Consider the following 57254-nt stretch of genomic DNA (forward strand, 5'->3'; position numbering starts at 1 on the left):
AAAAACGTCCTGGACCGTCAGCGGTGGCTCAGCAGACAGGACCTCCGGCTGGCCATCACAACCTGGATCGAGAGGACCTACCACCGCCGGCGACGGCAAAGACGGCTGGGAAAACTCACGCCCATCGAATATGAAACAATCAACCGGACCGCGCTCACAGCGGCCTAAGACCCCGAGTCAACAAAAGCCGGGGCAGTCCCCAGGGCCTCGGTGCGGGCCTGGTTTGAGGTGAATGGTTGGCGGTAGGCCCAGCCTTCCTGGAGGGTTCGGTTGAAGCGTTCTGCTTTGCCGTTCTGCCAGGGGTGGCGGGGTTTGATCAGGATGTGTTTGGCGCCCAGGGCAGCGAGTGCGTCCTGGAAGTCGCTGGAGAGCCGATAGGCGAATGCGTTGTCGGTCATGACCCGCTTCACGGGTGCGCCGTTGGCTGCCATGGCGGCGGCGGCCCGGGTGAGGAACCCGGCGCAGGTCGGGCCTTTCTCGTCGGGCAGAACCTCGGCGTAGGCGAAGCGGGTGTAGTCGTCCACGGCGACGTGGACGTAGTCGAAGCCCATCCTCTGATGCGACTTGCGGTGGTTTGCCGCGCTCTGGGAAGGGTCGGCCCGCCAGCCTCCGCCGTCAGGGATCCGCCCGAGTTTCTTGACATCGATATGGATCATGTCCCCTGGGGCGTCGCGTTCGTAGCGGCGGTCGGTTGCCCGGGAAGCCCGGATCCGTTCCCCGGTCACCGGGTCAAGGTCCCACAACCTGGGCATGCCCGCGCGGGCCAGGATCCGGGAGACCGTCCGGGCGCTCGTGCCGCAACGCAAAGCCAGGTCCGTTGGCCCTTCACGGTGCGCGACGCGCTGCGTCAGAACATCGGCAACGACCTCCGCCGAGGTGGCGTGGGGGCAGGATCTTGGTCGGGAGCTGCGGTCCTCGAGGCCGTCCCAGCCATCCGCGCGGTACCGGCTGAGCCAACGATGCGCGCAAGTCCGCGAGACGCCCATTTCCTTCGCCACGTGAGCGACGGGACGGCCGGCAAGGACGCGCTCGACGAGGATCCGCCTACCATTGCGGGTCAGGCGGGCATTACGGTGAGACATGAGGACCTCTTAGTCGTTGGCTGTGTGTGGTAACCACCAACCTAAGAGGTCCTCACCTATTCACGATGTAACCAACGTCCTGACTCAGTACATCTAGGGCCGTGGCTGCCCAGTCGTGGGCTCCTTCTCCGGCGCCTTCGGCTGCTGATTCTGCAATGCGAATGACCAATGGGGCGAGCAAGCCCTTCATGTAAGTAACCGCCCGCTTGATACGCCCCTGTTCGGGTTCCTGTTTGGTGACTTCATCCAGGATTTCCTTGCCAGCCTCTTCGACGGCGGCGATATCTTCCGGGTCCAGTCCTGATGCATGGACCTCTTTGAGAATACGGACCACAGCTTCGCTGAGGGGTTCAAATCCTGCGGCGATATCTGAAGGAGGATTAACGGTGTTGGACTGCTGAACATCTCGGTTGTCCCAAGCTAACTGCGTGTTGTCGCCCTGGACGTTTATGACGGGACCGTTGTACACGTCTCCGGACCGGAAGGCCGGGCTGTCCGCGTTGACGGGTAATTGGATGGGATTCTTATCGAATTCCCGTTGGATGTCTTGTGTCATTTTTTTGATCGCGGACGGATTGATCTTGTAGCTGCCAGCCATAACGTGGTCCTCTTTCGCTGTGAAGTTGCTTCCATTCTCTCTTCTGTTAGGTGACGGACAGGACACAAAGGGGGTGTGTCCGCACAGCTGCCATCTGGGGGAACAACCGAAACTTGTAGGTGCCAAACGTCCCACCGCGGACAACGTGAAAAGCAGAAGCACTGGGATGGCAGGAGAGATATTCGGGTTATGACTCCTCATAAATGTCAGACCGAACTAGTAGCTTGTAAGAAACGTATCGAAGGAGTCAGAGATGCCATTCCCACGCGGGTCAGAATCGTTCCTCCAAGGGTTCGGATCTAGCTTTCCCCAGCACGACGTCGTGATCATTCATGACGCCGGGAAACCATCAGAGAAGCGCACGAAGTCCCGAGCAATTCTCCAGTCGTCCTCAGGCACCTTTGATGTGGATGCGCCGATCTATGAAGGTGACACTGTTGAAGCACCTGATCCACGCGGCGGTACGCATGAGTACTACGTTGAAAGAGTCGATATCACCGATACAAACGGCGCAACGGCATTCCAGGGAATGAGTCACATCACCGCTGCCTGGGGTACTAAGCCTCAGGCTCCCGCCCCGTACGGTATCTCCTCATCGCATGTCTACAATGCGCCAGTCATAAACATCCAAGGCAACAGGGCTCAGATTGCGTGGGGAAACGACACGGTCTCACAAAATAGCGGTGCGACTTCTACCGTCGCTCAGGGTTACGAGGAGATCGCCAAGACTGTAGCTGCTGCGCTTCAGAATTTGCCGGCCGCCGATTTAGACGAGGACGACAAAGAGGTTGCCACTGAGGCTGCCGAAAGAATCCGTAAGGAAATCACCGCCAACAAACCGGACTCAAAGGTCTTGCGCCGCGGCCTTGCCACGCTCAAAGGCACCCTAAGAGGGCTTCCCTCAGATTCCATCACAGGGGCTAACGCGCCTGCTCATGACTGGGCACAGTCGACGCTTTCGGCCCTCACCGGCCTCTCAATTCCGACTTAATGGCCGAGGGTGCAAGTAGACGAACGTTTGAGCGTCGCTGTGCGGGCGCACGAACAACAGTTGTTTCGCCGGAGCGCGGCCGTCAATCAACTTCCTGCTGATTACCGAGCATCTAAGGAGGGTGACGCTCGCCGGGAGCGAAACCCCGAATCGGACGGGCGGAACCGGGCTGGTGGGAACACGCTGAATGTTCCCGCCGATCGCTTGCGCGAAAATGCTCATTTCAATCCTCACGCGCGACGCTGTCGTCGAAAGTGGCCATCGCGATGTTGGCGCGTGGCTGGCACCCGAGCGGAGTCTGCTAAAACTCGTCAATCCAGAGCTCGTTGGCGAACGGGTTCACCCGGTTTTGGTATTTGAGCGATTCATTCAAAGCCTCGTCGACCACGCGGAGCATTTCGGGCGCAAATTCTGCTTCGGCTCCTAGCAGGTTGGAACGGACGAGGGGATGATCCACGCCGGCGCCGGTGACTTCGCGGGTCATTCTGCCTATGACTGGTGACTGATATTGGTGTTGTTCGTTCCGGACCATTTTCACGTGGGGGAGGATGGTCGGAATGAGCTGGATCCGGAGTCCACGGTTTCGTTCGTATGTAGTTTTCAGTTCCTGTACCGGACTGTAACCTTCGAATGCTTCCTTTCCGCTCCGCTGCGCTGCATTCAACCAGTCGTTGTACTCTTTCTCGGCAGTTTGATAGGAGTCTCTGCTCGATGTGAGGTCGGCCAATGACGGGTAGTTGGTCATATTCGATTCGTTTGCTGAAGATGCGGCGATCATCCTGAGGATCTCGAACTGTTGCCACCGCTCCTCGTAGGTCTTGGCACCGATTGATAAGTGGTCAACGAAGAGCGGCCTCATCAGATCATGAAGGCGCTTGCTGCCGGAGGGGATCGAGGCGTAGACGCGCGCCGGAATCAGAACCTGGCTGGCCATGTCCCGTCCTTGGTATGTGCGGTGGCCCTCGAGCGAAAACAGCCGTTTGATCGTCTGGGTCCTGCCTCGGGCCAGGGCGGCGAGGCCTGCAGCATAAAAGAGCTGGATCATTACGAGGTTGTGCAGGTTCAGGACTGCAGTTAAGCCAGATCCGTCGGGGTGCGCGGCGAATGTCTGGATTTCCTCCATCCACCAGCCGTCGGTTGATTCATCCCCCCAGTAGGCGGCCGTCGCGATGGCTGCGGCAAGAACGGATGAGGACTCTTCGAGCCGGGCAACCATGCCTGTGAAGGCCCCGTTTTCAGAAACATTGCCGGAGTGGCTGAGTACCAGGTCGGAATGTTCGTGGAGTTCGTCGGTTTGGCGTTTGATCAAGTCATGAAGGTCAGTGGCCGTGGTATTTCCTGCGAGCTGGCGGCGTGAGGTGGAAACGACCGCAGGGACCGTGAGGGGGTGTCTGCGCGTCTCTCGATCGCGAAGGAATGCGTAATAGTCCCGGAGCCTGTTGAGCACATCGTCAGCCCCGTCCTTGAGAATCTCGGCGTCAAGGTGCGCCATCAATTCCTTGGCTTCGCTGGTTGGTTCGTACGGTTCAATCCAGTACGGTACATAGATCCTGCGGAAGCTCCGCCGGATGGCGTCGCCAAGCTTGGGATCATGTTTTGCCGACCATCCTGCGATGATCAACCCGTACTCGGACATAAGCCGGTCAAGGAACTTCTCTGCTTCGTCGGAGTACGACGTGAGCTCAGGGCCGGTGTTCCGCATTTCTTCCGGCGACAAATAGTGACCATGCAGGTGGACGATCAATGGTTTTGTGGTGTGGAGCGGGCCAAGACCTTTGAGGTCTTCCTGGCCGCGTATCACCACCGGCTCGATGGAAATTTCACGCAGTGCCGCTTCCATAAGGTCATCGAAGTTGGTAGTCACGACGATCTTCAGGGCACCGTCTGCCATCAGCTCGGCGAGGCACCGATGCGCATCAGTCGGTTTCGTTGTCCTACGCTCGCCGTTTTCAACTGAGGCTTCGAAGTACCCTTTCAGGATTGCTTGCCGGTCGTACTGGGTGGGAGCAAGACGCTCAAGAATGCTCTGATACGTCGGTACCTCGTTGAATTCGCTCTCATACCAGGGCAGAAGGTCTTCATCCTCCAGCGGGGGAGTGCCGCGGAGCTCGGCCAGCCTGGACAGCAGATCTGTCAGCACGTCCCAGGCTGACGGCACACCGCTATTGACTGAAACGCCCGCGCCAAGCAAAACAGCATAAGCCCCTGGCGTGGTTCGCAGGGAAAAAGCCAGGGAAATCATCCGGTCATCACCCGGTTCAACGAGCGTAGTCCGCACCTCGTTCATCAGAGCCCTCCAACCCAATCAACACACAGGGAAACGAGCCAGAATCCCGCCCAGCGTAGACACTACAGGGCGCCAACACCCGGTTGGGCGACATCAGATATTGAAGCTGGTTTCGGGGGACGAATGCGTTCCGCGTCCATGTTCCTGGCGGGACTTTCTTTACAAACATTTCCCAGAACACATGGCCGAGAAAAGTGAGTGAGAACGGGTTCTGAGACGAATAATCCTCATTCTGTCGGACGAAACGAAGGTCTCACGGGGTCTCTCCCACATGGAGGGGGCGCCCGGCTAGGTCTGGAGCTCCCAATTCCTGCTAGACCCAACATGAACGCATCAATGACTCCATCAGCAAAGGGCGAGAAGCAAGCAAGGACTTGGGTGGCCAGCCCGCCGGATCACAGAGACCCAGATCCGCTACCGCTCTCCGGTTGGTTGAGGACGGCGGACCTACTGCCCAGCTTGCCCCCGGCATGTCGAGGGCATCTTTCTATCGACGTTCGCGGGCGCTCCGGACTCCCATGGCAGGAAAAACGTAGCGTCGGGACCTCGACCGGTGAGAGTTCCCCGTTCGAGCAGATGAATAGCCGTCGCGGCTGTTTGAAGGGCACGGACCTGAACGTCGGGCGGATAGCTTTCGTGGGGCTGCCAACTCAGTGGTCCCACACGCGCCGAATATCCGGCGTCCTTCCAAATCCCTGTGATCATGCGCGCCGCGGTCGTGCACTCAGTTATGGTGGCCTCCAGCTCGTCGATGATTGTCCGGAGGAGGCGGAACCACGTTTCAGCGTGGATCCGACGCCGCGTTAGGTCGGTGAACCCGGTAGCCATGGCTTGCCAGGTCCTGGTGTCCATCGTGAGGACCGCCGGCGACGCGGGTTTCGGGACCGGCGGCTTGTGCTCCCAGTCCGCGAAGTGGTTGAGAGGGTTGTCGCGCGCTTCGAGGAGACATTTATGAAACGGGCAGCTGAGTGTTAGCGAAAGCAGCCACAGCAATTGGTAGGGATACGGCGGTTGTGACGCGGCGATGCACTGAGGGCATGCCCGCAACGCCGGGCGCGTTGAACGCCAGGGCAGCGAGGCAGGGATCTCTCTGACTCGCCGTCTTCCGACCCCCAGCACAGAGAACTGCTGGTTATAGAGCGTGAACGTGTCAGGACCTGGTCGATGTGGGTCAATCAGCCAGGGTGACCAGCCATTGAGGCTCATCCTCCGTATCTGCTTCACCTCCACCCCGGTTCGCTCGGATAGCGCGCGAGCAAACCCGTCGGGCGGGCAGGCGTCCAGGTCGCCAGCGGCGCCCTGCCAGAACCCCAGGTCAGTTACTAGGTCGTCGAGGTCGGCGTCGTAACGTGATGCGATGCGCCGGAGCCATGACGTCAGAGCCTCATTTGGTTCCGGCGGGGGATGGACTGGCCAGCGTCGGGCAGCGGTCACAGCAGTTGTTTTTCGAAGATTCGGCGCCGTTCGCTGGGACCGAGGTAATCGGCCAGGGTCAAGGTCCGGTGGTTGATCCTCTCTTCGCCTGTCTCGACAGCGACGACAGCGGCGGCCGTCAGCAAGCGTGCGAGTTCCCCGATCGTGCCCTCGCTGCGTGCCAGCAGATATTGCGTCATGTCCTGGGTATCGATTTGAGAAGGACGGCGCAGGGGGAACGAAGCAGCGAAGCTGGCCAGCAGCGACCGGGCTTCGTCGCCCACTTCCCAGAGCGGCAGGATGAACGGTTCAAACCTGTTCTCCAGCTGGTCATCGGATCCGACCGCGAGGTAGGCCTCGCGGGTCCCGACGCCGACCAGGGGAACGCGGAGCTCGTTACCAAGAAACCGCAACAGATTGAGGAACTCCCGTCGTTTTTCACCTGGTCCTGCAAGGACGTTGTGGATCTCGTCAATGACCAGTACTCGGACTTCGACCTCACGCAGGAGTGAAAGGGCCAGCCGTTCAGCTTCGGGGAGGCGCCGTTGCGGGGGTAACGGCGCGCCTATCGCCGACAGAAGGGCCGTATAGAACCGGAGGGCTGATGGTTCTGCTGGCATCTGCATACATAAAACGGGTATGTTCTCGCCGGCGGCTCCTGTCACGGTGGGATGCGTCCGCCGGAACCGTTCGATGATCATGGATTTGCCGTTGTTAGTTGGTCCGATTAGCAGGAGGTTGGGCATCCGCTGTTTTCTCGGCCAGCCAAAGAGCACCTCCATGCGTTCCACAGCGGCACGGGCCTTCGGATAGCCGATCCATCGGTCCGCGCGAATGCGCTGCAAGCGCTCTTCGGTTGGTAGCTGTGAAAGTTCCCGTGCTGCAGGATGAAGATGAACTGGAGCCTGTGTCTGGTTTGTATCCACGGTTACCATTCCTCAATCTGCTCGAAGGGTTGGACGCCGCCCTTTCCGGCGTCGACGTCTGCCGGCACCTCCAGCGCAGGGGGGATTTGGGTGGATTGCATGCCCGGGTGGTGTGGGTCCTTGGCCTGTTTGCGGCGTTCCGTTTCCCGGCGCAGGCGTTTGGTGGTTTTCACGGCAGTCTCGCTGACTTGCCGCATTTGCTCGACCATGCGGACCAGGATTGCTTCGTCCACCTGGGCTGCGCCTCGTACGCGTAATTGGGTCAGAGCTTGCCTGTGTTCCCAGAGGCTGATGGAAGGGTTGGAGATCGACCGGTAAGGGACCTCCACATAGTTATGACGGTCCGGTTCCAGGACCCATATTCTGCTGATGTCCCGAGGATCGCGTCGGATGATGAATTTACCTAGGCTGTCGCGTCGACTGATCCATGGTTTCAAGGCGTTGGCGAAGTAGTGGACGTGGTCGATAAGGAAACCCGTGCGGGTCAGCGTGCGACGGATGACCGGGAGAAAGTCCACGAGGAACGCCGTCTGATTAGCCGTAACTGCAGGTATTCCGGAAGCAGCAATCCCGGCAGCCCATGTAGCGGCCGGCGTTTGGCCTAGCGTGCCGTGCCTGCTGCCGTGATAGCTGGCAACGGCCAGCACCAGCCACTTTTCCAGCTCGCGCAAGGTGAGTGCCGCCATCTTTTCCGAGTCATACTTACCCCGCTCTACCGGACTCGAGAAGGTCGTACCGGGGAGCTCGTGGATTTCACGCACGACGGTGCCGATGATGCGTTCAACAATGCCTCCGTAGTGGGGCTGTCCAGGGGGACGATAGGACAAACGGATGCCGTGTTGCTCGCAGCCGCGCCGCAACGCCTCGCTCTTGAACTCTGCCGCGTTATCGAGGAACAGCGACTTGGGCTTGCCGCTCATTGGCCACTCAGCGTGGACGCCGAGCTGCTCTAGCCAGGGACGTTTGTCTGCAACAGCGTGAGCCAGGCACAGCCCGACCGAGACTGCGGACGGCGGTTCCAGTGTGAGGACAAGCCCGACAAGAGCCCGACTGAAGACATCGATGGCAACGGTCAAATACGGGCGGCCAATTGGTCGACGCTCGCGTTCGTCCACGACGACGATGTCCATAATCGTGTGATCGATCTGAACCTGCTCCAGGATCGAACTGATCGGCGGCACTGCCCCACCGGCTGATTGCAGCGACCTCACGGCATCCGGGCCCTCCCTGCGACGTCCAACCTCAACCGGGTTCAGCAGTGAGATGCGTCGGCTGACCGTGTTTCTGCTCGGAGCCCTTATTCCTTGCGACGCACAGGCCCGGATGATTTCCCGATGCAACGCCGCCACGCTCAACTTCTGCCGTGTCAAAAACCGCCGACGAATCAAGCCGCGCACAATGTCCTCAGCCTGTTCAGGCAGACGGTTTCCGCCCTTGCCGCCGGTCGAACGATGGAGCGCGAGCTCAGTTACAAGACCTGATCCCTGGCGGTAGCGGCCAAGCAACAAATAAACACGGCGCCGGGAAATACCGAGCTTCATAGCTGCTTCGTCAGCCGTAGCAATCCCTGCAACGCGACGCTTCGCCAGCTCACCGATCACCCTGGCGCGATTCTTGGCCACTTCCCACGCAGCGTCTGACATTGTCAGCTGCTCGCCTGCGACAATCCGGCCCGCATCAGCCTCCATTGCTGCCTCCCTTTGGGAACAGGAGTACCGAACAGAAGCAACTTAGTGCAGGGATAGGTCGACCAGCCATAGGTCAGAAGCCATATGCGCAGATCTGCAGCCGGGCGGTCATTTGCGCAATCAGCTACTGACAACGGCGGATTTAAGCCCTTCAATAGGGCCATGTGAACAGGACTTCTGATATCTGTGCAATCAGCTTCTGAAATCGACACCAGCCATCCGTCCCCGTGGCTCCGTGCGGGATGAAATGGCCTGTTTGCGCCATAAATACTCCGAGAAAAGCCCTAGAATAAGCGGTAAAACCTCTAGTCATTCAGTTGAATGATTGCTAGAATTGAGGTAGCAAGTCAGCCAGACGAACGAAACTTTTTTGATACGAAACCAGGTGCTGAATATGACTGCAACACCGGCCGCTTACACGGTCTACACCAAGCCCGACTGCCCGAACTGTGAGAAGACGAAGGGCTACTTCGATTCCAGGGGCATCACCTACACGGCCGTGGATATCACCGAAGTGCCGCAAGCGCTGGAGTACATCACCGCCGAACTCGGCTACTCCCAGGCGCCCGTTGTCGTGAACAACTCCGATGACCAGGATCACTGGTCCGGGCTGCGCCGCGACAAGCTTGTCCAGGCGGCCATGAGTCACAAGGCGGCGTGAGGGCCGTGACGAGACTGCGCCCGGTCGTCGGGTTCAACCTCAGTCCGCGGATCCCGTTGGAGGTGGACCTGTTCCGGCAGGTCAACCCCAGCGGCAGGATCTACCCCGACGCTGCGGACCCCTACGTTGTAGAACCCGCCATTGTGGAACCGGACACTGAGGACCTGTATGAGGGCTACGCCGTCCCGGACAAGGGAGGGGATGACCAGTACCTTGAAGCGATTAGCCGGGCTTCGCTGGGGGAGGGCGGGCTTTGGGACGCGCACACCGCGAACCAGTACCAACCCAACGACCGCACCCACGACGAACCGAGTGGGACCGAACTTCAGAACGAACCCACAACAGACACCGAGAACATCACCAGCACACGAGGAAAAGGAACCATCATGGCCGGCGAAACCACGATTACTGTCATTGGAAACCTGACATCAGATCCAGAGCTGCGCTTCACTCCGAGTGGGTCGGCCGTCGCGAACTTCACCATCGCATCCACGCCGAGGACTTTCGACCGTCAGTCTGACGAGTGGAAGGACGGCGAGACGCTTTTCCTCCGTGCCAGTGTGTGGCGGGAAGCAGCGGAGAACGTGGCCGAGTCCCTGACCAAGGGCATGCGCGTCATCGTCACGGGCCGGTTGAAGTCCCGTTCCTATGAAACCAAGGAAGGCGAGAGGCGCACCGTGATCGAGCTCGAAGTGGAGGAAGTCGGTCCCTCACTCCGGTACGCCAACGCCGAGGTCAACCGCACGCAGCGCGGCAACCAGGGCGGCCAGGGGAACGGCTTCCAGGGCAACGGTAACAACCAGCCGCAGACCGGGCCCCAGGATGATCCCTGGGCCGTGCCGGCCACCAGCAACGCCGCCGGCGGATGGGGCAACGGACCCGACTCCGAACCTCCTTTCTAAAGCAATACAACTGTCGGGGTCAGCCGATACGCTGGCCCCGACAGGCATCAGGCACACCACCGGCAAACCCAGACCGCGAGCAAAGGACACACCACCATGACGCACGCAGATGACCTCCGCGCCTGGGCGCGAGGCATGTACACCACAGAGGCAGCAACGGAGCTGCTGCTCAGGGCCTTTGGGGGGAAGTTCGCTGCGCCCGGCAATCCCTGGATCCATACGAGCAGCGAACCCGAAGGACCCAGCCAGGTGAGGGCATGGATCGACTTCGCGGCCATCCCAGACGAGGTCGGCCCGCTCTCGGGTGGGGAGCGCCGCTTCCTGATCCTGGCTGCCTCCCTGGCCGAGGACGTCCCGGTGGTTTTGGGCAACGTTGCGCCGGGGCTGGACCGTGAGAACCTGGACCTGGTGCTGCCCGCGATCGCACACGCCGGCGGCAGCCACCAGCACTCAGATATCCGCTACAACGAGGACGGAACCATGTCCCGGGGGAAGGGCTACCTCGACAGCCTGCACCCGTGGCCACGCCCGCTGCACTCCGTCTAGACGGAGACTCTTTCGATGGCGAAACCGAAGCGGGTTCCGGCGTTCACGCCGTACTACACCGAGGACCAGGCAGGACAGGTGCGGGCCGCTTTCAAGGCCGCCGGCCTGCAGGAAGGTGATGCGAGTGTTTCGGACCTCATCGTCCGTGCGACGATGCGCGAAGTGAAGCGTCTGCAGCGCAAGTACAACGGCGGCAAGCCGTGGCCTCCGGTGCACGCCGGGGAGCTGCGGCGGGGCCAGCGAACGATGGATGAAATGCAGCACCGAAACGAGGAAACGTAACGATGGGTCAGTGGACTGAAGAGGTGAACAAGATCGGCGTGCGGACGTCCCTGCCGTTCCCGAAGATGCTGACGATGGACCAGGTCCAGGAGATTTTGAACCTGGGAAAACCGATGGTTTACGCGCTGCTGCGAAGCGGCGAGTTGAGGGGCGCGCAGTTCGGACCGAGGGGCGTATGGCGCGTGCGGGAGGATGACCTGGCAGCGTACATTGATGCCGCTTACGAGAAGACAGCAGAACGGATTGCGTCAGGCCAGGTGCCCGAGGGCGAGACCCCCGCAGACGACTGATGCGCGAAGGTTTGAGACAGTGAAGGCCGGCACCCTTACGGGTTGCCGGCCTTCCCCAGTTCATAGTCAGACTCACTTCTTGAGAAGCCTCTTGCTGCGGCTGGTGTTTGGATCACGCGGGCCTGCGGAAGTTGGTGGTGATTAGCGCCGCTCTGCAGCTTGTGGTTGTCACCGCGCTGTACCGGTCCGGGAAGCCCCCTGTGCCTTAGAAGCCAGCCCCCGCGACTGGTTCCGTATGCACCCAACGACGCCCCGCTGTGCAGTCCCGTGTCGTCCCTGCTGAAGAAAACTTAACCGTCCCTTCGGGTGCGACGGCAGCGCCGGTCTTAGACCATGGGGAACGTATCCGTTGGTGGGCTGGCACTTCCTAGGCTGTGCACATTCGCCGGTCCCGGTGGTGGGGTTCCTGCCCTGCCGTGACCTGGCGACTGTGTGCAGCCGGTCAGGCGGGTCCCGTCGTCCATCATGGGTGCGGGAAAAGGCCGCAGGATTTAGCTTTTGCCGTGCACATGTGGGCGAGGGGTAACGCTTACTGGGCCGCGTTGGCCTCACTGGATGAGGACGGCGTGTCTGGTTCCATTGTGCGTGAGGTTGCCGCTTTGCGGCGGCGCCCTGCGGCGCCGGTTTCCAGCCCGAGCTTTTTGAGTTCTTCGGGGCTCCACCCGTCCTTGGTGGCGCGCACGTAGGCGCGCCTGTCTTCGCGTTCGGCCTCGGCGAGCTGTTCGCGGAGGTCGGTGATGCGCTGCCGGGTCTTGACGAGGTTGGTGACGGACTCGATGCGCGAGTCCAGGAGAGCGCGGGCCTGGTTGCGTGTCTGTTCAATATCGATCGTAGGCATGCCTCCAGCCTAAGCAGCCCTGGCACGGGTTGGGGTGCAGCGACGCGCAGCGTCGGGGCATTCTTCCCAGCCACCACCTCAACAGCCGCTGTATAGCTTGCTCCCCGACCCCGACCCAGACCGCCGCGGAGCAAGCTATACGTTTACACGGGTGTAAACGGGCGTGTCGCTCACGGCCCTGCGGTTGTTTGCTTGGCACACTGGCTTGTGGGTCCCCGGGTTTCGGGGTCGCTGCGCTGGGCTGTTGAAGGGATTGGGGGAGTGCGTGTCTGAAGAGAGTGTGCCGCGTTCCCCGTTGTCTCGTCGGCGGCGGGCGAATTCCCCGGCGGGGACGAAGAAGCGCCGGGATGTGTGGGTGACCGCAGAGGAGGAGGCGGCCCTGGTGGCCAGGGCGGCGCGGGAGAAGGTCACCGTCCCGAACTTGCTGCTCACTGCTGCTTTGTCGGAGTCGTCGGAGACGCCGACGCAGCGAAAGGCGGCGATGGCCGAGCTGATGGCGATTCATACGTTGCTGGCGCGGGTGTCGAACAACGTGAACCAGATCGCCCGGCACGCCAACGCCGGCGATGAATTCCCCCAGGACGCAAAGGCGGCGCTGGCGTACGTGCGCGAGGTCGCGATGCGGATCGACCGGACGATCGAGGGGTTGATGTAGGCATGATTCCGAACATCACCCGAGGCTCCCGGATGACCGGGCTGATCCTGTACCTGGCCTCCACGGATGCGGATAAGACGAAGAACGCGCACACCGACCCGCACCTGGTGGCCGGGGACGCGGCGGTCATGGCCTGGTACGACGACGGCGTCCTGGATGCCGATGATGCTGTCGCGATCGCCAAGCACCTGGACCAGCCGCGGAAGGGGTTCGGCGTCGAGGTACTGCAAAAGGACTACCGCTGGGACCCGGTGAAGAAGGAACGTGTCCCGAACGGGCACAAGCACGCCGACGTGTGGCACTGCTCCCTAAGCCTCCGCGCCGAAGAAGGCGCCCTCACGGACCAGCAGTGGGGCGACATCGCCAACGACTTCGTCGACGCGATGGGCTTCACCGAGGCCAGCGGCATAGCACAGTGCCGGTGGGTGGCGATCAACCACGGCACCAGCGAGAACGGCAACCACCACATCCACATCGCCGTCTCCCTCGTCCGGGAGGACGGCACCAAAGCCTCCACCCACGGCGACTACAAACGCGCACAGCAGACCTGCCGCGAACTGGAAACCAAGTACGGGCTCGAAGAGCTCTCAAGCGTGCACGCCACGCGCGGGTACGACCGGGCCGAGAAGGCCACCGCGGCACGCGATGAACGGGAAATGCACCGCGCCTCCCTGGCAAGGAAGGTGCGTGCCAGCGCCACAGCGTCGAGCACTGAAGCCGAGTTCATCCGCCGTGCCAGAGACACCGGCCTGCTGGTGCGTCCCCGTTATGCGAAGAACACCACCGACGTCATCGTCGGATACTCCGTAGCCGAGCGCCCGAAACCGGGGGAGCGGCCGATCTGGTTCGGCGGCGGCACCCTCGCCACCGACCTCCGCCTCGGCCAGCTGCGGCAGGAATGGACAGACACCCCGCAGGCCTCGATAGAGGCAGCGGCCGAGTGGAACGCCGCCGCCCGGAACAAACGCAAAGCCAACCCCCGCGGCCCGGAGACGGCGACACCGGACCCGCAGCTCTGGGTTGACTACACCCGGAACGCCACCGCCCTGGCGGACGAGCTTCGCAAGATCCCGCGGGACGATCACGCCACCTGGGCCAAGGCGGCCCGCGATGTTTCCGGCGCCTTCGCGGCCTGGTCCTACCGGCTGGAACCGACCCCCGGGCCACTGGCCGCCACCGCCGCCGAGCTGTCCCGCACAGCCCAGCTCCGCGCCCCACGGCAGCACGGCAAGCCCGTCGCTCTTCCGTCCATTGCCGGGACCGCGATGTTGTTCCTGGCAGCGTCGAGCAAGAACAAGACAGCCGCGCAGACAGCCCTCATGGTGCAGCTGATCAACACCGCCTTTGCCGTGTACGAGATGCACGCCCAGTCCGGCCGTGCCCGGGAAGCTGCGCGGATCCGGGCAGTGGTGGAAAACCAGCTGGCCCCGTTCACCGCAACGATGCCCAAGACCGTGAACGTAGGGGCGGTACACCAGGGCGCCGCAGCGGCTGCGGTGCCGCCGCGGGCAGTTGATATCGCACGCCGCGGCATGGCACCCATCCGTCCCGGTTCCGTGGTCCCCACGACACCTACACCGGCGACACCAACTAAGACCTATCAACCCGGCCGGCACACCGGGCCGGGACTCGACCGATAAGAATCACACCACCAGTGCAAGGGGAACACCATGAGTGAATCAGACGGCATCGACGACTTTCTCGACAACGGCATGCGCCAATCCCTGATGATCGCCGCACGCATCGCCGAGACGCTGGCACGCCGCCGGCAGGAAGCCCAGCGACAGCAGGAACACCAGGACACCCAGGTGATGCATGAAGCCCGGGCACGTCTCGCCGCCGAGCGCAGCACTGCTCTCGCCGTCCTCGCACCCGTGCACAAGGACCAGTGGTGGGACAAAGCGCAACCGGCCGACATCGCCACGGCGCACGCCGTCGCTGAAGGCTGGAAAGACCACGACCCCACCGCCTTGGAAGCCGCAACAAGAATCCGTGAAGAAGTCCTCGCCCGGTACGGCATCGACACACGCGACGTCGGCTCGGACACCGCCTACCTCGAATCTGGGGTTGCGACTTTCGCAAGCGAAAATGCTCGGCGGGACGAGCTGGCACGCAGCCAAGAAGAAGCACGGAAAGCCGCCGTCGAGCACGAGAAAGCGGTGCATTTGATCGCGGCTGCGCAGGCAGAAGAACGACGGGCCCAGGCTGAGAAGTTGGCACCTGTTATGGAGCGCCACCAGGTCCCCGTTGAGTACCTGGCCAATCCCGAGCTGGCACAGGCCCTGCAGCGGGCCCACGACGCCAAAACCCCCTCGGCCGCCGCGGTTGCGGACACCGAAATCAAGGAGCGCCTGTTCCTCATTACCACGGACGGCGTCGACGGCCCCGACATTGACCAGCTGTGCAAGGAAACTACCGCGAACTTCAACGGGGCCGACGAATCCCACTTCAAAGATCCTGATTTTGTGAAAGCAGCCAAGGAGATGCACGAAGCCAAGCTCCTGGCCGAGGGTGGCTTCGGCGGCCCTGAGTCGGCACCGCTGGCGGCACGGTACGAGCGGGCCGAGAAGGAACTCTTTGCCCGGTTGGAAAGCGTCGGTACGGACATCGAGAACCGCGTCACCGGCAGCGACAACAGCAGGCTGAAAGACCAGGGCCTCAAAGCAGAAACAGCATCAGTCAGCAGTTACGGATCAGCCGAACATCACCAGAAATTCGCTGAGTCCCTGCAAGACACCGGGGCCAGTGAAAGACAGATCCGCGGTCGCGTAGCGGCCTCCCGCAGCCAAGGTACACACCCCAGAGTTGCGGTGACGCAGAGCAAGGGGGCAGCGAAGGCTAGCAAGGCCCGCAAAGGTGCAGCAGTTGGGGCTGAGCGAGGCAAGGGAGGGCTAAGCCGCTAGCGGGTCCGGGCGAGCAGCTAGGGTGGATGCGTGTCTGCGATTGAGCCTGAACTGCCAAGCGGCTACGCCGTAGCCCTAGAGTCCCTGAAGGCGTTGGTTGCTTCCGCCCAGCTGCGTGCCCAGCGAGCCGTCAACGCGGCCATGATCGAGCTCTACTGGAAGATCGGCCGCACCATCTTAGAGCGGCAGCAGGCTGAACCCTGGGGGAGTAAGGTGCTCGGTCGCCTGGCCGATGATTTGCGCAGAGAATTCCCGCACATGAAAGGCTTTTCTCGCAGAAACTTGTACTACATGCGTGCTTTCGCGGAGGCATGGAATATCCCAGATGAGTTTGTGCAGACAGTGTCTGCACAAATTAGCTGGAGTCACAACGTTGCCCTCCTCGACCGATTACAGGACCAAGACCTGCGCGAGTGGTACGCCCAGCGATCCGTCCGGCACGGCTGGTCCCTGGCCGTCCTGGAACACCAAATAATCTCCCGACTTCACGAACGAGAAGGCTCGGCGCCCAACAATCTCGAGGCGCGTCTTCCAGGGGAGGGCACGGCTTTGGCGCGTGAGGTCGCGAAAGACCCCCTTGTGCTGGATTTTCTCGGCCTGACAGCAGAAGCCGACGAGGCTGCCATCGAAGAAGCCATGACTCTGCGCATTTCTCAAACGCTCATGGAGTTCGGGACAGGGATGGCGTTCGCTGGCCGCCAGGTGCATCTCGAGGTCGGCGGTGACGATTTTTACATCGATCTGCTGCTGTACCACATACCAACCGATCGATATGTGGTGGTCGAACTAAAGGCCGGCAAATTCAAACCTGAGCACTTGGGTCAGCTGAACTTCTACGTCTCAGTTGTCAACGACAGGATCAGGCTCCCGAGGCAGCGGCCCGCGGTAGGGATCCTTGTCTGCGGATCCAAGAACCAGCACACCGTTCGCTATGCGCTGGACCGAGCGGCGCAACCATTAGCTGTTGCTTCGTATACCTACGAGACACTGCCTGAAGCAGAGCAGCAGGCCTTGCCGTCCCCCGAAGCAATCGTTAACGCCTTGGACCTAGGCAACGAATAGCGACTTCGATGAATTGTGCAGACACTGTTTGCACAATTCAGCGTCTCCCTCCCGCCGCCCCCTCGTAAGTCTGGTCCAGCCTGCTCAAGTGCGCTTAGGTCGTCCCAGATGGTGGAGAAGTGCATTGCCATTCACGTACGCCGCTGCCCTGGTAGGGAGGAAAGCCTGTGCCGTCGCCGTACGGCCGAGTTTCGCGGAGTGGAACGACGCCGAAGAAAAGATCAGGCAGTTCAAGAAGACCGTTGGTCGAACTGACCGAACGGGACCTCGCTACACTACCGTTGGTCTTCGCGTCCTGGTTGCCCGCATCTACGTCCGTAATGACCACTTGGATGTGGTCACCAATCGTAAAACCCGAATCGGTCGCACCGAAGGAAACGAAGGCCCTTGGAAACTCATCCGGGCGTAACACCTTCAACTCAGAGGTTAGGAAGGCGCGAATCGAACGGTGCTGCAGAGCGCTGAAGAATCTTCATCGGTCGAAAGGAATCGGCTGCCGTCCCGGTAGCGATGGGAGTCCGAGATCTGTCCGAGCTGCGGAACCGGCTGACGCGCACGAGCCCCGGAGAACACGAGGAGGTCAGCGCCGGGTGCCGGGTAACGCAGTTCGAACCCAGGGAGCGGGTTGGGCCGGCGGCGTTGGGGCATCCGATCTCAGGGATGCCTTGGACCGCCGGCCCTTTTCCCATTTATAAGGTCCTCCCCCAACGGCAGGATCTTGACCCTAACGGTAAGACCTGTTTCTAAAGGGACAACCCACGGCGGGCACAGGGTTCGCTCAAGACTGGACCAGCTTGTCCTGCACGAGCGAGTCTGCCGTCAGGGCTGGGGGGTGAGTCTCTGGGCAATCTTGAATACTGCGCCTGTTGGGTCGGTCAGGGTTGCCATGCGACCGAAGGGCGTGTCCTCGGGCGGGTGGATAATGGTGCCGCCGAGCGAGGACGCGGTGGTCGTTGCGGCGTCGGCGTCCTCGACACCGAAGTAGATCTGCCAGTTCGAGGGCACGGATTCGGGCAGGTAGAAAGATGCGTCCATGATGCCCGCCCGTGATTCTTTCCCGGATCCGAGGGTGGAGTAGCGGAAGTCTTCGGTGTCACTCATGACGGAGGTGTTCCAGCCGAATACATCCTGATAGAACTTCACGGAGGGCGCGTAGTGCCGGGTGTGAAGTTCGTGCCAAAACGGGGCGCCGTGTTCTCCTGTCAATTGGAACCCGGTGTGGCCTCCGAACTGCCAGGCGCCGATGACGGCTCCCCCGGCGTCGGCGAAGACGGCCATGTGTCCTTGGTCCGGTACCTCCATCGGCGCCATCAAGACCTGTCCGCCGGCCGCGAGTGCAGCCTTTTCGGTTCCATGGATGTCTTCCACTCGCAGGTATGTCGTCCAAGCATCCGGTTGGCCGGTGCTCGGGTCGTTCCGCATCATTCCGGCTACCGGCGCGCCCTGGGCAAAGGTCATCACGTAGCCGCCGTAAGTCTCTTCGTCGCCCGCTTCATAGGTCCAGCCGAACAGGCTGGAATAAAACTGGCGCGACCGCTCAGGATCAGAGGTCATGAGGTCGACCCAGCAGGGATCTCCGGGGGCGATGGTTGGCTTCGGCATGCGGGGTCCTTCTGTGAGGGGAAGATCAGTCAGGGGCAACTCATGCGGCAACCCCACCATGTAGGGCTCAACCAGTTGAGTGAAACGATGCCGGAGCAATTTGATGCGTTGGGTGATTCGGGAACGGGCGTTTAGACGGCCATTGGCAAGGAAGCTTAATGGGCCCAGGCCTCTGCCCGGACCAGAGAGTGTAGGCCGACGGCGATCCTTTGGGGGCATCGGCGTCTCAACCATGCCCCCGGCCCTGTCTCCACTGGAAGGGCCTCCCACAATGGCAGGATCTCGTCTTCAACGGTAGAAGGCGTTCCCGACCGGAGGCCACTTTCGTCGCAATTTTCGCTCATGACCGACTCCGCCTCCACACGCCCTTCAGGTGCATGAATGATCGGACTGGTTGGAGGCTAGGCTGGCACTATGACCTTGGGGGACGCGGCGGAGCCGCTTGTGCACATCGAGGACTTCCGGATGGACTTCGGGGACACGACGGTCATCCGGGACTTGTCCTTCGACGTCCACGCGGGGGAGACCTTCGGGTTCCTTGGCAGCAACGGGTCGGGGAAGACCACGACGCTGCGGGCGCTGCTGGGCATTTACCAGCCCACCGCCGGGACCCTGCACATCGACGGGAAGGTCTTCGAACCCCGCGACGGGGCACGGCTCGGGTACCTGCCGGAGGAACGCGGCCTGTACAAGAAGGAACCCGTCCTGGACGTGATGGTCTACTTCGGCCGGCTCAAGGGCCTGTCCAAGAACGCCGCCCGGTCCTGGTCCGAGAACTACCTGGAACGGGTCGGGATCCCGGAGAAGGCCAAAACCCGGCTGGACAAGCTCTCCGGTGGCCAGCAGCAGAAAGTCCAGCTCGGCGTGACCATCATGAACAACCCGGAGCTGCTGATCCTGGACGAGCCGACCAAGGGCTTTGACCCGGTGAACCGGCGGCTGCTGATGGACATCATCGAAGAGCACAAGCGGGCCGGGGCAACCGTCATCATGGTCACCCACCAGATGGAAGAGGTCGAACGGCTCTGTGACCGGGTGATCCTGCTCAAGGACGGCGTCGCCCGCGCCTACGGGACGGTTGAGGAAGTCCAGGAGGAGTTCGGCGGCACCCTCTACCGGGTGACCTACGAAGGCGTCCTCCCAGAATCGGACCTTTACGACGTCATCTCCGCCGGGGACGGCAGGGCTGAGCTGGCACCCCGGCAGGGGGCGTCCGAGGAGAAGGTCCTGCGCGAGCTCGTGGAGACCGGGGCCGGGATCCGGTCTTTCACTCCGGCACGGATTTCCCTGGATGAGATCTTCATCAAGGTTTACGGCGAGCAGCATGAATTGGCGGAAGGCTGACCATGGCACTGACACAGCACAACCTCGGCACCGTGGTCGCGTTCGAGTTCGTCCGCACCATCAAGAAGAAGGGCTTCGTGATTGCGACCCTGGCGATTCCCGTCCTCCTGATCGTCGTGTTCGCCCTCGTGTATGCGTCCAACGCCAGCTCGAAGGCCAGCGCGGATGCCCAGAAGAGCGCGCAGTTCTCCTTCGCGTACACCGATGCGTCCGGGATCATCCTGTCTCCGGGCGCCAAGGCCGCCGGCGGGACCTACTCCGACAACCCCGAGGCGGCGATCGCCGCGGTGAAGGACGGCAGCAGCGAGGCGTACTTCCAGTTCCCGGCCGACCCGACGAAGGAGCCGGTGAAGGTCTACGGGGCCGACAAGGGCGTGTTCGAGAACGGCAAGTACGAGGCCGTGGCCAAGCAGCTGCTGGAGGCTTCGGCCCAGTACGCTGTGGGCTCGCCTCGGCTGACGGCGGCCCTGACCGGCAAAGTCCAGTTCGACTCAGAAACGTTCAAGGACGACAAAGTTGCCGCCGGCGTCGGGGGAGTGATCCCGCCAATGCTGTTCCTGGTGGTCTTCTACATCTCGATGATCCTGCTCTCGAACCAGATGCTGAACTCGACCCTGGAGGAGAAGGAAAACCGGGTCACCGAGATGATCCTGACCACCCTGAACCCGACCACGCTCATCACGGGCAAGATCATCTCCCTCTTCATGGTCGGCCTGGTGCAGATCCTGGTGTTCCTCGCCCCGGTCGGGCTGGCCTACCTGTTCTTCCGGGACCGTCTGGCCCTGCCGGACATGGACCTGTCCTCCCTGGTCTTTGAACCCGGCCCAATGATCACCGGCGCCCTGCTTCTGGTGGGCGGGTTCACCGTCTTCACCGGGGTGCTCGTGGCCATCGGGGCGATCATGCCGACCGCCAAGGAAGCCGGCACCATCTTCGGCCCGCTGATGGCGATGATGTTCATCCCCTTCTACACATTCAGCCTGGTCATCTCCAACCCGAACGCGCTGATCGTGCAGGTCTTCACGTACTTCCCGCTGACCGCCCCGGTCACCGCACTGCTGCGCAACGCCTTTGGCACTCTGAACCCGGTCGAAGCCGCCATCGTCATCGTCGAGCTCCTGGTCGTCGGGTCCCTCATCATCAGGCTCGCCGTGCACCTGTTCCGGTACGGGTCCATCGAATACGGCCGCAAACTCTCCATCGCGGGGACCTTCCGCCGCAGCGAACTCACCGCCAAGTAAAGGGCGCCTGATCTGGGTTTTGGTACCCATTCCCGTCTAGCGGCTGCTGTGTAAGACTTCGGGCATGGATGACCCGCGCAGCCGGATTGTGCCACTCCTCCGACGAGGCGAAAGGCTGCTATCGGTCGGTCGTCCTGATCCTCGGGTTCGGTTCACTGGTGCGGATGCTTTTCTGGTGCCGTTCAGTATCCTCTGGGGTGGCTTCGCGATCTTCTGGGAGATCGGTGCGGTCACCATGGTCAAGCAGCCTTTCTTCATCCTCTGGGGCGTCCCTTTCGTTTTGGTGGGGCTCTACTTCATCTTTGGCAGGTTCATCTTCAAGAGGCGGCGGAAGCTCGTAACGGCCTACGGACTCACGGATCGTCGGGCAATTGTCTGCACCGGGGACAGGTCAATTTCGGAAGCTCCCGTCAGCGGCCTGCCAACGAAGATCGACCGGGCCAAAGACGGCCGGCATGTGAGTGTGACATTCGGGTACCAGGGGATGGCAGGGCTACTGGGCATGTACCAAAATACCGGCACGGATTTCTTCAGCTTCGGGCTCGGGCAGAGCGTCGCCTTCTACGACGTCGAAGACACCGAAGGCTTGCTGGGTGCGCTGGACGAGTCCAGAGTCGGTTAGCGCCCGCCCCTGGGCCAGGACACGGCAGCCTCGGCGATGATGTAGCGGGCGGCCATCCAGGAGGGATTGCACTGGCAGGATGTTGCCGGTCCCCCCGCAATGGGGGCATTTCAGCCCGGGCGCCGGCATTTCGGCAAGATGTTGCCGGTTTCTGGTACCCGCCACTGCCGTACACATTGAATTCGAAGGTCATCCACACAAACGGGTTCTGCCAGGCTTGAAACGCGCGGAGCGCCTCCGCAATCCTGTGGGTGCGCGGGAGGACGATGGACTCATGACGGCTCCAACGGTGGAGGCGGCCATCCATGAACTGATGGATCTCGCCTGGAATCTTGTCTTCGACCTGCTTGAGGAGCGGGGCCTGCTCGGTAACGGCTTGGTCGTCGAGGAGTACACCGGCATCCACTCCTGGCTCGATGGACCCACCCGGTACACCGTGGTTCACTCCCAGACGGTGGCCGTCCTGTTTGTGGACACCCGGCCCGTGGACGCCATCGTCTTCCACCACGATCTGCTCGGCGCCGACGACCCGAAGAGCTTCTTCAAGCCTCCGGTGTAGCGGGCAGACAGCAAGGTGCCGCACGCCGGATCAGCGGTGTGCGGCACCTTTTCTGGATGACGTCACCAGAAGTGGGCGACGTCCATGATCAGCCGGGTTCCGGAGCCTGGTCCGTCCAGGGTGAAGACCCGGAAAGGCAGCCGGGCGCGGACGCCGAGGCCGATGCTGGTGGACCCTTCGAAGCTTCCGGCGTAAACCACTTGCCTGAAGGTCTGGTAGCCGGCCACGTTGGACAGCTCGGCCTTGGCGGCCGGGTTGTAGGTGACGTTGCCCTTGCTGTCATATGAGGGTGCGTTCACGGTGACCTGCAGGCGGGCGTTGCCCAGCACAGGGATCGTGTAGCCGCTGGCGTCCTGGATGATTTCCGGGACGTAGCGGACCGTGTAGCCCTTGACGGGGCCGTTGAGGTCAACCACCATCCGGTCGAAGCAGGGTTGCTGCCCTGTCCGGACGTTGGTGACGGAGGCGGTGCTCATCCCGGGCCAGGATTTAGCCAGGGATCCCCAGTCGAGACCGCAATACGTTGCTGCCGAGGCGGGCCCCGGAGCCACGACAGCCAGCCCCACGGCCGCGAGGAGCGCCGTGAGCCAGAGGAGGAGTTTCTTCATGAGTGGTGCCATCCAAGGGGGAGTGGTGAGGTTGGACAGCACAAGAGTAGGCGCGCCGGGTGCCACAAACGAGGGTTGTGGCCGCTTCGGGGCGGAACCGTAAAGAACGCCGTGCCCGGGTCACGCGCCAGTAAATCCCGGTGCTCTTTTCGGCCGCCTGTAATCGTTTCGGTGCCGTTTTTGAACCCGGCCGTTATGGCCGATAACGGCGCAAGGGCCGTCGCTGCCGAGCAATGTTGCCACGGCGGCCGCACTGCTACTGGGATGCCACCGTCGCCGCTGACTGCGTAACGGCCCGACAGAGAGTCCGCACATAAAAGCGCTGCCCTTGAGCCGGCGACCGGCTGGAAAGCTGCCGGTTTTCGGTCGACTCTTCATCAGCATGACCGTTTTCCACCTGTAAAGCGAGCCCGGCTTACTACCTCAGTGCCTTGCAGGCCGTGCATCATGAGCCTCAGCCTCCCGAGGGGTTCTCCTTGGGAGTACCGTCGGCGTCCTCGGTGATGGGTCGGTCTTCCTCGGGTTTCGTGTTCGGGGTGGCCCCCTGTGGGTCGTTTGGGCACATCGCCGGGCTGGTCCTTCGTTTCGGAGTCGTTCACGTGTCCTCCTGTGGCGTTGATGTGAAGAAGGTGCGCCCCGTTTGAACTGCTCCTCCGGGAGTCGGAACTGCGTTTCTCAGTGCATCTTCCGGGGAGCAGTTCAGTTCGCTGAGCGCGCCCTATTCAATTCCCCCTAGCATGTCTCTGATGCTCGGTTTCCCCCTACTGCCAGGGGACCGTCGTACCCGGAACTTCTCTGGTGGACGGCAGGTCTCGCGCGTTGTTGCCGCTTCGGCTCAGACCAGTGCGGGATGGGTGCTGAGGATGTAGTCCGTCGCTGCCGCGCCTGTCATTCGTAAGCCGTTCAGGTGCGGGGTGACGCGGCTCTGCATTGCAGACCAAAACACCTTTTCTGGCCGTGGCGCCCGACAAGTGACGTGACACCAGCTCGTGTAGAGCCCATACAGGGCATCAGGTGCGAGGTTGCATCCGGACCTCGGGTCGCAGATTGTGGCATCGCTGAGGAACTGGTCGTACTGTATTTCGCCCATGGTGGCTGGCTCTTTTCGCTGCGTGCGTCAGGTTGCCTCCGTTTGGCTACAGCGGCAATGCCCCGGCCGCGCACGCGACAGGGACGGTCCTACACACAATGGTTCGTTGCCGGGATCGACATGGATGGGGCAAAAGGTAAATAAATTTGGTACGCAGGACTCGGTAGGTTAATTCGGAGTGCCGAAAGGCACGCGCTCCTGTTCCTTGCCGCTTTCGTACTTCTTGTGGGCGAGACAGGCGCCATCAGCCCGTCGCCGGTCCTGCGGTGTGGACAGTCGGAAGAAAGCGCAGCCTGCTATCCCTTTCGCTGACCTTCCGTCAGGGTTGGATATAGGGCCGGTGTCGAAAGGCAGTGCAGGAACAGGATCGGAACTCTCCGGCATTCATTCCTGGCTGGAGGGGCCCTCCCGGTACACCGTCGGCCACTCACGCGAGGTCGCGGTCCTCTTCCTGGATACCCGGCCTATGGACGCCCTCGTCTTCCACCACGACCTGTGGCGGACGACCCGAAGAGCTTTTTCGGTCTTCCTCAGCGGTAGCAGGCGAAGAGAGCAGCGGCAGGTCGTGCCGCTATTGGCCGAGGTCGAAGTCCAGGTCCAGGTCTTCGGGGGAGTGCAGCTCCCGCCAGGTTTCGGTGACCCGGGCGCTGGGCAGGGTAGAGGCGATCGGCATCCGGTCTACGGCCACCAGCTGGTCCAGGCCCAGCCCGGTGAGAGCAGCGATGTCCCGGATAGGGACTTGGAAGGTCCGGAACGGACCGAGCGGCGGGGCCTCGTCGGTGACACCTGGGCGGGGTACATCCGGCAAATCAGCGAGTTGGGGTGTCTGGTCCACGACGTAGCCGGTGGCCCCCAGCTTCCCGCCCTGGAGGAACACGGCGACCTTGAAGAACTTCAGGGGGATGGTCACGCCGCGGTATACCGGGTCCGTTGCTCCGAAAACGGGCCCGGTGAACACGACGATGCGCCGGCTGTTGTCTGCGGCGTTTTCCTGGAGGTAGGACTCCAGCCCCAGCCAGAGCTCGATGCCCTGGTTGAACTTCGCTGCCTGTGGGGCCGCGTTCGTGTAGTGGAAGGTGTCCTCGTTCGCCTGGGCGGCCTCCGCGCCGGTATCGCCCCACACGGCGGAGGCGCGGCGGACCAGGTGCCCGCGGTCGATGTCGTTGTGCGCGTAGACGCGCTCCCCGGTTTGCTGGTCCTCGGGCAGGCGCGGATCAAGCCGCCACTGGATGCCGGCCCGGTCCAGGTCCATGAGCTTCTTCCCGTCCATGCCCAAGGCCGTGACCGCGGCAAGCCGCTTGTCCGGGCGCATCAGAACCGAGAAATGGGTGTATGGCAGCAGGACAGTCTTCACGTGGGGCAGTTCGGGGATCGGGACCGGAACTCCCAGGAAGCCGGGGTTGTAACCGGCACGGCCTGCCAGTTCCCTGGCAGCAGCGGCCAACGCCTGGTCTGTTAGCAGTTCATCCATGCCCGGACACTACCAGCCACACACGACGATCGACTGAACGGTCTGGACTAAGTCTGGAGTTGCGCAGGGGGTCATTTGCCGTTCGAAAACGATGACGCGCTGGACTCCCTGGAGGATCTCGAAGCCGGCGGGCGGACGTCGTCCGTATGGCGTTGGCGAAAGGCGGAGAAGCGTTGCAGCGCAGCGGAGTGAAGGGGAACGACGTGTGGAGTTGTTTGAGCAGGCGCGTACTTCCGACCGTGCCCCGGTCTAGCATGGACAGATGAAAGATGACCGGGAATTTTCGCCGGAAGAGAGACGCACCTACACTGCGGTGTGTCCCATCTGTGGTGAGACGGCCTATCCGACATGGCAGCGGGTCTACGATGAATCCGACCCCGGCTCGGCTGAAAAGTGGAAGCTGGCGTTGGTTGAATGCCTGACCCCCGGCTGCGCGGACTCCCGTTTTTACGCATAGCAGGCCGGCCGGCCGGTTGTCCCTCAGCGAAGGGAGCGGCTCGTCCTCAGGACTAGCGGGAGTGCGGCTTGTTGTCTTCCTCATTGTCCCGCGACGCAGGTTGCCAGTCATCACTGGATGGCCTGCAACTTCAATCCATGCCCGACGGGCTGTTTCGGCCCCGCCGCACCCGTCCTTGCCGCCAGCCCGGTATGTCCTTGTTCAGCTGTTTCTCCTTGGCCGCGGTAAGCTTCCCGGCCCGTTGGTTGATGCGCTGGGTATGCAACCACACCCCCAGTGTCCGTTCTTCCCGGTCGCCGGTCTTTTGGTGCCGGGGCCAGTCGTTCCCGGCTGCAACCCAGGCGGCGACCTCGGCGAGCCGCTGCTTCCATCGGGCCGCGTCTGCGTCCCGCTTCGTCGAGTGGTCCCGCCAGTTCGGGATAGCGTCGAGGGCAGTGGCATAGGCAGGGGAGAGGGCGCCGGCTGCGGCGTCTTTGCGGCGGCGGGTTAGCCATTCCGCCAGGGTGGATTCCCGGCGGGACCTTCCGGTCACGGGCAGCCGCCCCTCGGTTGCGTAGAACGTCAGCACGTCTTCCAGGTTCCGCTTCCCGGGTCCGGTGACGCGCGCCGGTACCGGGGCGGCGGACTTGTGGGCGGCGCGCAGACCCGGATCCTGCTTCGCCGCAATGGCCAAGTGGTAGCGGATCACCGAGTGGGGTGCCTCGGTCACGGCTGCGATCTTGGTGGCCGCGATGCCGGCCCGATACATCTGCACCCATTCCGGGTTCGGGGCCTGGCGCGTGGTCTGGGTCACGCGGCGGGGCCTTTCCGGCGCCCGGCCAAAGCCGTTGCCAGGTACGCCGCGATGAGTACGATCATGCTCCCGAGCCACCCTGCAGCCAGGAAGAGCAGTGTCCTGTCGCTGTTGTCCTCGAATGGGGCCAGTGATTGGCCCGCGACGACGACCTTGCCAGCGGCTGGGCGGGCAACGACTGCGAACCGCAGCCCAGGCTCGGGCTGCCACGTCACCGCATCCGACCCCGAAGCGCGCGCGGCATCAAGGACCCCGCCAGGAAGACTGGGAACCACCCCATGGAGCGTCACCGAGCTGGTGACCGGGGAGTTGTCCCGCCCGTAAACGATGACAAAGACGCCGCTGTCTGGGGTCAGCTCAAGCCGGGGTGTATTTGGGGTGGCCGAAGGCATCTCCTGCACCTGTGCAGCGGCAGCCGCAGCCGGAGCCATGTTCGCGGAATGCCGGATGACCTGCTGCAGGCAGACATACATGGTTCCGAAAACAACTGTGACCACGAGGGCGGCCGCTGCCCAACCAATGATTCGCTGCATGCGACCATCATGCGCCCGACATCCCGCGGCGCGTGGGGCTGGCGGAGAACGTTGCAAACTCGTCATTCGCCATGGGGGAGGCGTCTCCAATTGCGTTCTTCGGCCGTACCCAGAACGCGGAAAAGGGTGCGCCCCGTCCGCTGGGCGCACCCTCCTGGAATCTTCCGTTGTGTGGCAGCTACCGGCGGACACTCCTGCGACCAGAGATCCCTTCCGCGACTCCTATGAGAAGAACTGCTGCGATGACGGCAACGATGAATCCAAGGAAGTTCAGTTCGAAGATGTTGCCGGTTCCCAACAGGCTGGCGATGACACCACCGATGACAGACCCGGCCAGGCCCAGCAGCAGCGTGGCGAAGATGCTCAGATTTTGTTTGCCTGGCTTGATGAGACGGGCAAGGGCTCCAATGACGAGGCCTGCAACGATGAAACCAATCATGGCTTGCCTTTCCTTTACGTTTCGCTCGAAATGAGAGGACAAGGGAAAGGGTGCGCCCCGTCCGCTGAGCGCACCCTCTTTCGTTTCCCCTTCACACCGGATCCCCATCCGAATAGCTCTATCATAAGCATGCTTAGCAATATTTGCGCAAGCTTGATTGCTTACTCCTGTCGGAAGCACAACGAATAGGTAATCACCGGGGCTTAGGAGGTCGGATGCCTTGGCGGTATCCTCCGCGGTTAGCGTCTTGATGACTAGTCATGCAGGATGGAAGCGGAGCCTGGCGCCACCGTACTTCAAAGTTTGGTCGCCGGCTTCGACGCAAGCCCAACGATTGGGGGCCGACGACGACTGGGGGGTTGAACCCCGGGGGAGGTTCACTACGCCGTCGGCCCGGCTATACCTCGCGCTTCCGCACGGGAAATTTTGTCGCTCTCCAGCAAAGATAACGCTTGGTACAGCCATTGGCGACAGAATGCGCTACCCCTTCGGCAGAGGGGATACCCAATCAAAAAAAGCGCACATCCAGGCGATGGAGGGCGGCGTTTTCCTCTGAGCCCATGTCCCACACCGCCATCTTCTTGTCGGGATCTTGGGAGGAAAGGTTCGGCCGGGGCAGTCATCCGCCGAGGGGGAGTGGCCCCTATATTCCCCCTATTCCCGACCTGATCATCACTGCACAATTCACATGTCTTGATGGTCACGCCAGTTCATCTGAGCTGCGTCCGGTTTCTACATGACCAGACGTGAGCCGTCCTAACGGTGATGACCTTGGATGCCAGAGGTGTGGTTAGTTGACCCGTGATTGGTGCGTGGGCGGCCTGCGACAACTGTGGCACCGATGCTGGGCGTGTGGAGGATGAGGCGGACTGCGGAATAGCGCCACAGCTTGCGGCACTATTGCCGCAGATTCGAGGAAAGGCAAGGCTCGGACAGGTGCAGCCCGTGCAGCTAGGAATCGTAATTGTCCAGACCGCATCTGGACAATTACGCAACAGGCTGTTCCACAATTGCCGGGCACCCGCCGACACAAGCTCAGCAACAGGGACGGCAGTCAGAGTTGAATCTAAGACTTCTCCCTGGGCATGTGCAGAAACTGGCTTTCGCACCCTATTCTGACGATCTTTTCAGCGTTTCCTGACGTCAGATTGGGTGTGCCCAAGCTGACGAGTTCCCACTCGTGGGCCAAGCACTTCAGGACTGGATAAGCCGGTTTCACGGTACTTCGCTCAAACTCTGTTCCGGCGTAATTCTGACACTGCAATCACGGATTGAGTGGGAGGAACAGGATGGTGTAGATCCCGAGCAGGGACAGGATAACTACGCTTCCGGCGAGGGCGGTCGTGGAGGCTATGACTGGGGTGATGGCTTCTTGGTTGATCCCTTGGATACTGCGATGTAATCGCCGCTTGCGGGTGAAGTTAATCGTAATGGCGGTGAGGGTGGCAGCCGCGACGAGACTGCCGACGAACCAGCCGTGGTGGGGCAGCCAGCGCAAGAAGGTTGCGGCGGCCACTACCAGGGACAATGTGGTGCGTCCCCACGCCATATCTGTTCGTTCAGGCTGCAGCCCCGGGTCGTCGTGGCAGGGGAGGGGTCGTGGTGGCGTCATGGGCTTAGTTTGGTCGAGCGAGCACGACGGCGACCATGACGAGGGCGACGAGAGCGGCGCCGAGGGCGAGGAACGGTGCGATCCAGGGCAGGGGCAAGGGCCCCTTGGAACGCATTGCCCGTTCCACGTTAAGCCAACGGAAAAGGGATCCTCCACCAATCAGAAATGCCATAGCCAGTAGGAGTACCGAGATGCTCTTGCGCAGTTCCGAGCCAAAAAAATCGGCCATGAACGCCTCGACCGCGACGCCGCCGGCGAGTATCGCCAACGAGGTGCGGATCCAGGCCAGGAACGTGCGTTCGTTGGCTAGAGTGAATCGGGGGTCGGGGTCATGGCCACCGCGTAGGAACCGGGAGGCCAGGTGGCCTCTTCTTCCGCTTTCGGAGGTGTGCGTCGGATTACTCAAAGAATGTCGGCCTTCCTAAAACCGTTTGATTGTCAGTACTTTTCGCGTCTCGATATCCGGTCCAGGGCCCCGCTCGGATCTCATCCGCGAAGCAATAAATGCCATTTATCGGCGGGGTCCTAGTAGTCCTGTGTAGCGGATTGGATGGCTGATCGTGTTGCAATCACCGGACGGATTCGGCGTATGGTCTCCAAGTGCTCGTTGCTGGCTTGAAAGTCTAAGAAAGCTTGCGGGTCGGGGAAGTCGATCATGATCGCGATCGAAGCGTTGCCGGGTGCCAGGCCCGCGTCCCTGCCAAGCCAGGTGGAGAGGCCGTAGCGCTGGGTGCGCAGTAAGTCCTCCATTGTGAGGATGGCCTCCGTTCTTTCCGGGCCCGGGGCGTTCTCGCGGAAGGTGAACATGACGATGTGCCGAATCACTGCTCCTCCTGGAGGGGGTTGGTTTTGACGGGTTTGGGCCCGCTGAGCTGGAGGGCCGCCGGTACAGCTGTGTAGTGCCTTCCCGACATGGGCCCTCGCGCAGTGCTTCTTTCGGTGCTCTGGCTTGCTGGAGCTCCCTGTCTAGAGGCTCGTCTTGGCGGAGAGTGAGGCAGACATCCATTCGACGACGACTTCACGGGAGATGGCGACGTCGAGCACGAAGACGCCCTTGTCGTTTTTGGCGAGCCAGTCCTCGAGGACCTTCAGGTCTGCAAGGGTCGTCGCCTTGTGTCCGGATGCGCCGAGGGCGCGGCCGATGGCGGAGAAGTCGACTTCGTCGATGAGCATCGCTGCGGGGTCGAGGCCTTTGGAAGCGTACTGATGCAGTTCCGCGCCGTAAGCTGCGTCGTTGAGTGCGATGACCACGCCTCTGCGAGTGGTCCGCAGGAAGGTTTCGAAGTCTGCCAGTCCCATCAGACCGCCGCCGTCTCCGGTGATGAAGACGGTGGTCCGTTCGGGGTGGGCGATGGAGACGCCGGGGGCGGAGCTGAAGCCGAGGCCAATGGATTGGAACGCGGTTCCGACCAGGACCATTGCTTGCGGGTCGGGGACGGAGAGGTACATGGGGGCCCATCCCATGAAGTGCCCGCCGTCCATGACGATTGACCTCTCGGCGGGAAGGATTTGCTCCAGGGCGGCGACGACGGCGCGGGGGTTGAGGCGGCCGTCGGGGCCGAATTCCTGTGGGTCCTCGTAGGGCCCGACAGAGCGGAACTCGTCCTCAGCGACCTCGGACGAGGCATGACGCCAGGTCTGGTTCTTCTCGACTGTGGGTATGCGGCCGGTGAGTGCTTCGAGGAAGGGTGCGAGGTCGGCCTGGATGTATTTGTCGACGTGGGGGTGCTCGCTCGGTGGCTCGTTGTCGATGCGGATAACCCGGGCGTCGGGCCCGAAGAGGGTCCCGTAGCGGTGTTGAAAGGAGTTCAGGGAGGCCCCGGCGACGAGAACGACGTCAGCCTGGCGGGCGAGGTCGAGGCGGTGCTCGCGGGCGAAGCCTCCGGCGATGCCAAGGTTCCATGGGCTCTCGACGACGTTCGTGGCCATGACGGAGGTCATGAACATCGCCCCCAACCGGTCCCCGAGCTCTTTGAACGGTCCGGTGGCGTCTCCAAGCAGAACCCCTCGTCCGGCGAGCAGGAGCGGGCGCTGGGCGTTGCGCAGGATAGCGGCGACCCGGTCGAGTTCCTTCCCGGACGCGTTCCAGAAACGTTTGGCGGGCAAGGGTTCGAGGTCGGCCTGCTCGTCCACGGGTGCAGTGGCGAGGTCGTAGGGGAGGGCGAGGACCACGGGTTGGACGGTGCGCAGCGCGAGGTCGAAGGCCCGATGGGCTGTTGCTACCGCATTTGTGGGGTGTGCTACGAGTGTGTGCACTCCTACGGCCTCTGCCGAAGCCGTTTGGTCGATGTCGAACGACCGCGGGCCAGTGCTTGGGGCGTCCCCGACGATGAGCACCAGGGGCACGCGGGCGAGCCTTGCCTCGGCCAGGGCCGTGTACGCGTTGGTGAAGCCGGCCCCGTAGGTCGTGGTCGCCGCGGCAATTCGCCCGCTGGCACGGTAGTAGGCGTCAGCCATCGCGACCGTGGCGGCCTCGTGGCGCCCTGAGGTGAAGGGGAATCCACCGCTGGTGAGGTGGCTGATGAGGTGAGCGTTGCCGTTTCCCATCAGTCCGAACAGATGCCCGGCCCGCTCGGCCACCACATCCGCGACTGCTGTGGAAACGGTCGGGCTGGCGGGAGGCGTTCGTGTCGTCATACGGGTTTCCTGTCGTGATCTTGGCCTGGAGGGAGAGGGTCAGGCAGTGGCGGCGGTGCGGAAGCCGCAGTTGCCGCTTGAGGAGTCGGGGGTGTTGGAGTTCCGGGCGGCGACGCGGTAGCGGTTGCAGTAGGAGTCGTGGCAGAGGTATGAGCCGCCGCGCATGACCCTGCCGCGACCGATGGTGGGACCTTGGGGGTTCTGAGTGGGGGCTTTCGCGTAGTACTTGGGCAGCATCCAGTCGCTGCACCATTCCCAGACGTTGCCGGCAACCTCATAGAGCCCGTATCCGTTGGGTGGGAAGGACTTCACCGGGGCGGTGGCAACGTGACCGTCCTCGTTGGTGTTGAGGGTGGGGAAGATGCCCTGCCAGATGTTGCATCGGTGCTGCCCGGCGGGGGTGAGTTCATCGCCCCACGCGTAGCGCTTCCCTTCGAGGCCCCCGCGGGCGGCGTACTCCCATTCTGCCTCGGTAGGCAGACGCCGCCCGGCCCAGGCGCAGTATGCGAGAGCGTCGTTCCAGGTCACATGGACTGCAGGGTGGTCCGGGGCCTCGGTCCATTGAGAGGAGGGGCCGAAAGGGTGCGCCCAGTCTGCGCCGCGAACATTCAGCCACCACGGGGCCCCCGCCGCTGTGCCCAGAATGTCCCCTTTCCGGGCACGAGCGACGAGGTGGAACACGGCAGAGGTGCCGTATTGCTCGGCCTCGGTGCGATATCCGGTGGCCTCCACGAAGGCGGCGAACATGCTGCTCGTTACTGCGGTGGTATCGATGCGAAACGCGTCCAGTCTCACCCGGTGCACCGGGGTTTCCCCGTCGTTCGGATAGCCCTCCCCGAACGCATCCCCCATGGCGAACTCCCCAGCAGGGATAATCACCTCCTCGTGGAGCCGGCCGCCAGCGGCGGCCGGGCTGCCGGCTTCCCTGGTCGGGGCCGTCAGGCCAGGGTTCGGCCCTGCGGCGTGGGTACGCCCGGGGGCGCAGCAGGTTGAGGCGTGTCGATCAGGGGTGGTGGGTTGCACGCTGTTGTCCTCGTCTTCTGGCCCGGTCCACGGCCGGGGGATGTTCACGTGTTCGTGGGTGGGAAGACTTTGCCCGGGTTGAGGAGGTTAGCCGGGTCAAAGACGGCTTTGATCTGTTGCTGGAGTTCGAACTGGTCCGGGCCGAGCTCGTCGGCGAGCCATCTCCGTTTCAGGAGGCCGATTCCGTGTTCTCCTGAGAGCGTTCCTCCGAGTTCGAGCGCGAGCGAGAAGAGCTCGCTGGCCGCCGCCCACACGGGCTCCGGAACGATATCGCCTTGGAAGGCGAAGGTCGGGTGCAGGTTGCCGTCTCCTGCGTGGCACGTCGTGGGTATGGAGAGACCGTAGCGTTTCTCAAGTGCGCGGATGGCGGCGAAGGCCTCACTCATACGGTCCCTCGGCACCGCGATGTCCTCGACGAGCAGGGTGCCGACAGCTTCGAGGGACGGAAACGCCTGGCGGCGGAGGTCCACGAGACGTTCGGATGCTGCAGGATCTGCAGTCAGTTCCGGAATGCCGCCGGAAGAGCGGACGATGTCGGCCACGTCCTGGGCGGTTTGGCCCGCGTCCGTCCCGTCGCACTGGACCAGGAGGAATGCGGAGCCTCGGCCCAGAAGGTCCTCACCCGTGAAACGGCCGACGTACTCAAGGGTGCGATCGTCCATCAACTCCATGATCGCCGGGACGTGCCCGGCCTTGGTTATCGCCGAGGCCGCATCCGCTGCGTCTTCCACGGAACCGAAGAATGCCCCGATAGTAACAATACGGCCGGTGACAACCGGCAGCAGCTTCAGCGTGCACTCTACGATGATGCCCAGTGTCCCCTCGGAGCCGATCATCAGGGCGCAGAGATCGTAGCCAGTGACCCCCTTGACGGTGCGGTGTCCAACGGAGATGAGGCGGCCGTCGGCCAGGACAACCTTGAGCGCGAGCACCGCCTCGCGCGTCACGCCGTACTTTGCGCACAAGAGACCGCCGGCGTTCATTGCGATGTTGCCGCCGACTGTGGAGATGTCCCTACTTGCCGGGTCCGGTGCCCACCACAGGCCCTGCCTTGCGAGGACACGGTTCAGGTCGCCATTGAGGATCCCGGGCTGGACCACTGCGAGCCGGTTCTCCGGAGAGATCTCCACGATCTGGTCCATGTCGCGCGTTGACAGGGCGATTTCGCCCGGTCCGGCGATGGCGCCACCGGCCAGGCCTGTCCCTGCCCCACGGGTGACGAGGGGGGTACCTGTGGATGATGCGATGCGGCAGAGCGTCTGGACCTCGTCAATGCTTTTCGGGTAGACGACCGCCGCGGGCACCCCGCCGGATTGGTGGCCGGAACGGTCGGAGGTGAACGCTTCCAGCAGCCCGGGGTCGGTCTCGACGCGCCCCGGCAGCGCCGCTCGGAGCTCGTCGAGCACAGCGACTGGATCCGAGAGGGCGCTGGTCATGGCAGGTAAGCCTCCGGGCTGGGCATATCGGCTGGTTCGAATCCTTCGGTGAGTGCGCCGGGGCGGCCAGAGCGCATGTTGCGCAGGGCGAGCAGGGAAGCGAGGGTGATCGCACCACCTGCAGTGAGGTAGAGCGCGACGGTCCAGGACTGGCCATGGGAGGTCTGCATGAGCAGGCTGGCGATGAAAGGCGTCAGGCCGCCGCCGAGCACTGCCCCAAGGGAATAGCCGACGGAGACGCCGCTGAAGGCGACCTTGGTGGGGAACATCTCGACCAGGAAGGCGGCCAGGGGACCGAAGACCGCTGAGGCGCCGACAAAGCCGACGAGGATAGCTGCCATCACAAGCGGTTCTTCAGCCGTGTTCAGCAGGCCGAACATCGGGAACGGGTAGAAGGCCAGGAAGAGCGCGCCCGCGAGCATGACCTTCATCCGCCCGATCCTGTCCGAGAGCCGAGCGAAAGCCAGGATCGCGAGCATCATCGCAACGGAACCGATCTGGGTAGAAGTGAGCATGAAGTTCTTGTCAATCTTCAGGAACTCTGTGCCGTAGGCCAGGGAATAGCTGATGATGAACCAGATGAAGGCGTTGAAGCCAAGGTTCACCCCGACGGCGACGAGCACCAGGCGCCAAGAACGGCGGAAGACCTCCACGATGGGGGTTTTGGCCTTGCCGTGGCCCTCCTGCAGTTTCTGGAATGCGGGGCTCTCCGTGACGGTCAGGCGGATGATCAGGCCCACGGCCAGGAGCAGGAAGCTGAGGATGAAGGGGATGCGCCATCCCCAGACCAGGAAGTCCTTTCCGGTTGCGCTGATGACCAGCCCCATGATGCTTGAGGCCAGCAGGGTGCCACCGGGGCTACCCAGGAAGGCCCAGCTGCCGTACCAACCCCGCCTCTCGGCGGGTGCATGCTCCACGGCCATCAGGACCGCCCCGCCCTGCTCGCCGCCGTGGAAGGTGCCCTGCAGGAGCCGGAGGGCGACCAGCAGCACGGGGGCCCAGACCCCGACTTGGGCATGGGTGGGCAGGATACCCATCACGGTTGTGCACCCGCCTGCGCCCATCAGCGAAGCTACCAGGAGGTTTTTGCGCCCGATCTTGTCCCCAAGGTGTCCGAAGATGACAGCTCCGAAGGGCCGGGCGAGGAAGCCCACCGCGAGGGTTGCGAAGGAGAAGACGACGCCGAGGGCCTCAGGGGTGCCGGAGAAGAAGACTGCGCTGAAGACCAGGGCGGAAGCCACCCCGTAAATCTGGAAGTCGTAGGCCTCGATCGCGGTCCCCACGGCCGAGCCGAGCGCGGCCCTGCGGACCATGCCGAGATTGGATTGGTTTTCAGAGGACATCATGCACACCTTTGTGGAAATGGTATTGGTAAAGGGCAGAGGGGCTGTGAGTTAGGAGGTGCTGGCGGGGGAGTAAGCCATGAGTGGTCTTGCGAGGACGGCGTCGACGCCCCCATAGTCCTCGATGCGCTGGCGCTGCCCGGCGCGGATCCGTGCGTCGACCAGGTCCGGGTTGCAAATCTCGCGCAGGGCCGAGCGGCACTCATCAAGGACGGACGAATGGGTGGGGTCCAGGACGAGGTCGTTCCCCTCCCATGGGTCGGCGTCGAGGTTGAAGAGCCGTTCGCCGAGGCCGGCGTGGTAAATGTACTTCCAAGGCCCGCGGCGGATCATGAAAGATCCCGTGTTCGAGTTCGCCGAGTGGTACTCGCTGAAAACCGTCCTCGATAGGTCTTCCGGCGACCCTGCGATCTCCAGCAGTGACCGGCCCGGGAGGTCGGCGTCATCCGGGTGCGCGGGGACGTCCATGGCGTCGAGCACCGTGGGGAAGACATCGACGAGCGACACGGGTGTGGCGCAACGCCCGACGGGCACGCCCGGGCCGGCGAGGATAGCGGGAATCCGGACAGAGCTCTCAGACATCGTGCCTTTGAACCACAGGCCATCGATGCCCAGCAGCTCCCCATGGTCCGAAACGTAGAGGATGATCGTGTTCTCGGCCTGGCCGGTGGCCTCGAGAGCGCCAAGGACGATCCCGGCCTGGGCGTCCATGAAGCTCACCAGTCCGTAGTACGCCTGGACGGCCCGAAGCGTCTCCTCATTGCCCAGCGGTTCGTCGAGGCCGCAGCCGCGGCGGTAGACCTCCATCGCTGGGTGGCGGTCCCACTCCCGTTCGTCGCTGCGGCGGGGCATCGCCAACTCCTCCAGCGGGTAGAGGTCCAGGAACTCCTTTGGGACCGTGAAGGGGTAGTGCGGAGTGACGAAGGAGACCTTTCCCACCCAGGGCCCGCCTACGCTCGACCGCTCTTCGAGCCAGCGGACAGCCTCCTGCGCTGCGGAGCGGTCGAAGCGGCTGTAGTCGGACTCGCCCTCGGAGGCGGCCAGGACGGCGGCCCGGAGCTGGAATGCCGGTGGCTGAAGCTCACGCAGCGCGTGGAAGAGGTCGCCTTTGCCCTCCCGCACGTGCAGGGGCCGGCGTTGGTCGGGGAATCCCGTGTCATCGTGGGTTGAGCGGTAGTGCAGCTTCCCGATCGTCGTCGTGGGGATCCCCGCTGCAGTGGTTCGGTGCCCCCAGCTGTCGGCCTCGGCCCCTAGGTAGGGGGAGGCGTTGTCGGCGTTGCCGGTCTGGTGGACGTAGCGGCCCGTGGCCATCGCGGCCCGGGAGGGAACACAGATGGGGGAGTTGCAGTAGGCGGCGTCGAACACGGTCCCCCGGGCAGCCAACCTGTCCAGATTCGGCGTCCGGACAACGGTGCTTCCGTAAGCGCCGCAAGCGAACGGGACGTGCTGGTCAGACATCAGGATCAGGAGATTTGGCTGCATGTGATCCACGTTACGATCAGGATGCATTAGAAGCGAATGATAAGTTTTCATTGAAGCCATAGTCTTTAGCTATGAGGGGTTAATGGATCGCCGCCAGCTTGAATACTTCCTCGCCGTCGTCGACGGCAGCAGCGTCACCAGCGCTGCTGCGGCGCTGCACGTCTCCCAGCCCACAATTTCGGTCGCCCTGCGGGCGCTGGAGAAAGAGCTAGGAGGGCAACTCTTTGAGCGCACGCCGAAGGGGCTTGCCCTTGCTGCAGCTGGCCGAGCGCTGGTCAACCCAGCTCGGCAGGTGCTGCGCGACTTCAGCGTGGCGAAGGAGAGTGTCAGAGACGTGCTCGGCCTCACTGGCGGGAGCCTCGACATTGGGGCAGTCCCCGCTGTGGCGTCAGGGTGGCTTCTTGATCGGATGGCGGCGTTTCGGCGCGCCTATCCCGAGGTCGTGCTACGCGTTTACCCTGAGATCGAGGATGATCTCGTCGGTGCCCGGGTGCGCAACGGGGAGTACAACCTTGGACTGACGGTTTCGCAGCCGGATGCCTCGGGACTGACCGCATTCCAGGTGGGCGAGCAGGTCCTTCAGGCGCTTCTACCGCCCGGGTCACCCGGGCGAGGGACGCCGTTGATGATCGAGGAGCTCGTTGGCATGGACCTCGTCACCCTTCACCGAAACCACTCGAGGTCCCGGCGGTGGCTAGAGGCCAGGCTTGGTGAGCGGGGCCTCAGTGCCCGGATCCGCGTCGAACTCGGCTCAACTGACGCGATCGTGCCGCTTGTCGCGGACGGGGCGGGCTATGCACTCTGGTGGACTCCGATGCCAGCCACAAGCCTCGGAGAATGCGTCCTGCGTCCACTCGTCCCGGGGCTCCGGCGGCCGATAGTCATCTCTCATCGCACCGGCGTGATCTCCCCTGCCGCCCAGGCGTTCCTGCATCTAGTTGGTAGCGAACCGCAGGGCTGAAGGCCACCGCCACCCGGATACAGGGGGAGCGCCCCGACGTCTGCACTCCAAGTCCGGAGGCTGGACCCGGCTGACCTGGGAACGTCCGATTCGCCGACGACCGCTTTCGCAGCTAGTTCTAGTCCTGCCCTTTCGGCGCCGATAATTGCGATTCCGTCAACCTACGGGCTGACGCTGCTGTAGCAGGCTTTCGGCCGCACTATTCCCTAGGGGGCGGCGGCCAAGTTGGGGTGTAGCACGAGCATTGTTGTTGGAACACACGTGATACTGGGATTTCGGTCCCCCTTTGTGTTGCCTTTACACATTCGCGCCTATGGGATCGTAATCTCTACTCAGCATCGACCACACCTGGGTTGCAGGGCGATCCGCCCTGCAACCGGCACCGGCGTGTAGCTGGTCCAGTGTTTCGTTGGCGCCGGGGTAGCCGCAGGGGAGGACAGATCGGGCCCGGCTCCGGAGGCAGGTGGAGGCGGAACCGCGGCGGCCCGGGTTGCCTTAGTTGAAGTCTGCGGGCCTTTGGAGAATGGAAGCAGCGAGGTTCGCCTCTGCTTCTGATGGATGACTTAGGGAGGCCCACTGGTTTTGACCCATGTTGGTGAGCTCCAGGCGTATTGTTCGTTGTGTTGCCTGACTCTTGCGTAGTACCAGTCGTGGACGCCTTTGGGCCTAATATCTGTAAGCTCGAGCTTCACTCGACGACTGGTGCTTGGTGACGCGCGGTGCATGCAGATGCCGCCGGAGAGGAAGCCTCCTATGTACCCGGTCCGGGAACCAAGAAGAAGTTCAGCGATAGAGTGCTTCATCTCGACGCCGTTGAACCTGGCGACGAGCACTGTCCGGTCATCTCCGGTGACGTGCAAGGCAAGCTGTTGGGTGGCGTCCGTCGTGACCGTGGGGTTCCCCCTTGTTTCGGTGGAGAAGACTATGCGTTGGTCATCAATTTGCCGCCAAGTTGAGAAGCTGTATTTGCCGGGGGTTGAGGCGCTCGGTGCGACTATGTCGTTGCCGTGAAGTCGCGGTTCCACGGCCGTGATGACCCCGCCGCGGACTTCGAGTTCGATGTCCCATGCTGCTTTCACACCGATTTCTCCCCATCCAACACTTACCGAGAGCACACCATTGAAGTGCTCCTCGGGAGCGCCTGCCGGAGATGCGCGCTCGATAACCTCTCCATTTCGTATCAGTTCGACGTAATCAACGGAGTCTCCGCCCTCCACTTCGACGGCTATTTCCCGGGTAGCGTTGCTTGGGATTCGCGCACCCATCGGGTAGCCGTTGACACTGGTCGCCAGCATGATTCGATCTCCGGTGACCGCGTAGGTTCGTCTGGCCCGTATGGCGTTCCAAATCCCGTGCCGCGTGAGCTCATCGGCCCATACCATTGCCCTGCCATAGCCGTGGCTTCCAGGGTGGGCGCTGTGATGGTCAGTGGATCCGATAAAGCCAAAAACTTTACCTAGCTCCAAGCCGTGCATCGCAGTACTCTGGCTGTTCCGCGGGCCCATTGTGTGCAAGTAGTTTCGCGGCGCCTCGTCAGATTCTCCGCACCCGTGCATCGAAACGATTTCCACCACAGGGGAAAACTCTTCAGTGTAGGCTTGCCAGTTTATGCCGCGGCGCCCGGCGAGGTAGCCGATATGGTGCGGCAGTGCCAGAGCATCCAGCCCGTGGGCTTTGAGTTTCCGCAATTCGCGGCGGAGTTCCGCCAGATTGTTGGCGGAGGCCGGGCCCAGTGGCCCCCGACCGGACTTGTAGTAGATGCAGTGGTCACCGTAGGTCATGCTGTGCCATTCGAAGGAGAGCAGTGATACGAAGACCCCGTCCTCGTGAAATCCTTCGGTGATGTCCTGAACGTGACCCCATTGATCCTGTAGGCGCCCGAATCCCCTGTTGTGGTAGTCGTGAACGTCCTTCGGCTCATCTGGCATGTCGTGCCAATTGGCATGGCCGGTCACGCTGCCAAAATCGAGTTGCAGGCGCGCGTTGCGATAGGCGTCTTCGATGCTTCCATGGCCGTAACTGATATCGCAGTGATTGTGGATGTCACCGGCGTAAGCCAGGGTTTCCGCATAGGGGTCCAATGACGACGCAGTTCGTGGAAAGGTCATCTTCTGCTCCTAAATGGTGGGGAGACGCTGGCGATCAAGAAACTGTGAAACGGCAGCGCGGAGCGACCTTCCACTTGAAAACATCGGGAGGCCGGGGGTGCTCGCTCTCCCAAGAGAACAACAAAGAGGTGGGAGAAACCCTAAGACGGGGTGCCATGTTGTAGGGATCGTGGTCCACAGCAAAGTGTCTTCAGCGGCCATTCTTGCCTTCCTATTTCCTCGTAACGGCCGGTTTGGTTTCGGTGGCAGGTGCTTGGCGGGAATCGGGCGCGCCGACAGCGGGAAGGTCATCTACGTGCCGGCTGCGCGCGGGCGCGTGTTCGAGGGGACTGTGGGCGATGGGATCGCCGGTCTTCTCCAGCCAGGCGTCCAGCAGGTCCGCGTGCCGGGACCTTATGTCCTGATAGTCGGGTTCCTTGATGACATTGACGAGTTCTGAAGGGTCGGTCCGGCGGTCGTAGAGTTCTTCGGGCTCGCGTGGCTCCAGGTGGGCATCGCCCATCCCTTGGCGTGTGTCGCTCGTTTCGAGGTCGATGGCCAGTTGGAGCTTGGGCCCCGGTTCGTAGTTGCGGATGTAGACGTAGTCTTTGGAGCGTGCCGCCCGCTTGGGGTCGTAGGTGTCGTGGAAACTCTTCGAGGTGAAGATGACGCGTCCGTCTCCAGTGCCTTGCCGCCTGAGCAGGGGGACCAGGGACTCGCCTTCGAATTCTTCGTCTTCCTTTGTGGCGCCTGCAAGTTCCAGCAGTGTGGGGACGAGGTCCATGTGGCTGATGAGGTCCTTCACGCGATGTGGTGGCACATCCCAGCTGGATGGGAGGCGGACAATAAAGCTCACACCCGTGCCCGCGTCATAGAGGGTGCTCTTCGCCCGCGGGAAGGCCGCGCCGTGGTCGGTGGTGAAGACGATCATGGTGTTCTCCCGGTCCAAGGCTGAGTCAATTGCGGTGAGGAGCCTGCCAAAGCCTGCATCGAATTGGGCGATTGCTCCGTAGAAGGCTGCTATGTCCCGGCGTGTGTGCTCGTTGTCGGGAAGGAATCCGGGGACGTCCACCCGTGAGGGGTCGGCGGGCTCGTAATCTTCGGGTCCCCATGGGCGGTGCACCTCCCATGTCCCGACGGTGAGAAAGACGGGCTTGCGTTCATTACGGCTCGGTAGCTGGCCCAGCCATCGTTCGGTCGCTTCGACCACCTGATTTGTTCGGGGGATGAAGCCAAGACCGGGGCATTCGTCGAAGCCGAGGACGGTGGGGTCCACGTTCTCGTGCTGGAGGCCGATCAGGGCTGAGTGGTATCCCAGCGGGCGGAGGTGCTCGGGCGCGGTTAGTACGCCCTCCCGGTACCTCCAGGCGTTATGGACGAGCCCCTGGATGCCGTTCCGGTAGGGCGACGTGCCGGTGAACAGCGCGCCGCGGGCCGGGGAACACAAGGGTGAAGCTGAATGGGCGTTGTCAAACACCACCGACTCAGTAGCGAAATTGCTGATATTCGGTGCTGGTACCTGCGGCATGCCGTAGACGGGGAGCCAGCGTCCCAGATCGTGGCAGTGGATCAGGACCACATCTGGTTGGGTGGAGTCGGGCATGTTTTCCTTCCGACGCCAAGGACGGCCACTGATGGTGGCCGAGTTGGCGCAACAAGTTGCTATGGGGTCTGGTGTTTGAAGTGAGTTGCTCTGGTATGGCGGATGGGACACGAAGTTGGGTAGGGCAGCAGGACGGGAGCCTGCGGTCGGGGCGGCGGCGATCGACTGAGGATCCTCTGCTGATGCCGCCGCCTGCCGTGGGAAGGTCAGCCCGTGGGAAGTCCGGCCTTGGAGATGATGGACTGCAGTGCGCTCTGGATCTGATCCATTCCGTCCTTCGGCGGGGTGCTCCCGGCGGCGATGTTCTGAAGCGCGGGTTCGGTGGCGTTGAGCATGTCAGTGGAGAAGGCATACCGAAGCGAGGTGGGTGTGTCCGGCAGATTCTCGGCCGTTTGCTTCATGGCCTTCAAAGCGTCCTGCTGGGCCTGCGGAATGTCGGATGGTTCGTAGGAATCGCTGCGGACGGGGATGCCGCCCTCCTTGGCGAACATGGTCTGGGCCTTCTGGGACGTCATCCAAGTGATGAAGTTCAGAGCCGCTTTTGCCCTGTCACTTGGAAGGCCGGCAGGTATGGCGAGGGACCAGAGACCTGTAGCGGAAGATGCCTTCCCTGACGGCGTCGGCGGCAGCGGTGCGTAGCCGATTTTGCCCGCCACGGAGGAATTGGCCGGGTCCTCAAGCTGAGCGGCAGCGGCGGCCACGAGGTAACTTTGGGCAGCGTCCCCATTCTGAAGTTCCGCGATCGCCTGGGCCTGGCCCATGGTGGTGGTAGCCGAGGGCCCGAGCTGTGCAAGTTCCCGCAACCAGGTCGCGGCCTGGACACCGGAACTGGTGTTGGCCGTCGGCGTCCAGTCAGTGCCCTGGTTCTTGAACCAGGCACCTCCGGCGCCGTTGAGCAACGCCTGGAATTCGAAGGAGGCTGCATAGGTGCCGGCTACCCCCTGGGTACGGAAGACGCCCCCGTACTTCGCGGCCTGGGCTTCCTGTATTTTCTTGCCGTTGGAGATGATTTCGTCCCAGGTCTTGGGAACGTTCAGACCCAGCTTTTCGTAGACGTCTTTGCGGTACACGAAAATGTCAACGTTGCCCAGCAACGGCATGTTGGTAATCTTGCCGCTGGCGTCAAAGACCTTCTTGGATGCCTCCCACTTGGCCACGTTGCTGTAGCTGTAGATCTGGGTGTCCGGCTTGTAACTGGGATCAACGTCGTTGAACGGCTGCACCCACCCGTTGACGTTGAACTGGGGAAGGTCCTGCTCGTTGATCTGAAAAACGTCGAACGTGTGCTTCTGGCTCTGGATGTCGTTGACCTCTTGGGTCTTCACATCGGGATTGGGGAAGTTACGAAGCTCTACCTTGTTGCCGGTCTCCTTCTGGTACTCAGCGACGAGCTTCGCGTACGCCGGATTCCAAGGTGCCTGGCTTGTTGGCACGACAAGGGTCACGCCCTTGGCCGCTCCTGGGGGTGCCTGGGCACCGGAATCGCAGGCTGCCAAGCCCAAGGTTGCCGTCGCGATTGCAAGGCCAGCCGCGGCGGCGCGGGCCAGTTTTGTACGGGGTTGTGGGAGTGCGCGCATTCGTTATCTCCTTTGATATCGGTGGTGGTAAGGAAAGGGGTCAGCCCTTGACGGCCCCGGCCGTGAGCCCGGAAACGATCTGCCGGTTGGCGAAGATCGCGAGCAGGATCATCGGAACTGCGGCAACGGATCCGGCGGCGGCCAGTTCGCCCCAGGTGACCGCGTACTGCTGGAGGAAACCGGCTATGCCGACAGTCACGGGGGCTGTGACACCACCGGAGGTAAGGGTCAAGCCCATGAGGAACTCGTTCCAGGCCATGATTCCGACGAAGACGCCGGTCGCGGCCAAGCCCGGGCGTACCAGCGGGAGCATCACCAGCCAGAACGCGCGCAGTTCATGTGCCCCGTCCATGAGCGCAGATTCGCGCAGCTCGTCAGGCAGAGCGGCGAAATACGAACTCATCAACAGCACAGCAAACGGAAGATTGAACAGAGTGTTGACAATGATCAGCCCGGGCACCGTGCCCAGCAGGCCGATGTTGTTCAGCAAAACATACAGGCCAGGCACGAGGGTTGCCGGCGGGATTAGCGGGATGATACCGGCCAACACCAGGGCCGGCAGCGTCAGCCACCGCGGTGGGGACAGTTTCGCCAGCGCATATCCGCTGAGGGCTCCAATGACCAGGCACAGGACCACCGTCCCGATGACCAGTCCGGCGCTGTTAATCAGCTGGGCTGTGAAGGCGCCGTCGGCGAAGATCGCGCGGAAGTTTCCCATCCAGAACGGGAAGTCCCAGCTGCGGCTGGTGATGGCGCGGTTTGGCAGGAACGCCAGCAGGAGTGCCCAGAGGATCGGGATGATGACAATCAGCATGATGATGACGAGGGCGATTTCGACGGCCGGGTTGCTGCGACGCGTCGACGTATTCCCGCTCATGCCGCCCGCCTCACCCGTCGGGCCAGCACCGCGACCACCAGCAGTGCGACGGTCAGGGCGATAACGACAAAACTGAAAGCGGCAGCATTGCCGTACTGCAGATCCTGGAAGAACCAGAGCTGGATTCGTTGCGACACCATCGTTGTTGCCCCGTTCGGACCTCCGGAGGTCAGCAGGTACATTTCGTCGAAGACTTTCACTCCCATGACCACGCGCACCAGGGCCACGGTCCCGATAGCCGGCAGCAGCAGGGGAAGGACGATCCGGCGAAGGATTGCTCCTTCTGATGCGCCGTCCACTCGGGCAGCCTCGAGGATTTCGTCCCCGATGCCTTTGAGCGCGGTGTAGATGAACAGGAAGACGACCGGGGACCAGTGCCAGATGTCCACGACGATAACGCTTGTCATCGCTCCGAGGCCGGTGTTCAGCCAGTTCTGCTCCGGCAGCCCGAGAGTTGCGAGGACTTTGTTCCAGCCTCCTGCCGTGGGGCTGAGGATGAGCAGCCATATCAAGCTGACCACCACGGGAGCGATGACCGCCGGCCAGATCATCACATTCCGCGCCAGCGGCAGGAGCATGACCGCCCGATCGACCAACAGGGCGGCGCCCAGGCCTGCGATCAGGCTGCCTGCAACACTTCCAATAATGAAAACGACCGTGTTGCCCAGTGCCTGCCAGGCCGCGGCGTCCGCCAGGACCGTCTGCAGGTTGGACAGGCCAGTCCAGGTGAAGTGGAATCCGGTGCCGGTGATGCCTACTTCCGTCAACGCCATCTGGAGCACCCGCGCGAACGGGTATGCCCCGACGGCCAGACAGAACAGCACAAATGGAGCCAAGGCAATAGCCGCCCAGCCGGGCCCGCCGCGCGGACCCGACTTGCTGCTCCTGACCGGCGGGGGAGCTGCCACCGCTGTCCCAACGGCCGCCGTCACCTTGTGGCCCTGCTGGTAGGGATAGGAGCTTCCATGCTCATCCTTCCAATCTGCTCGTGCTATATCGATCTACCAACGCACGATCACGCTCTTTTCCCTTCCCGAAGGAGAGGGGCGCGGGGGCGCGATTGGTGGCTAGAGACGTTCGTATCTGCCGGGCATCTAGCAGAGATAGGTGGATCGATCTACCTCTGCTTAGAGGTTAACTGTGACCTACCTATCACGTCAAGGGTTTCCGTTTCGGCGCAGCCGCAAGAGCCTCTAACCTCGAGATGGGGCTCCATGGGAGCTAGAGGTGACTGAACGTTTCCGTCGAGGGCATCCAGAAGCCATTGCGCTGCGCGCCGGCCCATCTCCTCAGGACCCACCGCGACCGAGGTGACGGCAGGGTTGAACAGTGCCGACTCGGGGAGACCGTCGAAGCCAATAACTCCGACCGGATCCCGCCCTGGCTGTTCAGTCCGGAGTGCGTGCAGGAGTGCATAGGCGATCACGTCGCTGTGGCACAGGACCGCATCAAAGGAAAGGTTAGTGGACAGCAGACGGTCAGCGAGCTCTATCCCACCTTGCGCACTGGTTTTCCCGCGCAGAACTCCGACAAGTTGCGCACCGGCGAACCCGGACAGTGCTTGCTTTACACCTTCTACCCGCTCTTCCCCTGGAACAGCTCCTTCAGGCCCACCTAGATAGACGAACTTCCGCGCACCGTGCACGGTAGCCATGTGGTCGGCGGCGAGGAATCCGCCCTTGACTTCTTCCAGCCTCAGGCTCGGGGAGCCATCTTGTGACCGGCGGGTGATTGCCAAAGTAGGGACCGACATGGACGGGGCGATGCTGCCGAGCGATGGAGCGTAGGCCAGTCCGTCCACCGGGTATTCCCGCATCGTCTGGACGACCCGATCCTGGCGGTCGGCTTCATCGTAGGTACTGGTCACCATCGTCATGAACCCGGCGGCGGCAGCGACTTCTTCAAAGCCCAGGGCCATGGAAGAGAAAAAGGGGTTCGATATATCCGTCAGGACCAGCCCGAGGAGACCACTGCGATTCGTCCGCAGCGTCGCGGCACCCCGATGGTAGACGTATCCCAAAGTCTCCATCGACTGACGGACACGCTTCCGCGTCCCGTCACTCAGCCGCCCCGTCCCGCGGACAACCATCGAGGCAGCCGCACGGGAGACACCTGCATGTTCAGCGACATCCTGGAGCGTCACGCGTTTCACCTAAGCAGACTAGTCCCGCGCCAGCCCTTACGCCTAACAGGACCGTGCGGCGCGCAAGCGGTACCACCGCGCCGACGTTGCCTCGAATGCCTTTTGCCCCTGCCGGCGGATCCTAAAGACCTACGGTCCGGAAGCCCGTGTTCCCACTGGAGGACTCGGGGGTGTTGGAGGTGCGCGCCGCGACCCGGTACCGGTTGCAGTATGACTCGTGGCAGAGGTAGGACCCTCCGCGCATCACCCGGCCGGCCCCTATCGTCGGGCCTTGCGGGTTCTCGGCCGGGGAGTTCCGGTAATAGCGCGGCAGGTACCAGTCGGAGCACCACTCCCAAACATTCCCGGCGACTTCATACAGGCCGAAACCGTTTGGAGGGAAGCTTCTGACCGGAGCCGTCCCCAGGAAACCGTCGTCCTCCGAGTTGAACTGCGGGAATTCCCCCTGCCAGATGTTGCAGAGGTGCTCGCCTTGGGGTCCAAGGAGCTCATCGCCCCAGGCATAACGCTTGCTGGCGAGCCCTCCCCGCGCTGCGTACTCCCATTCCGCTTCCGTGGGAAGCCTTCGGCCTGCCCACGCGCAGTAGGCGTGAACGTCATTGTGCGAGACCTGCACCACAGGGTGGTCCGGGATGGCTGACCAGTCCGAGTCCATTCCTTGGGGGTGGCGCCAGTCAGCACCGCGGACGTTGAGCCACCAGGGGGCCCCATCGGCCTCCCCGACCACATCTTTCGCGGGTGCTTCGAGCAAAAGGTGAAAAACAGCGGAGGTGCCATATAGTTCGGCCTCCGTGCGGTACCCCGTGGCCGTGACAAATGCGTTGAACATCCGGTTTGTGACCGCGGTAGTATCGATGCGGAAGGCGTTGACCGTGACCGGGTGCACTGGCGTTTCCCCGTTGACCGGATAGCCTTCCCCGAACGCGTCCCCCATTTCAAAAGTCGCCGCGGGCAGGAGCACGTCATCGTGCAGAGGCCTGGTCGCGTCACCTGTAGTGATCGTTATCGGGGCTTCCGCCCGGGTCGTTGTCCGATCCCGTCCGCAAGGAACGCAGCAGGAGGAAGCCAGTCGCTCAACGCCGTCGGTCAACACAAACTCCTTGAAAGCATTTTCACGTACGGGCTTCGTACGGGACTGGACAGCCGGCTCCGTAAGATACTTCGGGGGCCTTCATTATTTTCAGAGTCAGCTTATGCCCCGAGGATCTAAATGCTCTAAGGAGGACACGTTCGGCCTAGACAGGAGTCGTCTTCTGCAAAGAGCAGGAAAGCACTGCTAGTTCAGCGCTTGCCCGAAACCCTATGCGCTGGTCTCACAAAATGGCCCGCGGACTGAACAGGATGGCAGTGTTCTTGGCATTCCTGCCCCATGCGGCTTTGCACCAGGTACGCCGGGTGTTCAGATTGCTTTCCCGGTTCGAGCACCCCGGTACTAAGCTTCGGGTTGCCATAGGAGGGTGTGGTCCGCTCCGCCTGCAGGCCAGCGTCGTCGCCATGCGTCCCTGCCCCCGAACAATTTCTGGCATCTGTTCAATGCCAGAGGATAAAAACCAAAACGACGGCTGCGACCAGTGCGGCCGCCCCAGCAAGCAGCGGAACAATCAGGGGCAGCGGCAAGGGTGTCTTGTTACGCATGCTGCGCTCCACCCTGAGCCACCGCACGGCAGCGCCGGCGCTAAGCAGCATCCCCAACAGGAGCAAGAGGACGGACAGCCCCTTCCGGACAAGCACCAGGAAAAGGTCTGAGGTAAACGCCTCGATGCCGATGCCCCCAGCCAACAGGGCGAGGGCAGTGCGGATCCAAGCAAGAAACGTGCGCTCATTAGCCAAGGTGAAGCGCGGATCGGGCTCGGTGCCCCCAGGCAGCAGGCGCTCCGCTATCTTTCCGCGCGACGAAGGCACTGGAGCGACGGGCGGTTGCTCGCTCATAGTCACGATGCAACCCTAACGCCGCAAATCACCTTTCCAGAACGGCGCGAGGCTGCGGCGAGAGCGACTTCGGACGGGACGAACGATAACCGACCGCCTCGGCATACCGTTGGTACCGGCAGGGGAGAGGCCACACCGGCTTGGCTTGGCGCAAGTACTGGGACACCGCCTCCCTGCTGATCCCGTAATAACGGGCAAGGACGAATTTCGGAACACCACTGTCAGTGAACCGGGCACTGGCCGCCAAGTTCGGGGCCACAGGTAGCAAGGGAAAAGCCCCCAGTGACGGCGGAGTGCAACCCCTTCGGGGCCGCTCCCCCGACTAAAATAAGGGCCGATAATTATGATTCCGTCAACCTAGCGGTCACGGGGAAATTTCTTCCTTGTCCGGATACTTTTCGGCTCGAGGCGTCTCTTCCTTTTCGTCAAATCGAGGGTGGGACAAATAACAACACCGCCGCCCGGCCCGGGATGAATGACTGAGCGGCTGTTGTCCACTACAGCTATGCACGCAGCAATTGCGGGACTTGACCGTTTCCAGTCATCGGTGAGGTTTCGGCAGCACGACCTGCGGGTATGCATGCCAGCATGAAGCGGCCGAGTTTTCGCCGGAGCAGTGCTGATGGTGCCGTGGGGCATTGTCGGAGTCGTGGGCTTAGTGGGAAGCCGAGGGGGACGAAGGCGTTCTGCAGGTGGTGCCTCGCAGATTTCTGGTGCACGGGGGAGGGGTCCGATGGCTGAAAGCCATGATGGCGATGATTTGGTGATGCAGTCGTTGTTGCTCGATGAGATCGGGCAGTCGGTGATCGGTTTGGACAGTGACGTGCGGGTGACGTACTGGAACCGGGCGTCCGAGCGGCTTTATGGGTTCAGTGCATTCCACGTCCTGGGCGCAAGGATCCAGGAGTTGGGCATCATGGGAGGCACCGAGGGTCAGGGCGAGAACACGGGCCTTGAGATCATGCGAAGGCTGGCTGGCGGCCAAGATTGGGCGGGGGAACTTTGGGCGCGCCACCGGGCAGGGCGGGTGTTCCCGGTCCATGTAACGGTCAGCCCGATCCGCGGGAGGCATACTGTGCCCGTGTCGGTCGTCGCCATTTCGAAGGACATTACTGACCGGAAGCACAGCGAAGCCATCCTGCGGAGGTTTTCAGCGCTGGTGGAGTCATCCGGTGATGCGATCATCAGTGCCGATATGACGGGAACGATTACGAGTTGGAATGCCGGGGCGGTCCGGATGCTGGGCTGGGGTGCTGCCGAGGCTGTCGGTTCGAGCCACCGGTTGTTCACGACCAGCGTTGCGACGGATTTTGACGATCAGGTCGCAACCAGTATCAGGAGCGGTAGGTTTGTCACCGGTTTGGAGACGCGGTGGCGGCGCAAGGACGGGACCGCGATAGACGTTGAATTGACCATCTCGCCCGTTTACGGCCCTGACGGGGACCAGGTCGGGGCATCTGCCATCGCCCGGGATATTACTGAGATCCAACGGTTGAAGGCGGCAGCCGCCCTCGAACGTGAAAAGCTCCTGGCGGCCCAGGAGATGGCCCATGTCGGAAGCGTTGAATACACGCTCGAAACGGGGGAGACCTGGCATTCAGAGGAATTCGGCCGGATCGTCGGCCTGGAGGACGGGCGGCCTGTCTCTCTGAAGCTTCTCCTCGAGTTGACGCACACGGAGGACCGGGAGCGTGTCCTGCGGGTATGGAGAGACCTGAATCAAGGGACAGGATTCGCGGATCTTGAACACCGGATCCTTAGAGCAGATGGTCAGCAGCGGTGGTTGCATTCCCGGATCCGGGCGATGAACAGCGCGGACGGAAAGCCCGGGCGCTTCCTTGACACGGTCCTGGACATCACCGACCGTAAGAATGGCGAGCAGGTTCTGGAATGGCAGGCCCGCCACGATGCCTTGACCGGGTTGCCGAACAGGTATGTGATCACCGACGTGCTTCAGGGACTTCTGGACCAGGATTCCCGCGCAGTGGTGATGTTCGTTGACGTTGACCGGTTCAAACTGATCAACGACGGCATCGGTCATGGAGCCGGTGACAAGATCCTTATGCTCCTCGGCGAGCGGTTGAAGTCGTTTGTCCGTAGCGGTGATACGGTGGGCCGCTTTGGTGGTGATGAATTCGTCATCGTCTGCCGGAACCTGATGCTCCGCGGGGCCAGGACCTTGGCCGAACGGATCAGGCAGTCCACGCGTAAGCCGTTCGAGGTGGACGGCCGGCAGGTTTTCCTCAACGTCAGTGTGGGTATTGCGCTGGCAGGACCAGGCGATACCGCCGAGTCCATGCTCCGGGGAGCGGACTCCGCAATGTACAGGGCCAAATCCGCCGGTGGCGACTCATCAGCGGTCTATGACGCCAGGATGACGGGGCGCGCGGCGGGGAGGTTGAACCTGGAGTCGGATCTTCGCCACGCCCTGGAACAACGCGAGTTCTTTTTGGAGTACCAGCCAATCGTTGAACTCTGCACGGGAACTACCGTCGGGTTTGAGGCGCTGCTGCGCTGGCACCACAGCGAACAAGGGCTGGTTATGCCCGACACGTTCATTCCCATCGCGGAGGAAACAGGCCTGATCATCCCCATCGGTACCTGGGTACTCCAGGAAGCCCTCCAGCAGGTCCAGGACTGGCGGGCAGCGGTCAGCGGTGCTGAAGGCATCTTTGTGGCCGTGAATATTTCCGGGCGCCAGCTCATAGCCCCGGACTTTCCGGACATTGTGGAGGCAGCCATCGGTGACACGGGTATCGAGCCCGGCGCTGTTCATCTGGAAATCACCGAAACGGTCCTCATGGACCAACCTGACCTGCCCAGGGAAACCTTGAAGCGCCTCCACGCGCTGGGGGTCGGGCTCTCCATCGATGACTTTGGTACCGGGTACTCGTCCCTGAGCTATCTCAAATGGCTCTCCGCCCGGACCCTGAAAATCGACCGCACTTTCATAGAAGAACTCGGAAGAGGCCCCCATGGGGCAACCATCATCGAACTCGTCCTGGGCATGGCCCGCAGCCTCAAACTCGATGTCATAGCAGAAGGGGTCGAAACCAGTGACCAGCTCAGCGAGCTGCGCCGGCTCGGTGTACCCCACGGCCAAGGATTCCTTTGGAGCAATCCCTTGGCTCCCGACCGGATACGGGGCTGGTTTGCCCGCCTCCCCACCCTTGTCCTCGATGCGGAACCGGCACGGGGAAGGCACTGAAAGCGATGGAATGCGCAGGTGAAGGAAGGACAGCGGTTCTCGATGAGGCTAACTGAGGTCCGCGTGTCGGCCTCATCGGACTCCCGTCCACCGCGAATCAACTTACCGGGAACAGGGTCTTCACCCGGCTCGCCCTCGAGGGCAAGGCCACGGTCAAATATTAATGCAACCCATTGACCGAGTCTGAAGCCCCTTTTCAGGCTGCTCCCCAGGGTGATATCAAGAGCCGATGTTTGATATTCCGTAGCTACGGGCATGGCGCAACGTTGCGGTACCGGATTCAGCCGCACTTTTGCCTCAGCTGTCAGGTCGACGGTTTGCCCTGGTTGCACTCAGCCAGAAGGTGCAATCACCCCTACCGTCTGGGTGAACCGAGTGCCTCCCAGGCCTTGTTGCGGCGTTCAGCAAGATCGCTGCGGGCATCCAGTGCCTCAGCCATGCTGACAGCGACAAAGCGGGTTGCCGTACCGGGGGCAGCCCTGGCCACCAGGTCCATGTCGGCGCTGATGACGGTGCCTACCATGGCGTAGCCGCCGCCGGAGACGGCATCGCGGTGAAGGATGATCGGCTGGGTTCCGCCCGGGATCTGGATGGATCCTACGGCGTACCCTGCGTCCACGATGTTGGAAGGGTCCGAGCCGGCACCGAAAGGCTGTTCCCGTTCTTTCCATTTCACCCCGGGGCCGGAGTAGCGCAGACCCATCCGGTCGGCCACCGGGGTTACCTTCCATTCTTCTTTGAGGAGATTGCCCAAACCTTCTTCGGTGAGGCGGTGGTCGTACAACCCCAGCACGATCCGGACTTCCTGCTCTTTGGCGTATACGGGCCGGAACTCCTCCGGTACAGTGTCGGCCCTAGGGAGTTTCCCGCCGTTGAGGGGAGCGCCCACGGGGACGACGTCACCGGCTTCGAGCTTTCGGCCCTTGAACCCGCCGATCGCGCCCAGGCTGTATGTGGACCGGCTGCCGAGCACCTCCGGGACATCGATGCCGCCCTGGACTGCGATGTAGTAGCGAGTGCCGCCCTGAATGACGCCGAAGGAGAGCTGGTCCCCGGCTTTCAGCACCAGGCGGCTCCACTGGGGCCGCGGCTCCCCGTTGACCTTCAGCTCCACCGGGGCGCCCGTGACGGCGATGACGGCATCGCTGTCAGTGGTCAGCACTGGGCCGAGGTAGGTGCATTCAAGGGCCGCTTCCCGTGCCGTGTTTCCCACCAGGGCATTTGCGAGTTCAGCGGAGTACTGGTCCATTGAACCGCTTTGCGGGATACCCACGTTGTAGTGGCCCGTGCGACCTTGGTCCTGGACCGTGGTGGCCAGGCCTGGGTTTCCAATTTCAAATGCCATTGAGGGCCTCCATGAGTTCACGGTTGTAGCCTTCGGGGTCGGCCAGGGCCCTGGACAGCTCGAAGGTTACCGGCGCCTGCCGGTATCGGAAGGTGCCGGCAGCGATCTCGGCCTGGATGACGTTGTATTCGGCCTCGGTGACCGGCTTAAACTTCACGATGTCCCCGGGGCGGAAGAACACCATGAAATCCTTGAAGTCCGCCAGCGCCTGATCGGGATCGAAGATGGGGGCGGCGGCCACACCGAACATCTGGTACCCGCCGGCACCGCGAACGGAATAGATGCAGCCGAAGCATCCTCCGTGCCCCACGGTCAGTTTGGGGGTATCGGTCCGGGGGCTCAGGTACTTGGGGACTTCCAGCTGCTTGTCGCGGTCTACCAGCTGGAACAGGAACGGCAGCCCGGCCACGAACCCAACCATGGACACCAGCCATGGCTGTTCGTGGTGCCGCTGGATGAACTCCGCGGCGTCCTTGAGGTGGTTGACCTTGGCGGCGTAGTCGATGTCGCTGCCTTCAGGCTCCTGGTGGAAGCCTTCGCGGAACCGCTGCGCCACTTCGGCGGTGAAGGGGTCCTCGTACCAGACCGGTACTTCAACGATCCGGGTTTCAAGCGCCCGCTCCTGGTGGTTCATCAGATCGCGCTCGATGTCGCGCACGGCCGTTTCCAGCTGTTCCGGAGGCAGGACGTCCGGATCGAACCGCACCAGCAGGGAAGCGTTGGCGGGGCAGATGTCCACGATTCCCGGCAGCCGGGCATCGGAGAGCTTGCCGGCAATGGACATGACCTTGAAGTTCGCTGGCAGGCTCATGGCTTCGGAGACTTCCACGAACAGGAATTCGTCCCCGCCCCAGGTGTAGCGGGCAGCTGGGAGGACGGCGGCTTCGGTGGTCATTTGGCCCCCAACAGGTCGGCTGTGGTTTCTATGAACTTGGAGTGGTGACTGGCTTCGGCGAATTCGGGCCGTGCCAGCAGCGCCTTATGCACGGGGACGGTGGTCTTGACCCCTTCAATGTGCGTTCCCTCGAGCGCCGCAAGGGTTGCTGCTATGGCGGCGTCCCGGTCCGGGGCGTGGACGATCAGCTTGGCCAGGAGGGAGTCGTAGTACGGGCTCACCACCGAACCTGCCTCAACACCCGCGTCCACCCGTATTCCCGCACCCGCTGGCCACTCAAGCGAGCGGATGGTTCCCGGGCTGGGGAAGAAGTGGTGGCTGGGGTCTTCTGCGTTGATGCGGCATTCGATGGCATGGCCGCTGAAGTGCACATCGTCCTGGGTGATGGACATGGACCCGCTGGAGGCAATCAGCAGCTGCTCTCGGACCAGGTCCACGCCGGTGATTTGCTCGGTGATGGGGTGCTCTACCTGGATACGCGTGTTCATCTCAATGAATGCCGCCTCGTGGTTGACGGGGTCGTAAAGGAACTCAACTGTTCCCGCTCCGTGGTAGCCGCATTCGCGGGCAAGAGCCACGGAAGACTCCCGGATGGTGGTGCGGACGGCGTCGGGAAGGTCGGGGGCCGGGGCTTCCTCCAGGACCTTCTGGGAACGGCGCTGCATGGAACAGTCGCGGTCACCCAGGTGGATGAAGTTGGTCCCGTCACCGAGGACCTGCACCTCCACATGCCGGGCATGCTCCACGAACCGTTCCAGGTAGACGGTGTCGTCGCCGAAGACGGAGCCCGCCTCGCCCCGGGCCATTTCGATGGTTGCCAGGAGCTCGCTTTCCTCGTGCACGAAACGGATACCCCTGCCGCCGCCCCCGGCCGAAGCCTTCACCACCAGCGGATATCCGATCCCACGCGCGATTTCCACGGCGTCCGCGTCCGGGTCCAGGGGGCCGTCGGACCCCCGGAGTACGGGGACCCCTGCCTTGGCTGCCGACTCCCGGGCCAGGGACTTGTTGCCCATCATGGCAATGGTGTCCGCGTTCGGGCCCACCCAGGTCAGGCCGGCGTCGGCCACCTTCAGCGCGAAGTCGGCATTCTCTGAGAGGAACCCGTAGCCGGGGTGCACGGCGTCGCACCCCTGCTCCCGGGCGGCAGCGATGAGGGCGTCCTGATTCAGGTAGCTTGCGGCCGCCGGGGCCGGGCCCACCACCACGTAGTGGTCGGCTGTCCGGGCTGCCAGTGATTCCACGTCGGCTTCGCTGACCCCCAGGACTGTCTCGATGCCCATGTCGCGTGCGGTCCTGGCGATCCGTACGGCGATCTCGCCACGGTTTGCGATGAACAGTTTCATGGGCTGCCTTTATCCTTCGCGGATGACGACGATGGAGTCGCCCGGGTTGACCATGTCGCCTTCGTTGACTTCAAAGGATTCAAGGGTCCCGGCGACGTCGGACTGGATCTCGGTGAACTGCTTCATGATTTCCACGATGCCGATGGTCTGCCCGACTTCGATGGCGTCGCCTTCATTGGCGAAGGGGGGTTTGCCGGGGCCGGGCTTGCGGTAGAAGACTCCCGGAAGGGGTGAAACGATCGTGGCCATGTGCTGCTCGCTTTCAGGAGTGGGTGGATCGGGCTGAGTTGAGGGCATCGCGCACGGCGGAGGCGACGGCGACGGCGTTGGGGGCATCGGAGTGGACGCAGATGCTCTGGAACGTGATGTTCAGGGGAGTGCCGTCGACGGCGGGCACGGCCTCGCCTGCAACCGCGCGGCTGACGCGTTCTGCAGCGGCGGCCGGGTCCGTGGGCGCGGGCCGGCGCTGGATCAGCAGCTCGCCGGCGGGGCCGTAGTTGAGGTCCACGTAGAGTTCGGCGACGAAGTCCACTCCCATGGCACGGCACACGGTTTCATGGGCGGTGCCGGCGAGGCCGTAGAACGGAACGCCGAACTGTTTGGCCGTCCCGGCGGCCGCCTGCATGAGGTCTTCGTCTCCGGCGAGCATGCCGTAGAGGGCGCCGTGCGGCTTGATGTGGTTGAGGGACAGCCCGTTCTTCGCCAGGAAGGCGGTCAAGGCGCCCGTCTGGTACAGGATGATCGACTCAACCTCCTCGGGGGCAAGGACCATGCGGCGGCGGCCGAAACCCATGGGATCGGGCAGCCCGGGATGGGCTCCCACGGCCACACCGTGTTCAGCGGCGAGGGCCACCGTCCGGTTCATGACGTCCGGGTCCCCGGCGTGGTAGCCGCAGGCAACGTTGGCGACGTCGATGATCTCCATCAGCGCAACGTCGTTTCCGAACTCGTGCAGTCCGAAGCCTTCACCCATGTCCGAATTCAGGAGCACCTGGGCAGGCGTGGTCTGCGTCACTTTTTCTGTCATGCAGGCAACGGTACAGAGGCGATGACTCCGCGGGAATTGGGCAGATCGCTGAATCTAGGCAGGTCGATTATGATGCTTGCACTAGCCAGGAGGCCTTCCATGCGTGTTGCCGATCTCGTGGCGGATCCCGCCTTGAACATCCGCCTTGCCGTTCAGGGCAGTCCGGGATGGCTCGCCCGCCCCATCGCCTGGTGCGCGCCGACGGAGCACATGGACCCTACGCCCTTCCTGAGCGTCAACGCGCTGCTGTTGACCAACGGGATGGGCCTGAACGTCAAGGACTACCGCATCTGGGATGCCTACGTTGAGCGCCTGATGTCCGTGCCCGTGGCCGGGCTGGTTTTCGGCCTCGGCGCAGCTCATAGCGAGCTGCCGGCGGGCCTGGTGAAGGCCTGCGAGGCTCATGGCCTTCCGTTGCTTGAGCTGCCTCCGGAGGTGCCGTTTGTCCTGGTCATGAGGCATGTGGACCAGCTGATCGCGGCCGAACGTTATGCCGAGCTGCGTGCCGGGTGGGATCTGGCGGATGAGTGCACCAGACTGGCCGCGGGGGGCCATTCCCTGGCGCAGGTATTGGAGCGGGTGGCCACCACGATCCAGGCGCGGGTGGCGGTCCTTGACCACAACGGCTTTGAACTGATGTCCGCCGGAACGCCCCGGGGCGGAACGGCCCGCACCACCCTGAGCCTGCCAAGCGGCGGCATCCTCCGGTTCAAGCTGGCCATCGAGGGAATCAAGAGCAGCCTGGTCCTGCAGCCGCTGTTGGGGCCGGTGGCAGCGGTCATTGCCATGCAGCTGAGCTACACCCTCGGTTCGCGATCGCCCCTGCACTCCCGAGAAGCC

General features: G+C 62.6%; 53 protein-coding genes (1 of these 53 running past the window's edge). 19 read left to right on the forward strand and 34 right to left on the reverse strand.

The features are described from left to right. A partial coding sequence (locus tag J7I84_RS16850) for an IS3 family transposase (protein WP_396020079.1) occupies positions 1–168 on the forward strand: 168 nt, incomplete at its 5' end. Here J7I84_RS16850 and J7I84_RS16855 read toward each other — a convergent pair. Both J7I84_RS16855 and J7I84_RS16860 read right to left on the reverse strand, forming a co-directional pair. After that, positions 165–1082: an IS481 family transposase gene (locus J7I84_RS16855; RefSeq protein WP_214945700.1), complete on the reverse strand. Its 918-nt coding sequence runs from the start codon at positions 1080–1082 to the stop codon at positions 165–167. The two genes, J7I84_RS16850 and J7I84_RS16855, sit on opposite strands and share 4 nt — an antisense overlap. 52 nt (positions 1083–1134) lie before the next feature. Then, on the reverse strand, positions 1135–1680 hold the full coding sequence (locus J7I84_RS16860; RefSeq protein ID WP_214945701.1) for a hypothetical protein: 546 nt from the start codon (positions 1678–1680) through the stop codon (positions 1135–1137). 322 nt (positions 1681–2002) lie between these two features. Between J7I84_RS16860 and J7I84_RS16865 the strand changes: the two genes are divergently transcribed. Continuing rightward, positions 2003–2671, forward strand: coding sequence for a hypothetical protein (locus J7I84_RS16865; protein WP_214945702.1), 669 nt, complete (start codon positions 2003–2005; stop codon positions 2669–2671). A 301-nt stretch (positions 2672–2972) separates the two neighbouring features. On the opposite strand, the gene J7I84_RS16870 is transcribed toward J7I84_RS16865, so the two are convergent. From J7I84_RS16870 to J7I84_RS16885, 4 genes are all read right to left on the reverse strand, one after another. After that, positions 2973–4958, reverse strand: a complete 1986-nt coding sequence (locus tag J7I84_RS16870) for an SIR2 family protein (protein ID WP_214945703.1) — start codon at positions 4956–4958, stop codon at positions 2973–2975. 447 nt (positions 4959–5405) lie between these two features. Then, on the reverse strand, positions 5406–6392 hold the full coding sequence (locus J7I84_RS22080; RefSeq protein WP_214945704.1) for a TniQ family protein: 987 nt from the start codon (positions 6390–6392) through the stop codon (positions 5406–5408). Further along, on the reverse strand, positions 6389–7306 hold the full coding sequence (locus J7I84_RS16880; protein ID WP_214945705.1) for a TniB family NTP-binding protein: 918 nt from the start codon (positions 7304–7306) through the stop codon (positions 6389–6391). Before J7I84_RS16880 ends, J7I84_RS22080 begins: the two co-directional genes overlap by 4 nt. After that, on the reverse strand, positions 7300–8985 hold the full coding sequence (locus J7I84_RS16885) for a Mu transposase C-terminal domain-containing protein (protein WP_214945706.1): 1686 nt from the start codon (positions 8983–8985) through the stop codon (positions 7300–7302). Before J7I84_RS16885 ends, J7I84_RS16880 begins: the two co-directional genes overlap by 7 nt. Positions 8986–9379: 394 nt before the next feature. On the opposite strand from J7I84_RS16885, the gene J7I84_RS16890 reads away from it, so the two are divergent. From J7I84_RS16890 to J7I84_RS16910, 5 genes are all read left to right on the forward strand, one after another. Continuing rightward, positions 9380–9646, forward strand: coding sequence for a glutaredoxin family protein (locus tag J7I84_RS16890; protein WP_214945707.1), 267 nt, complete (start codon positions 9380–9382; stop codon positions 9644–9646). Positions 9647–9651: 5 nt separating this feature from the next. Beyond that, a complete protein-coding gene (locus tag J7I84_RS16895) occupies positions 9652–10548 on the forward strand; it encodes a single-stranded DNA-binding protein (protein ID WP_214945708.1) in 897 nt (298 codons plus the stop codon). A gap of 96 nt (positions 10549–10644) precedes the next feature. Continuing rightward, positions 10645–11094 (forward strand): hypothetical protein, encoded by a 450-nt coding sequence (locus J7I84_RS16900; RefSeq protein WP_214945709.1) that lies wholly within the window; start codon positions 10645–10647, stop codon positions 11092–11094. A gap of 15 nt (positions 11095–11109) precedes the next feature. Then, positions 11110–11376: a ParB family protein gene (locus J7I84_RS16905; RefSeq protein WP_214945710.1), complete on the forward strand. Its 267-nt coding sequence runs from the start codon at positions 11110–11112 to the stop codon at positions 11374–11376. A gap of 2 nt (positions 11377–11378) precedes the next feature. Continuing rightward, positions 11379–11666, forward strand: coding sequence for a helix-turn-helix domain-containing protein (locus J7I84_RS16910; protein ID WP_214945711.1), 288 nt, complete (start codon positions 11379–11381; stop codon positions 11664–11666). Positions 11667–12195: 529 nt separating this feature from the next. On the opposite strand, the gene J7I84_RS16915 is transcribed toward J7I84_RS16910, so the two are convergent. Next, a complete protein-coding gene (locus J7I84_RS16915; protein ID WP_214945712.1) occupies positions 12196–12504 on the reverse strand; it encodes a hypothetical protein in 309 nt (102 codons plus the stop codon). 355 nt (positions 12505–12859) lie between these two features. Between J7I84_RS16915 and J7I84_RS16920 the strand changes: the two genes are divergently transcribed. The 4 genes from J7I84_RS16920 to J7I84_RS16935 are packed head-to-tail and all read left to right on the forward strand — an operon-like array spanning position 12860 to position 17124. Further along, positions 12860–13159, forward strand: coding sequence for a MobC family plasmid mobilization relaxosome protein (locus J7I84_RS16920; RefSeq protein ID WP_311381159.1), 300 nt, complete (start codon positions 12860–12862; stop codon positions 13157–13159). Positions 13160–13161: 2 nt separating this feature from the next. Next, the gene (locus J7I84_RS16925) at positions 13162–14799 is read left to right on the forward strand and encodes a relaxase/mobilization nuclease domain-containing protein (RefSeq protein ID WP_214945713.1); all 1638 of its coding nucleotides are present in this window, start codon (positions 13162–13164) and stop codon (positions 14797–14799) included. A 30-nt stretch (positions 14800–14829) separates the two neighbouring features. Next, positions 14830–16062, forward strand: a complete 1233-nt coding sequence (locus J7I84_RS16930; protein ID WP_214945714.1) for a hypothetical protein — start codon at positions 14830–14832, stop codon at positions 16060–16062. A 30-nt stretch (positions 16063–16092) separates the two neighbouring features. Beyond that, positions 16093–17124: a PDDEXK nuclease domain-containing protein gene (locus tag J7I84_RS16935; protein WP_214945715.1), complete on the forward strand. Its 1032-nt coding sequence runs from the start codon at positions 16093–16095 to the stop codon at positions 17122–17124. Between the two features lie 819 nt (positions 17125–17943). Here the strand turns inward: J7I84_RS16935 and J7I84_RS16940 are convergent. After that, positions 17944–18726 (reverse strand): VOC family protein, encoded by a 783-nt coding sequence (locus tag J7I84_RS16940; protein WP_214945716.1) that lies wholly within the window; start codon positions 18724–18726, stop codon positions 17944–17946. 414 nt (positions 18727–19140) lie between these two features. Here J7I84_RS16940 and J7I84_RS16945 point away from each other — a divergent pair, with 414 nt between their 5' ends. The 4 genes from J7I84_RS16945 (at position 19141) to J7I84_RS16960 (ending at position 22492) form a co-directional block, all read left to right on the forward strand. Further along, positions 19141–20070, forward strand: a complete 930-nt coding sequence (locus J7I84_RS16945) for an ABC transporter ATP-binding protein (protein WP_251046741.1) — start codon at positions 19141–19143, stop codon at positions 20068–20070. A gap of 2 nt (positions 20071–20072) precedes the next feature. Further along, positions 20073–21311, forward strand: a complete 1239-nt coding sequence (locus tag J7I84_RS16950) for an ABC transporter permease (RefSeq protein ID WP_214945717.1) — start codon at positions 20073–20075, stop codon at positions 21309–21311. Between the two features lie 175 nt (positions 21312–21486). Beyond that, positions 21487–21933: a hypothetical protein gene (locus J7I84_RS16955; RefSeq protein WP_214945718.1), complete on the forward strand. Its 447-nt coding sequence runs from the start codon at positions 21487–21489 to the stop codon at positions 21931–21933. Between the two features lie 274 nt (positions 21934–22207). After that, entirely contained in the window at positions 22208–22492 is a 285-nt protein-coding gene (locus tag J7I84_RS16960; RefSeq protein WP_214945719.1) for a hypothetical protein, read from the forward strand. Positions 22493–22554: 62 nt separating this feature from the next. Here the strand turns inward: J7I84_RS16960 and J7I84_RS16965 are convergent, their stop codons facing one another. Together J7I84_RS16965 and J7I84_RS16975 are read right to left on the reverse strand one after the other, a co-directional pair. Next, on the reverse strand, positions 22555–23100 hold the full coding sequence (locus J7I84_RS16965; protein ID WP_214945720.1) for a hypothetical protein: 546 nt from the start codon (positions 23098–23100) through the stop codon (positions 22555–22557). Between the two features lie 1661 nt (positions 23101–24761). Further along, positions 24762–25661: a DNA/RNA non-specific endonuclease gene (locus J7I84_RS16975; protein WP_214945722.1), complete on the reverse strand. Its 900-nt coding sequence runs from the start codon at positions 25659–25661 to the stop codon at positions 24762–24764. Between the two features lie 262 nt (positions 25662–25923). Between J7I84_RS16975 and J7I84_RS16980 the strand changes: the two genes are divergently transcribed. Then, entirely contained in the window at positions 25924–26118 is a 195-nt protein-coding gene (locus J7I84_RS16980) for a hypothetical protein (RefSeq protein WP_214945723.1), read from the forward strand. Between the two features lie 130 nt (positions 26119–26248). Here the strand turns inward: J7I84_RS16980 and J7I84_RS16985 are convergent, their stop codons facing one another. From J7I84_RS16985 to J7I84_RS17035, 11 genes are all read right to left on the reverse strand, one after another. Continuing rightward, positions 26249–26911: a helicase associated domain-containing protein gene (locus tag J7I84_RS16985; RefSeq protein WP_214945724.1), complete on the reverse strand. Its 663-nt coding sequence runs from the start codon at positions 26909–26911 to the stop codon at positions 26249–26251. Next, positions 26908–27444: a hypothetical protein gene (locus J7I84_RS16990; protein ID WP_214945725.1), complete on the reverse strand. Its 537-nt coding sequence runs from the start codon at positions 27442–27444 to the stop codon at positions 26908–26910. Before J7I84_RS16990 ends, J7I84_RS16985 begins: the two co-directional genes overlap by 4 nt. A 178-nt stretch (positions 27445–27622) precedes the next feature. Next, a complete protein-coding gene (locus J7I84_RS16995) occupies positions 27623–27883 on the reverse strand; it encodes a GlsB/YeaQ/YmgE family stress response membrane protein (protein WP_214945726.1) in 261 nt (86 codons plus the stop codon). 1264 nt (positions 27884–29147) lie between these two features. Then, positions 29148–29495, reverse strand: a complete 348-nt coding sequence (locus J7I84_RS17000) for a DUF202 domain-containing protein (RefSeq protein WP_214945727.1) — start codon at positions 29493–29495, stop codon at positions 29148–29150. Positions 29496–29499: 4 nt separating this feature from the next. Next, positions 29500–29901 (reverse strand): YidH family protein, encoded by a 402-nt coding sequence (locus J7I84_RS17005; RefSeq protein WP_214945728.1) that lies wholly within the window; start codon positions 29899–29901, stop codon positions 29500–29502. 119 nt (positions 29902–30020) lie between these two features. Next, entirely contained in the window at positions 30021–30320 is a 300-nt protein-coding gene (locus tag J7I84_RS17010) for a Dabb family protein (RefSeq protein ID WP_214945729.1), read from the reverse strand. 141 nt (positions 30321–30461) lie between these two features. After that, the gene (locus J7I84_RS17015) at positions 30462–32132 is read right to left on the reverse strand and encodes a thiamine pyrophosphate-binding protein (RefSeq protein WP_214945730.1); all 1671 of its coding nucleotides are present in this window, start codon (positions 32130–32132) and stop codon (positions 30462–30464) included. 39 nt (positions 32133–32171) lie between these two features. Then, positions 32172–33155 (reverse strand): formylglycine-generating enzyme family protein, encoded by a 984-nt coding sequence (locus J7I84_RS17020; RefSeq protein ID WP_214945731.1) that lies wholly within the window; start codon positions 33153–33155, stop codon positions 32172–32174. Positions 33156–33199: 44 nt separating this feature from the next. Continuing rightward, complete coding sequence (locus tag J7I84_RS17025; protein WP_214945732.1) at positions 33200–34591, reverse strand: FAD-binding oxidoreductase; 1392 nt, start codon at positions 34589–34591, stop codon at positions 33200–33202. Continuing rightward, positions 34588–35937, reverse strand: coding sequence for an MFS transporter (locus tag J7I84_RS17030; RefSeq protein WP_251046742.1), 1350 nt, complete (start codon positions 35935–35937; stop codon positions 34588–34590). The genes J7I84_RS17025 and J7I84_RS17030 overlap by 4 nt, the downstream gene beginning before the upstream one ends. Before the next feature lie 48 nt (positions 35938–35985). Beyond that, positions 35986–37416, reverse strand: a complete 1431-nt coding sequence (locus J7I84_RS17035; RefSeq protein WP_214945733.1) for a sulfatase-like hydrolase/transferase — start codon at positions 37414–37416, stop codon at positions 35986–35988. Positions 37417–37498: 82 nt separating this feature from the next. Between J7I84_RS17035 and J7I84_RS17040 the strand changes: the two genes are divergently transcribed. Next, entirely contained in the window at positions 37499–38377 is an 879-nt protein-coding gene (locus J7I84_RS17040) for a LysR family transcriptional regulator (protein WP_214945734.1), read from the forward strand. Positions 38378–38940: 563 nt separating this feature from the next. On the opposite strand, the gene J7I84_RS17045 is transcribed toward J7I84_RS17040, so the two are convergent. The 8 genes from J7I84_RS17045 to J7I84_RS17080 all read right to left on the reverse strand — a co-directional run bounded on the left by J7I84_RS17045 (position 38941) and on the right by J7I84_RS17080 (position 48593). Next, positions 38941–40485, reverse strand: a complete 1545-nt coding sequence (locus J7I84_RS17045; RefSeq protein WP_214945735.1) for a DUF3604 domain-containing protein — start codon at positions 40483–40485, stop codon at positions 38941–38943. A 211-nt stretch (positions 40486–40696) separates the two neighbouring features. After that, positions 40697–42067, reverse strand: coding sequence for a sulfatase (locus J7I84_RS17050; protein ID WP_214945736.1), 1371 nt, complete (start codon positions 42065–42067; stop codon positions 40697–40699). A gap of 206 nt (positions 42068–42273) precedes the next feature. Then, entirely contained in the window at positions 42274–43644 is a 1371-nt protein-coding gene (locus J7I84_RS17055) for an ABC transporter substrate-binding protein (RefSeq protein ID WP_214945737.1), read from the reverse strand. 40 nt (positions 43645–43684) lie between these two features. Next, positions 43685–44521 (reverse strand): carbohydrate ABC transporter permease, encoded by an 837-nt coding sequence (locus tag J7I84_RS17060; protein ID WP_214945738.1) that lies wholly within the window; start codon positions 44519–44521, stop codon positions 43685–43687. Beyond that, positions 44518–45345, reverse strand: a complete 828-nt coding sequence (locus tag J7I84_RS17065) for a carbohydrate ABC transporter permease (RefSeq protein ID WP_214945739.1) — start codon at positions 45343–45345, stop codon at positions 44518–44520. The genes J7I84_RS17060 and J7I84_RS17065 overlap by 4 nt, the downstream gene beginning before the upstream one ends. A gap of 293 nt (positions 45346–45638) precedes the next feature. After that, positions 45639–46664, reverse strand: a complete 1026-nt coding sequence (locus tag J7I84_RS17070; RefSeq protein WP_214945740.1) for a LacI family DNA-binding transcriptional regulator — start codon at positions 46662–46664, stop codon at positions 45639–45641. A gap of 121 nt (positions 46665–46785) precedes the next feature. After that, positions 46786–47664 carry a formylglycine-generating enzyme family protein gene (locus J7I84_RS17075; RefSeq protein WP_311381160.1) on the reverse strand — a complete coding sequence of 293 codons (879 nt, stop codon included), beginning with the start codon at positions 47662–47664 and terminating at the stop codon, positions 46786–46788. Positions 47665–48194: 530 nt separating this feature from the next. Next, entirely contained in the window at positions 48195–48593 is a 399-nt protein-coding gene (locus J7I84_RS17080) for a YidH family protein (protein WP_214945742.1), read from the reverse strand. A 733-nt stretch (positions 48594–49326) separates the two neighbouring features. Between J7I84_RS17080 and J7I84_RS17085 the strand changes: the two genes are divergently transcribed. Then, the gene (locus tag J7I84_RS17085; protein WP_214945743.1) at positions 49327–51801 is read left to right on the forward strand and encodes a GGDEF domain-containing phosphodiesterase; all 2475 of its coding nucleotides are present in this window, start codon (positions 49327–49329) and stop codon (positions 51799–51801) included. 355 nt (positions 51802–52156) lie between these two features. Here the strand turns inward: J7I84_RS17085 and J7I84_RS17090 are convergent, their stop codons facing one another. Genes J7I84_RS17090 through pxpA form a run of 5 tightly spaced genes read right to left on the reverse strand, consistent with a single transcriptional unit; the run spans position 52157 to position 56414 of the window. Next, positions 52157–53146: a biotin-dependent carboxyltransferase family protein gene (locus J7I84_RS17090; RefSeq protein ID WP_214945744.1), complete on the reverse strand. Its 990-nt coding sequence runs from the start codon at positions 53144–53146 to the stop codon at positions 52157–52159. Further along, positions 53136–54041 carry an allophanate hydrolase subunit 1 gene (locus tag J7I84_RS17095; protein ID WP_214945745.1) on the reverse strand — a complete coding sequence of 302 codons (906 nt, stop codon included), beginning with the start codon at positions 54039–54041 and terminating at the stop codon, positions 53136–53138. Before J7I84_RS17095 ends, J7I84_RS17090 begins: the two co-directional genes overlap by 11 nt. Beyond that, positions 54038–55387 (reverse strand): acetyl/propionyl/methylcrotonyl-CoA carboxylase subunit alpha, encoded by a 1350-nt coding sequence (locus tag J7I84_RS17100; protein ID WP_214945746.1) that lies wholly within the window; start codon positions 55385–55387, stop codon positions 54038–54040. Before J7I84_RS17100 ends, J7I84_RS17095 begins: the two co-directional genes overlap by 4 nt. Before the next feature lie 9 nt (positions 55388–55396). Next, entirely contained in the window at positions 55397–55636 is a 240-nt protein-coding gene (locus J7I84_RS17105) for an acetyl-CoA carboxylase (RefSeq protein WP_214945747.1), read from the reverse strand. 13 nt (positions 55637–55649) lie between these two features. Continuing rightward, complete coding sequence (gene pxpA, locus J7I84_RS17110) at positions 55650–56414, reverse strand: 5-oxoprolinase subunit PxpA (protein WP_214945748.1); 765 nt, start codon at positions 56412–56414, stop codon at positions 55650–55652. 99 nt (positions 56415–56513) lie between these two features. Between pxpA and J7I84_RS17115 the strand changes: the two genes are divergently transcribed. Then, a protein-coding gene (locus tag J7I84_RS17115; RefSeq protein ID WP_214945749.1) for a PucR family transcriptional regulator crosses the window boundary here: on the forward strand, positions 56514–57254 show its 5' portion. 705 nt of this gene lie beyond the right edge of the window; 741 of the gene's 1446 nt are visible here — the first part of the coding sequence; it begins with the start codon at positions 56514–56516; the stop codon falls past the right edge of the window.

The sequence above is a fragment of the Arthrobacter sp. ISL-85 genome (genome assembly GCF_018613675.1).
GTDB lineage: Bacteria > Actinomycetota > Actinomycetes > Actinomycetales > Micrococcaceae > Arthrobacter.

What these genes read in the sequence shown, in the direction of transcription:
- J7I84_RS16855 (WP_214945700.1), bottom strand. Translation starts at nt 1,082, where the DNA reads ATGTCTCACCGTAATGCCCGCCTGACCCGCAATGGTAGGCGGATCCTC.
- J7I84_RS16860 (WP_214945701.1), bottom strand. Translation starts at nt 1,680, where the DNA reads ATGGCTGGCAGCTACAAGATCAATCCGTCCGCGATCAAAAAAATGACA.
- J7I84_RS16870 (WP_214945703.1), bottom strand. Translation starts at nt 4,958, where the DNA reads ATGAACGAGGTGCGGACTACGCTCGTTGAACCGGGTGATGACCGGATG.
- J7I84_RS16880 (WP_214945705.1), bottom strand. Translation starts at nt 7,306, where the DNA reads ATGGTAACCGTGGATACAAACCAGACACAGGCTCCAGTTCATCTTCAT.
- J7I84_RS16885 (WP_214945706.1), bottom strand. Translation starts at nt 8,985, where the DNA reads ATGGAGGCTGATGCGGGCCGGATTGTCGCAGGCGAGCAGCTGACAATG.
- J7I84_RS16890 (WP_214945707.1), top strand. Translation starts at nt 9,380, where the DNA reads ATGACTGCAACACCGGCCGCTTACACGGTCTACACCAAGCCCGACTGC.
- J7I84_RS16900 (WP_214945709.1), top strand. Translation starts at nt 10,645, where the DNA reads ATGACGCACGCAGATGACCTCCGCGCCTGGGCGCGAGGCATGTACACC.
- J7I84_RS16905 (WP_214945710.1), top strand. Translation starts at nt 11,110, where the DNA reads ATGGCGAAACCGAAGCGGGTTCCGGCGTTCACGCCGTACTACACCGAG.
- J7I84_RS16910 (WP_214945711.1), top strand. Translation starts at nt 11,379, where the DNA reads ATGGGTCAGTGGACTGAAGAGGTGAACAAGATCGGCGTGCGGACGTCC.
- J7I84_RS16915 (WP_214945712.1), bottom strand. Translation starts at nt 12,504, where the DNA reads ATGCCTACGATCGATATTGAACAGACACGCAACCAGGCCCGCGCTCTC.
- J7I84_RS16925 (WP_214945713.1), top strand. Translation starts at nt 13,162, where the DNA reads ATGATTCCGAACATCACCCGAGGCTCCCGGATGACCGGGCTGATCCTG.
- J7I84_RS16930 (WP_214945714.1), top strand. Translation starts at nt 14,830, where the DNA reads ATGAGTGAATCAGACGGCATCGACGACTTTCTCGACAACGGCATGCGC.
- J7I84_RS16940 (WP_214945716.1), bottom strand. Translation starts at nt 18,726, where the DNA reads ATGCCGAAGCCAACCATCGCCCCCGGAGATCCCTGCTGGGTCGACCTC.
- J7I84_RS16945 (WP_251046741.1), top strand. Translation starts at nt 19,141, where the DNA reads ATGACCTTGGGGGACGCGGCGGAGCCGCTTGTGCACATCGAGGACTTC.
- J7I84_RS16950 (WP_214945717.1), top strand. Translation starts at nt 20,073, where the DNA reads ATGGCACTGACACAGCACAACCTCGGCACCGTGGTCGCGTTCGAGTTC.
- J7I84_RS16960 (WP_214945719.1), top strand. Translation starts at nt 22,208, where the DNA reads ATGACGGCTCCAACGGTGGAGGCGGCCATCCATGAACTGATGGATCTC.
- J7I84_RS16965 (WP_214945720.1), bottom strand. Translation starts at nt 23,100, where the DNA reads ATGAAGAAACTCCTCCTCTGGCTCACGGCGCTCCTCGCGGCCGTGGGG.
- J7I84_RS16975 (WP_214945722.1), bottom strand. Translation starts at nt 25,661, where the DNA reads ATGGATGAACTGCTAACAGACCAGGCGTTGGCCGCTGCTGCCAGGGAA.
- J7I84_RS16980 (WP_214945723.1), top strand. Translation starts at nt 25,924, where the DNA reads ATGAAAGATGACCGGGAATTTTCGCCGGAAGAGAGACGCACCTACACT.
- J7I84_RS16990 (WP_214945725.1), bottom strand. Translation starts at nt 27,444, where the DNA reads ATGCAGCGAATCATTGGTTGGGCAGCGGCCGCCCTCGTGGTCACAGTT.
- J7I84_RS16995 (WP_214945726.1), bottom strand. Translation starts at nt 27,883, where the DNA reads ATGATTGGTTTCATCGTTGCAGGCCTCGTCATTGGAGCCCTTGCCCGT.
- J7I84_RS17000 (WP_214945727.1), bottom strand. Translation starts at nt 29,495, where the DNA reads ATGACGCCACCACGACCCCTCCCCTGCCACGACGACCCGGGGCTGCAG.
- J7I84_RS17015 (WP_214945730.1), bottom strand. Translation starts at nt 32,132, where the DNA reads ATGACGACACGAACGCCTCCCGCCAGCCCGACCGTTTCCACAGCAGTC.
- J7I84_RS17025 (WP_214945732.1), bottom strand. Translation starts at nt 34,591, where the DNA reads ATGACCAGCGCCCTCTCGGATCCAGTCGCTGTGCTCGACGAGCTCCGA.
- J7I84_RS17030 (WP_251046742.1), bottom strand. Translation starts at nt 35,937, where the DNA reads ATGATGTCCTCTGAAAACCAATCCAATCTCGGCATGGTCCGCAGGGCC.
- J7I84_RS17035 (WP_214945733.1), bottom strand. Translation starts at nt 37,416, where the DNA reads ATGCAGCCAAATCTCCTGATCCTGATGTCTGACCAGCACGTCCCGTTC.
- J7I84_RS17040 (WP_214945734.1), top strand. Translation starts at nt 37,499, where the DNA reads ATGGATCGCCGCCAGCTTGAATACTTCCTCGCCGTCGTCGACGGCAGC.
- J7I84_RS17045 (WP_214945735.1), bottom strand. Translation starts at nt 40,485, where the DNA reads ATGACCTTTCCACGAACTGCGTCGTCATTGGACCCCTATGCGGAAACC.
- J7I84_RS17050 (WP_214945736.1), bottom strand. Translation starts at nt 42,067, where the DNA reads ATGCCCGACTCCACCCAACCAGATGTGGTCCTGATCCACTGCCACGAT.
- J7I84_RS17055 (WP_214945737.1), bottom strand. Translation starts at nt 43,644, where the DNA reads ATGCGCGCACTCCCACAACCCCGTACAAAACTGGCCCGCGCCGCCGCG.
- J7I84_RS17060 (WP_214945738.1), bottom strand. Translation starts at nt 44,521, where the DNA reads ATGAGCGGGAATACGTCGACGCGTCGCAGCAACCCGGCCGTCGAAATC.
- J7I84_RS17080 (WP_214945742.1), bottom strand. Translation starts at nt 48,593, where the DNA reads ATGAGCGAGCAACCGCCCGTCGCTCCAGTGCCTTCGTCGCGCGGAAAG.
- J7I84_RS17085 (WP_214945743.1), top strand. Translation starts at nt 49,327, where the DNA reads ATGGCTGAAAGCCATGATGGCGATGATTTGGTGATGCAGTCGTTGTTG.
- J7I84_RS17090 (WP_214945744.1), bottom strand. Translation starts at nt 53,146, where the DNA reads ATGGCATTTGAAATTGGAAACCCAGGCCTGGCCACCACGGTCCAGGAC.
- J7I84_RS17095 (WP_214945745.1), bottom strand. Translation starts at nt 54,041, where the DNA reads ATGACCACCGAAGCCGCCGTCCTCCCAGCTGCCCGCTACACCTGGGGC.
- J7I84_RS17100 (WP_214945746.1), bottom strand. Translation starts at nt 55,387, where the DNA reads ATGAAACTGTTCATCGCAAACCGTGGCGAGATCGCCGTACGGATCGCC.
- J7I84_RS17105 (WP_214945747.1), bottom strand. Translation starts at nt 55,636, where the DNA reads ATGGCCACGATCGTTTCACCCCTTCCGGGAGTCTTCTACCGCAAGCCC.
- pxpA (WP_214945748.1), bottom strand. Translation starts at nt 56,414, where the DNA reads ATGACAGAAAAAGTGACGCAGACCACGCCTGCCCAGGTGCTCCTGAAT.